At 59.8% G+C, this 57,671-nt stretch carries 43 protein-coding genes; 8 read left to right on the top strand and 35 right to left on the bottom strand.

The annotated features are described in order from the left end of the window. Positions 1–62 precede the first annotated feature (62 nt). The 4 genes from mobB to AAAV21_RS01540 all read right to left on the bottom strand — a co-directional run bounded on the left by mobB (position 63) and on the right by AAAV21_RS01540 (position 6,391). Positions 63–1,364: a molybdopterin-guanine dinucleotide biosynthesis protein B gene (gene mobB / locus AAAV21_RS01555; RefSeq protein ID WP_349106958.1), complete on the bottom strand. Its 1,302-nt coding sequence runs from the start codon at positions 1,362–1,364 to the stop codon at positions 63–65. Positions 1,365–1,368: 4 nt separating this feature from the next. Then, a complete protein-coding gene (gene moaA, locus AAAV21_RS01550) occupies positions 1,369–2,424 on the bottom strand; it encodes a GTP 3',8-cyclase MoaA (protein WP_349106956.1) in 1,056 nt (351 codons plus the stop codon). 246 nt (positions 2,425–2,670) lie between these two features. After that, entirely contained in the window at positions 2,671–4,569 is a 1,899-nt protein-coding gene (locus AAAV21_RS01545) for an ABC transporter ATP-binding protein (RefSeq protein ID WP_349106954.1), read from the bottom strand. Beyond that, positions 4,562–6,391, bottom strand: a complete 1,830-nt coding sequence (locus tag AAAV21_RS01540) for an ABC transporter ATP-binding protein (protein ID WP_349106951.1) — start codon at positions 6,389–6,391, stop codon at positions 4,562–4,564. The genes AAAV21_RS01545 and AAAV21_RS01540 overlap by 8 nt, the downstream gene beginning before the upstream one ends. Before the next feature lie 260 nt (positions 6,392–6,651). Between AAAV21_RS01540 and AAAV21_RS01535 the strand changes: the two genes are divergently transcribed. The 3 genes from AAAV21_RS01535 (at position 6,652) to AAAV21_RS01525 (ending at position 10,173) form a co-directional block, all read left to right on the top strand. Continuing rightward, positions 6,652–7,998, top strand: a complete 1,347-nt coding sequence (locus tag AAAV21_RS01535; RefSeq protein ID WP_349106949.1) for an MATE family efflux transporter — start codon at positions 6,652–6,654, stop codon at positions 7,996–7,998. A 63-nt stretch (positions 7,999–8,061) separates the two neighbouring features. Beyond that, entirely contained in the window at positions 8,062–8,892 is an 831-nt protein-coding gene (locus tag AAAV21_RS01530) for a MerR family transcriptional regulator (protein WP_117655263.1), read from the top strand. 108 nt (positions 8,893–9,000) lie between these two features. Further along, a complete protein-coding gene (locus tag AAAV21_RS01525) occupies positions 9,001–10,173 on the top strand; it encodes a hypothetical protein (protein WP_147326448.1) in 1,173 nt (390 codons plus the stop codon). Between the two features lie 427 nt (positions 10,174–10,600). Here the strand turns inward: AAAV21_RS01525 and ligA are convergent, their stop codons facing one another. The 14 genes from ligA to aspS form a co-directional block, all read right to left on the bottom strand. Continuing rightward, positions 10,601–12,829: an NAD-dependent DNA ligase LigA gene (ligA, locus tag AAAV21_RS01520; protein WP_349106947.1), complete on the bottom strand. Its 2,229-nt coding sequence runs from the start codon at positions 12,827–12,829 to the stop codon at positions 10,601–10,603. A 248-nt stretch (positions 12,830–13,077) separates the two neighbouring features. Next, positions 13,078–14,541 (bottom strand): trypsin-like peptidase domain-containing protein, encoded by a 1,464-nt coding sequence (locus AAAV21_RS01515; RefSeq protein ID WP_349106945.1) that lies wholly within the window; start codon positions 14,539–14,541, stop codon positions 13,078–13,080. Positions 14,542–14,750: 209 nt separating this feature from the next. After that, on the bottom strand, positions 14,751–15,413 hold the full coding sequence (locus tag AAAV21_RS01510) for a response regulator transcription factor (RefSeq protein ID WP_006234733.1): 663 nt from the start codon (positions 15,411–15,413) through the stop codon (positions 14,751–14,753). A gap of 50 nt (positions 15,414–15,463) precedes the next feature. Beyond that, complete coding sequence (locus tag AAAV21_RS01505; protein ID WP_349106943.1) at positions 15,464–16,801, bottom strand: glutamine synthetase family protein; 1,338 nt, start codon at positions 16,799–16,801, stop codon at positions 15,464–15,466. A 134-nt stretch (positions 16,802–16,935) separates the two neighbouring features. After that, complete coding sequence (locus AAAV21_RS01500) at positions 16,936–17,958, bottom strand: LacI family DNA-binding transcriptional regulator (protein WP_349106941.1); 1,023 nt, start codon at positions 17,956–17,958, stop codon at positions 16,936–16,938. A gap of 122 nt (positions 17,959–18,080) precedes the next feature. Next, complete coding sequence (locus tag AAAV21_RS01495) at positions 18,081–18,773, bottom strand: GntR family transcriptional regulator (RefSeq protein WP_164473276.1); 693 nt, start codon at positions 18,771–18,773, stop codon at positions 18,081–18,083. Between the two features lie 540 nt (positions 18,774–19,313). Continuing rightward, on the bottom strand, positions 19,314–20,567 hold the full coding sequence (locus AAAV21_RS01490) for an ATP-binding protein (protein WP_349106938.1): 1,254 nt from the start codon (positions 20,565–20,567) through the stop codon (positions 19,314–19,316). A gap of 367 nt (positions 20,568–20,934) precedes the next feature. After that, positions 20,935–22,884: an NAD(P)/FAD-dependent oxidoreductase gene (locus AAAV21_RS01485; RefSeq protein WP_349106936.1), complete on the bottom strand. Its 1,950-nt coding sequence runs from the start codon at positions 22,882–22,884 to the stop codon at positions 20,935–20,937. 102 nt (positions 22,885–22,986) lie between these two features. After that, positions 22,987–23,187 (bottom strand): hypothetical protein, encoded by a 201-nt coding sequence (locus AAAV21_RS01480; RefSeq protein ID WP_117634210.1) that lies wholly within the window; start codon positions 23,185–23,187, stop codon positions 22,987–22,989. 204 nt (positions 23,188–23,391) lie between these two features. Further along, positions 23,392–25,719 carry a ferrous iron transporter B gene (locus tag AAAV21_RS01475; RefSeq protein ID WP_349106934.1) on the bottom strand — a complete coding sequence of 776 codons (2,328 nt, stop codon included), beginning with the start codon at positions 25,717–25,719 and terminating at the stop codon, positions 23,392–23,394. Between the two features lie 123 nt (positions 25,720–25,842). Further along, positions 25,843–26,064, bottom strand: coding sequence for a FeoA family protein (locus AAAV21_RS01470; protein WP_006234774.1), 222 nt, complete (start codon positions 26,062–26,064; stop codon positions 25,843–25,845). A gap of 39 nt (positions 26,065–26,103) precedes the next feature. Then, positions 26,104–26,346, bottom strand: coding sequence for a FeoA family protein (locus AAAV21_RS01465; protein WP_231500839.1), 243 nt, complete (start codon positions 26,344–26,346; stop codon positions 26,104–26,106). A gap of 192 nt (positions 26,347–26,538) precedes the next feature. After that, positions 26,539–26,787 (bottom strand): HPr family phosphocarrier protein, encoded by a 249-nt coding sequence (locus AAAV21_RS01460; RefSeq protein ID WP_158571684.1) that lies wholly within the window; start codon positions 26,785–26,787, stop codon positions 26,539–26,541. Between the two features lie 303 nt (positions 26,788–27,090). Next, the gene (gene aspS, locus AAAV21_RS01455; RefSeq protein ID WP_117817672.1) at positions 27,091–28,878 is read right to left on the bottom strand and encodes an aspartate--tRNA ligase; all 1,788 of its coding nucleotides are present in this window, start codon (positions 28,876–28,878) and stop codon (positions 27,091–27,093) included. Positions 28,879–29,134: 256 nt separating this feature from the next. Between aspS and serB the strand changes: the two genes are divergently transcribed. The 4 genes from serB to AAAV21_RS01435 all read left to right on the top strand — a co-directional run bounded on the left by serB (position 29,135) and on the right by AAAV21_RS01435 (position 32,161). Next, positions 29,135–29,770: a phosphoserine phosphatase SerB gene (gene serB / locus AAAV21_RS01450; RefSeq protein WP_349106931.1), complete on the top strand. Its 636-nt coding sequence runs from the start codon at positions 29,135–29,137 to the stop codon at positions 29,768–29,770. Positions 29,771–29,884: 114 nt separating this feature from the next. Continuing rightward, positions 29,885–30,667, top strand: coding sequence for a nickel pincer cofactor biosynthesis protein LarB (gene larB / locus AAAV21_RS01445; RefSeq protein WP_349106928.1), 783 nt, complete (start codon positions 29,885–29,887; stop codon positions 30,665–30,667). Between the two features lie 10 nt (positions 30,668–30,677). Beyond that, positions 30,678–31,619, top strand: a complete 942-nt coding sequence (locus tag AAAV21_RS01440; RefSeq protein ID WP_349106926.1) for a LarC family nickel insertion protein — start codon at positions 30,678–30,680, stop codon at positions 31,617–31,619. A 2-nt stretch (positions 31,620–31,621) separates the two neighbouring features. Continuing rightward, positions 31,622–32,161 (top strand): TetR/AcrR family transcriptional regulator, encoded by a 540-nt coding sequence (locus tag AAAV21_RS01435; protein WP_349106924.1) that lies wholly within the window; start codon positions 31,622–31,624, stop codon positions 32,159–32,161. A gap of 302 nt (positions 32,162–32,463) precedes the next feature. Here AAAV21_RS01435 and larD read toward each other — a convergent pair whose 3' ends face one another. From larD to AAAV21_RS01350, 17 genes are all read right to left on the bottom strand, one after another. Continuing rightward, the gene (gene larD, locus AAAV21_RS01430; RefSeq protein WP_117765423.1) at positions 32,464–33,195 is read right to left on the bottom strand and encodes a D/L-lactic acid transporter LarD; all 732 of its coding nucleotides are present in this window, start codon (positions 33,193–33,195) and stop codon (positions 32,464–32,466) included. 49 nt (positions 33,196–33,244) lie between these two features. Then, positions 33,245–34,522 (bottom strand): nickel-dependent lactate racemase, encoded by a 1,278-nt coding sequence (larA, locus tag AAAV21_RS01425; protein ID WP_349106922.1) that lies wholly within the window; start codon positions 34,520–34,522, stop codon positions 33,245–33,247. Between the two features lie 500 nt (positions 34,523–35,022). Then, positions 35,023–37,755 (bottom strand): phosphoenolpyruvate carboxylase, encoded by a 2,733-nt coding sequence (locus AAAV21_RS01420; protein ID WP_349107252.1) that lies wholly within the window; start codon positions 37,753–37,755, stop codon positions 35,023–35,025. A gap of 338 nt (positions 37,756–38,093) precedes the next feature. Further along, positions 38,094–39,407, bottom strand: coding sequence for a histidine--tRNA ligase (gene hisS, locus AAAV21_RS01415; protein WP_117743175.1), 1,314 nt, complete (start codon positions 39,405–39,407; stop codon positions 38,094–38,096). Between the two features lie 436 nt (positions 39,408–39,843). Next, positions 39,844–40,818: a DMT family transporter gene (locus AAAV21_RS01410; RefSeq protein WP_349106920.1), complete on the bottom strand. Its 975-nt coding sequence runs from the start codon at positions 40,816–40,818 to the stop codon at positions 39,844–39,846. Between the two features lie 201 nt (positions 40,819–41,019). After that, on the bottom strand, positions 41,020–43,209 hold the full coding sequence (locus AAAV21_RS01405) for a YhgE/Pip domain-containing protein (protein WP_117655508.1): 2,190 nt from the start codon (positions 43,207–43,209) through the stop codon (positions 41,020–41,022). Next, positions 43,210–45,984: a YhgE/Pip domain-containing protein gene (locus AAAV21_RS01400; protein ID WP_271743794.1), complete on the bottom strand. Its 2,775-nt coding sequence runs from the start codon at positions 45,982–45,984 to the stop codon at positions 43,210–43,212. A 512-nt stretch (positions 45,985–46,496) separates the two neighbouring features. Further along, positions 46,497–48,521: a molecular chaperone HtpG gene (gene htpG / locus AAAV21_RS01395; RefSeq protein WP_349106918.1), complete on the bottom strand. Its 2,025-nt coding sequence runs from the start codon at positions 48,519–48,521 to the stop codon at positions 46,497–46,499. 202 nt (positions 48,522–48,723) lie between these two features. Continuing rightward, positions 48,724–49,227 carry a GNAT family N-acetyltransferase gene (locus tag AAAV21_RS01390; RefSeq protein ID WP_349106915.1) on the bottom strand — a complete coding sequence of 168 codons (504 nt, stop codon included), beginning with the start codon at positions 49,225–49,227 and terminating at the stop codon, positions 48,724–48,726. A gap of 39 nt (positions 49,228–49,266) precedes the next feature. Beyond that, positions 49,267–49,917 carry a CpsB/CapC family capsule biosynthesis tyrosine phosphatase gene (locus tag AAAV21_RS01385; RefSeq protein ID WP_022094060.1) on the bottom strand — a complete coding sequence of 217 codons (651 nt, stop codon included), beginning with the start codon at positions 49,915–49,917 and terminating at the stop codon, positions 49,267–49,269. Between the two features lie 17 nt (positions 49,918–49,934). Then, complete coding sequence (locus tag AAAV21_RS01380; protein WP_349106914.1) at positions 49,935–50,672, bottom strand: CpsD/CapB family tyrosine-protein kinase; 738 nt, start codon at positions 50,670–50,672, stop codon at positions 49,935–49,937. 2 nt (positions 50,673–50,674) lie between these two features. Next, complete coding sequence (locus tag AAAV21_RS01375) at positions 50,675–51,331, bottom strand: Wzz/FepE/Etk N-terminal domain-containing protein (protein ID WP_117716626.1); 657 nt, start codon at positions 51,329–51,331, stop codon at positions 50,675–50,677. A 195-nt stretch (positions 51,332–51,526) separates the two neighbouring features. Further along, on the bottom strand, positions 51,527–52,951 hold the full coding sequence (locus AAAV21_RS01370) for an ATP-binding protein (RefSeq protein WP_349106911.1): 1,425 nt from the start codon (positions 52,949–52,951) through the stop codon (positions 51,527–51,529). 3 nt (positions 52,952–52,954) lie between these two features. Continuing rightward, the gene (locus tag AAAV21_RS01365; protein ID WP_089572665.1) at positions 52,955–53,683 is read right to left on the bottom strand and encodes a response regulator transcription factor; all 729 of its coding nucleotides are present in this window, start codon (positions 53,681–53,683) and stop codon (positions 52,955–52,957) included. 64 nt (positions 53,684–53,747) lie between these two features. Continuing rightward, positions 53,748–54,623 carry a phosphate ABC transporter ATP-binding protein PstB gene (pstB, locus tag AAAV21_RS01360; RefSeq protein WP_349106910.1) on the bottom strand — a complete coding sequence of 292 codons (876 nt, stop codon included), beginning with the start codon at positions 54,621–54,623 and terminating at the stop codon, positions 53,748–53,750. A 103-nt stretch (positions 54,624–54,726) separates the two neighbouring features. Beyond that, a complete protein-coding gene (locus tag AAAV21_RS01355) occupies positions 54,727–55,965 on the bottom strand; it encodes an ATP-binding protein (RefSeq protein WP_117628977.1) in 1,239 nt (412 codons plus the stop codon). A 25-nt stretch (positions 55,966–55,990) separates the two neighbouring features. Then, positions 55,991–56,686: a response regulator transcription factor gene (locus AAAV21_RS01350; RefSeq protein WP_349106909.1), complete on the bottom strand. Its 696-nt coding sequence runs from the start codon at positions 56,684–56,686 to the stop codon at positions 55,991–55,993. 197 nt (positions 56,687–56,883) lie between these two features. On the opposite strand from AAAV21_RS01350, the gene AAAV21_RS01345 reads away from it, so the two are divergent. After that, complete coding sequence (locus tag AAAV21_RS01345; RefSeq protein ID WP_349106907.1) at positions 56,884–57,654, top strand: serine hydrolase; 771 nt, start codon at positions 56,884–56,886, stop codon at positions 57,652–57,654. Positions 57,655–57,671 lie beyond the last annotated feature (17 nt).

Raw genomic sequence — 57,671 nt, 5'->3', positions numbered from 1 at the left:
TGCCAAAATAAACCTGTCCCTTTTTGGCATGTTATGGCAGCGCAGCGAGCCGGCGTCGAGCCTTAAAGATGGTCTTGGATCAGGTCGCAGATGGCTCGGGCGTCGTTGATGTTGATGGCTCGGGTCGCAAAGCCGGCGTCGAAGGCCTGGCGTGCCAGGGCCTCGTTGCAGGCAAGGGCCAGCGTGTGACCGTCGACCAGGTCGAGCGAGCTCTTGCCGCGCAGACGGTCGACACCGGAGCGCGCGACGACGATGTTGTCGAAGCCCTCGGTCTTGTAGCCCTCGATGATCACCACGTCGACATCGTTGTAGCGCGACAGCAGCTCGCGTGCGGGCATCTCGTCCTCCTCGAGCGTGTCGGCGTACTCGGCCCAGCGTGTGGCGCAGATAAGGCCCACGTGCTTGGATCCGGCCTGGTGATGGCGCCACGTATCCTTAGCGGGCACGTCGATATCAAAGCCGTGGTGCCCATGATGCTTGAGCGAACCCACGCGCAGGCCGCGGCGGGTGAGCTCGGCGATAACCTTCTCGACGAGCGTGGTCTTGCCCGAGTTTTGGTAGCCGATAAACGCAATCGCGGGGACGGCCGGCGTCGGAGCTGCGGGCACGACGGCGACAGGTGCGCTCGCGGGCGCGGCACCGTCAGCAGCCACGGCCTCAACAGTAGCGGCCTGACGCTCGGCACGATCCCACACGCCCGAGCGGCCGCCCTCCTTGTGCAGCAGGCGCACGTCGACGATCTCCATGCCGCGATCGACCGCTTTGCACATGTCATAGATCGTAAGGCACGCAGCACTCGCTCCAGTCAGGGCCTCCATCTCAATACCCGTCTTGCCCGTCACGCCCGCCGTAACCAGTACGTGAAAGCCAACCTGCCCGTCCGCGCGCGCCAGCGCCCAGCCCTCGGGCACGTCCTCGGCCGGCGTCCCCGCAGGCGCAATAGGCTCGATATCGCACTTACTCTTGGTAATGAGCAACGGATGGCACATGGGGATAATGTCGCTCGTGCGTTTGATGGCCATGATGCCTGCCACCCGCGCGCAAGCAAGCACGTCGCCCTTTTTGGCGCCATCCCGCAGCACCATGGCCTGTGTCTCGGGGTGCATGAGGATCGTACCCTCGGCGATGGCGATGCGATGCGTCTCGGCCTTGTCGGACACGTCGACCATGCGTACCTCGCCCTTGGCGTCCACGTGAGTCAGCTCGTCGCGACGGGCGTCACGGGCGGGCTCGGATGCAGCGCTGGAAGTCGGCTGCGCGGACGCGTCGGCGTTGCCAGCATTCGCCGCAGCCGCGGCTTTGTGGGCAGACATCGCGGCCCTGCGAGCGGCCTTGGTGGCATCGGCGTACCTGCTCTTGGCCATATGATCATCCTCCGATTTGGGACATAAATCGTTGCGTGCCCTCAATTATCGCGTGTTCCTGCGGTTTGTGGGCCACGGCATCGCGCCAAATCGAAAGTACCTGCATATCATCACCGCAGCGCAGCGCCTCACGCACCGAATACTCGGCATCGCTGAACAGGCACGGACGCACGTTGCCATCGGCCGTCAGGCGCAGACGGTTGCAATTCGCGCAAAAATGATTGGACATGGCACTGATGAAGCCAACCGTTCCCGCCGCGCCCGGAAAGTGCCAGTAGCGCGCAGGGCCCGCGCCGGCAGGAGCGTCGTTGATGTCAAGCGGCTCGAGCTCGCCCAGCCCCGTCGCGGCGGCCTCGGCATTGATGCGCGCCCGCAGCTCGTCGCTCGGCACGGTGTCACTCTCATCCCACAGCCCAGGATTGAGCGTGGGCGCATGAGGATCCACGGCGCAATGCGAGCTCGTACGCTCGTCGCCGATGGGCATGTATTCGATAAAGCGCAGGTGGATGGGGCGGTCGACGGTCAGTCGTGCGAGGGCCGCCGCATCCTGGTTGAGCCGGCGTACAACAACGCAGTTGACCTTGACGGGCTCAAAGCCCCAGGCCAGCGCCGCGTCGATACCGGCCAAGGTTTGCTCGAGCCGGCCCAGTCGGGTGATCTTTCCAAACAGCACGGAGTCGAGTGTGTCGAGCGAAATGTTGACGCGGTTAAGCCCGGCATCTTTGAGCTGCGGCGCTAGCTTGGGCAGCAGAGCGCCGTTGGTGGTGAGTGAGATGTCCTCGATCTGCGGGATCGCGCGGATGTCGCGAATGAGCGGAATGATACGGCGGCTGACCAGCGGCTCGCCGCCCGTCAGGCGCACGCGGCGAATGCCCTCCCCCGCCACCAGGCGCACAAAGCGGGCGATTTCCTCGGCACTGAGCAGCTCGTCGTGTGCACGGGGCGCCACGCCATCGGCCGGCATGCAATAGATGCAGCGGAAATTGCACTTGTCGGTAACGGCAATGCGCAGATAGTTGATGTCGCGGCCAAAACCGTCATGTTGCACGTGCCCGCCCACGCAGCCCTCCCCTCACGCGGCGTTTTATTCTTCGGAAAACATAATACCCCACGGGAGAATCATGCCGACACCCGTACGACAGGACAGGTCGCTTCGAGCAAAACGGACTTTCCAAGCCCATCCTCAACACACAAACCGTCACAACATTCGATGCTTTTCCCGATTTTGGCAAAAAGCGTCGAATGTTGTGATGGCCTGAGGCGAGGTGAGGGGCACGGAGGGGCCAAAGCATCGTGCTCGAACGGGTTAATCCAACTCTTTTAAGCCATGCGCCAGCTGCCAGTACTCGCCGTGCTGGGCGAGCAGCTCTTCGTGCGCGCCGCGCTCGATGATGCGGCCGTGTTCGAGGACCATGATGGCATCGGCGTCGCGGACGGTGGACAGGCGGTGCGCGATCATAAACGTGGTGCGGCCGCGCATGATGCGGTCCATACCGCGCTCGATAAGCTTTTCGGTACGCGTGTCGATGGAGCTCGTGGCCTCGTCCAGGATGAGCACCGGCGGATCGGCGACGGCCACGCGCGCAATGGCGAGCAGCTGGCGCTGGCCCTGCGACAGGTTGGCGCCGTCGGCCGTGACCGGCGTGTCGTAGCCTCTAGGCAGGCGGCGGATAAACGAATCCGCGCAGGCGGCCTCGGCAGCGGCGCGCACTTCCTCGTCGGTCGCGTCGAGCTTGCCAAAGCGGATGTTCTGCGCAATGGTGCCGCTAAACAGGTGCGTGTCCTGCAGCACAATGCCGAGCGATCCGCGCAGGCTGGCCTTGGCAATGTGCTTGACGTCGATGCCGTCGTACGTGATCTCGCCGTCATCGACCTCGTAGAAGCGGTTGATGAGGTTGGTGATGGTCGTCTTTCCGGCGCCCGTCGAGCCCACAAACGCGATCTTTTGCCCCGGCTTGGCAAACAGGTTGAGGTCCGTGAGCACACGGGTGCCCGGCACGTAGGAAAAGTTCACGGCATGGAAGCGCACGTCGCCGGCAAGCGGGACCAAGCCGCACGTGAGCTCGGTACCGTCGGCAGCCACCGCACGGCCCGACTCATCAACGGCAGCCACATCATGCAGGTGCCCGTACGCGCCCACGCCCTGGCCCTCGGGAATCTTCCATGCCCACGCGGCGTCGCCCGTCTGCACCAGCTCCACGCAGCCCTCGTCCACCTCGGGCTCAAGATCCATGGCGGCAAACAGGCGCTCGGCACCGGCCAACGCGTTGAGCAAGAAGTTGCCGAGCTGCGTAAACTGGTTGATGGGCATAGCCGCCTGGCGTACAAAGACCAGATAGCTCGCGAGCGCGCCCACGTCGGCGAGCCCCTTGATGCAGAGCATGCCGCCCGCCACGGCGACGATGGCGTAGTTGACGTAGCCAATCACGACGGTCATGGGCACCATGGAGTTGGCGTAGGCCTGCGCGGCACCACCGGTGCGGCGCAGCTCTTGGTTGCGCACGTCAAAACCAGCCACGTTGGCCTGTTCGTGATTAAAGACCTTGATGACCTTTTGACCCGAGACCATCTCCTCGACGTATCCGTCCAAATCGCCCAGCGACGCCTGCTGGGCGGCAAAGAAACGCTTAGAACGCGCGCCCGAGTAGCGTGCGCACAGCACAATGGCCACGTCGCACACGAGTGTGATAATCGTGAGCTGCCAGTTGAGGATGATGAGCATAGCCGTGGTGCCGACCATCTGGATGGTCGCCTGGATCACGTTGGCAAAGCTGTTGTTGAGCGCCTCGGAGACGGTGTCGACGTCGTTGGTGAAAAAGCTCATGATGTCGCCCGAGCGCGTGCTGTCAAAATAACTGAGCGGCAGCGTCTGGATGTGCGCGAACAGGTCGCGGCGGATATCGGAAACCACGCGCTGGGCCGCGCGCACCATAATCTGCGAGTAACCCAGGGCCGAGAGCACGCCCGCGGCGTAGATGATCGCCGTCAGGATGACCTGCTTGGCAAGCAGTTCCTCCCCGCCCGTGGCCAAACCGTTAACGATGGGGCGCACCATGTAGGTGCCGGCGAGGCTCGCGATGGCGGCGACGGAGGCGAGCACGCCCACCGCGAGCAACGAGAACTTGGCATGCCCCATGTAGGAAAGCAAGCGGCGCACAGTGCGCTTGAGATCGGCCGGGCGTGCTTGGGCTGCGGTCTTAGGCATGGCGCTCACCCCCTTCCAAGGGCGATTCGCTGGGGACGGAGGAAAACGGATCGTTCGCGCAGCCATCGTCGCAGCCGTCGCCGGTGTCTGCGTTCCCCGCAAACTCCATCTGCGAGGCATAAATCTCCTGGTAGATGTTGTCGCCCGCCAGCAGTTCCTCGTGCGTGCCCACGCCGTGGACACGACCGTCGTCCAACACCACAATGCGATCGGCATCCATGACACTCGCGATGCGCTGGGCGATGACAATCACCGTCGTGTTGGGAATCCGAGCTATATGCTCGCGGATCTTGGCGTCGGTCGCCATATCGACCGCGCTGGTCGAATCGTCAAAGATGAGCACACGCGGATGTTTGAGCAACGTACGCGCGATGCACAGACGCTGTTTTTGTCCGCCCGAGACACCGGCACCGCCTTGGCCCAACTCGCCGTCCAGCCCGCCGATGCGATCAAGGAACTCGTCCACGCACGCCGCCCGGCAGGCACGCAGGAGCTCCTCGTCGGTGGCATCGGGCGCGCCCCACTGCAGGTTCTCGCGCACGGTACCCGTAAACAGCACGTTCTTTTGCAGCACGATACCCACGGCGTCGCGCAGGGCAACCAGGTCGTAATCGCGCACATCGCGCCCGCCCACGAGTACGGCGCCTTCGGTGGCGTCGTACAGGCGCGCGATCAGCTGCACAAGCGAACTCTTGCCCGAGCCCGTGCCGCCGAGCACGCCCACCGTGGAGCCCGCCTCAATGCAAAGGTCAATATGCTCGAGCACATCCTCGGCAGCATCCGCGCGGTACTTAAACGACACGTCGCGAAACTCGATGCCTCCGTCGGCCACCTCGTGCACGGCAGCGGCAGCGTCGGGCGCTTGAATAAGCGAACGCTCGTCGAGCACCCGCGAGATGCGCTCCACGCTGGCAAGTGCGCGCGTGAGCAGCAAAAACACGTTGGAGATCATCATGAGCGAGTTCATGATCAGCAGCACATAGCTCATAAAGCCCGTGAGCGAGCCCACGCCGAGCTCGCCGGCAAGAATCATGCGCCCGCCGATCCACAGAATGGAAAGCGCCGCCACGTACATCGACAGCTGAAACACCGGCAGGTTGAGCACAGCGTTGCCAAAGGTCTTCGTCGCCGTATGCGCAAGCTCGGTATTGACGGCATCGAACTTGGCCTCCTCGTGCTCGGCGCGCACGTACGCCTTGACGGCGCGCACGGCGGTGAGGTCTTCCTGCACCACACCGTTGAGATGGTCCATCGAGGTCTGCAGCTGGCGGTAGAGCGGACTGACGCGATAGGTGATAACGCCCAGTACGATCGCCAGCACAGGCAGGATGATCGCGAAAACGGTGGCGAGCGGACGCGACAGCGCCAGCGCATAGACCAAGCCGACGATGAGCGTCACGGGGCCGCGCACCATGGGGCGAAAGCCATTGCCGATAGCGTTCTGAATAACAGTGATATCGGTGGTCATGCGAGTGACCAGCGAGCTGGCGTCGTAGTTGTCCAGATTGCCAAAAGCGAGCGTCTGGATCTTACGATACTCGGCCTCGCGCAGGTTAGCGCCCAGCCCCGAGGCGACGCGAGCAGACGTGCGTGCATAGCCCAAGCCAAGTACCAGCGAACATGCGGCGCATGCCAACATATACGTGCCCTGCAACAGCATGTAGTTGATGTCGCCCGCGGGCACGCCCACGTCGATGATATTTGCCATGATGACCGGGATAAACAGCTCGAGCGCCGTTTCGGCCGTCACAAAGAGCACGCCGAGTATGGCATCGCGGCGGTATGCCCCCAGATAGGAAAACAGAATCTTGAGATTGCGCACGCAGGTTCATCCCCCATCAAACGTTGTTCGCAAACCCACGTATTATGGCGCGCCGTGCGGCGGTGTCAAGTGTTCCGAAATCGATTTCTGCAAGGCTAGTGCAGGCGCTAAGCTCGCAAGGTGCATCTCTGTATTCAATTGGAAATGAACGCGAGCGCGACTTTTTTCGCCCCGCTGCCAACATAAACCTTGACTCTACAATCGTTGTAGGGTTTTCACTACACTGGTAGCAAAACGAACCCAGCCAGAAAGCCCCGCCCATGGAACACGACCTCACACGCGGCAATGTCCTCAAGACCATCGCGGTCTTTGCCCTGCCCTATATGCTCTCGTACTTTTTGCAGATGCTCTACGGCATGGCCGACCTGTACATGATGGGGCAGTTTAGCGGCGCCGCCGGCATCACCGCCGTGGGCAATGGCGCGCAGACGCTCTATATCATTACCGTAACGCTCGTGGGCCTGGCCATGGGAACGACGGTCATCGTCGGCCACGCCGTGGGCTCGCGCCGGTTTGACCGAGCCGAGACCGCCATCGGCAACACCATCACGCTCTTTATGGGTGTCTCGGTGGTGCTGGCCGCTGTCCTGCTCGCACTGTGTCCGCAGATTGTGGCGCTCATTGGCACTCCCGCCGAAGCCGTCGAAGGCACTGCCGCCTACCTGCGCATCTGCTTTGTCGGCATTCCCTTTATCGCCGCATACAACATCCTCTCGGCCATCTTTCGCGGGCTGGGCGATTCGCGCTCGCCCATGTACGTGATTGGCGTGGCGTGCATCATCAACATCGCGCTCGACTTTCTGTTTATCGGCCACATGGGGCTCGGCCCCGTAGGCGCCGCACTCGGCACGGTTATCGCACAGACGGCGAGCGTGGCCCTCGCGCTTGTGTGGCTCAAGAGCCGCCGTACGCACATTCACCTCAAGCGCAGCGACCTGCGCCCCCAGCCCGAGATGCTCGGCAGCATTCTTAAGATCGGTGTGCCCGTGGCCGTGCAGGACGGCTGCATCCAGGTGGCGTTTATGTTCATCACCGTCATCGCCAACCACCGCGGTCTGGTCGACGCCGCCGCCGTAGGCTTGGTCGAAAAGATGATCAGCTTTTTGTTTATCGTGCCGAGTTCCATGGGCGCTACCGTCAGCGCGCTCACGGCGCAAAACGCCGGCGCGGGCAAGGGTGACCGCGCGCGTCAGGTACTCAAGGACGCCATGACCATCTCGGCGGTGTACGGCTGCCTGATCACGGTGCTGATGTGGCTGGTGGCGCCGGCGTTTATCGGCTTTTTTGCCAAGGACGCTGCAGTGGTCACCGCCGGCACCGGCTATATGCGCAGCTACATTTTCGATGCGATTTTTGCCGGCATCCACATTTGCTTTAGCGGCTTTTTCGCTGCGTACGGCAAGAGCTACATCGGCTTTGCGCACAACGTGCTGGCCGTGGCGCTCATTCGCGTACCCGGCGCATGGCTGCTGTCGAACGCCTATTCCGACACGCTGTTCCCCATGGGTATCGCCTCGCCGTGCGGGTCGATTCTGTCGGCGGCCATCTGCGTGATTGCATTTACCGTGCTCAACCGCCGCGGAACTTTTGACAAGCTGATGGCGTAGCGGGGCAACGCAGGCCTAGCGCCTCTCCCCTGTTTTACCGAAAGGAGCGGTCCTGTGACCGACATGCCAAGCGAACACACCGAGGGCCTGCTCCGCATTGGCGAGGTGGCGCGCTTGCTCAATTTGAGCGTGGGCACACTGCGCCATTACGAACAGATGGGGCTATTGGAACCGGCATATGTCGATCCGACGAGTGGGTACCGCTACTACGGATCGCGGCAGCTCTCCACCCTCAACACCATCAGCCACCTGCGTGTTCTCAACTTGCCGCTCGCACAAATCCGCGAGTTTGTGACAACGCGCGATGTGAACCTCATGCAGCGGCAGCTGGCTCAGCAGCAGGAGCTCATCGAGCGCAAGCGCAGCGAGCTGGAGCGCGTGTCGCGCAAGATCGATAACCGACTTGCCCTGCTGCACGATGCCCTAAACACCGAGCTCGATACCATTTGCACAATCGATGCGCCCGAGCTTCACTGCGCCGTGCTGAGCGAACGCGTCAACCCTACCGACGCATATGCGCTGGAATGGCAGATTCGTCAGCTGCAGAAGGGTCAGCACGAGACCTTTGTCTTTCTGGGCAACTTGGGCGTCGGGATCGCGCCCGAACGCCTTGCCGCCGGCGACTTTGATGGCTACGACGAGGTTTTTCTGCTGCTGGATGACACGGACGATTACCTGGGCGATGTCGAAGTACGTCCCGCCGCGCGGTGTCTGACGGTCAGCTTCCGCGGCACGCACGGTCAGGCGGCCCCGCGCTATGAGCGCTTACTCGATTACATGCACGAGCGCGACCTGTCCCCCGCCGGTCCCTCGCGCGAAATCGCCCTCATCGACGACATCATCAGCGACGATCCGGGAGCGTATGTGACGAGGATCGCGATACCGGTCCGCTAATCACTACCATTTATCGAGCAATTCCATCCATTTACCTTAATCCGAATTAGATTGTATTTTGTAGCAAATAAAATGACAGCATATTGCCCCCCATAGGCAGGAGACATTATGCCCAGAGTTCAATCACGTCGCTCGTTTCTTCTCGGCCTAGCCTCGATCATTGGCTTATCCGCGTCACGCCCAACAAGAGTATTCGCTGCCGACTCAAACTCATCCGTCGCTTTTACATCAGACCTAGCACAAGACTACGCGCTTTCCCTGTTGCCCATCGTCGACGGATCCGCGAACTTAGAGATCGAGCAAATCGTTCCCGTATGCCAACAAATCGGCCTTATCTGTGGCTATGAAATCAGTGTCACAAGGGAAGGAAGCCCTTACGGTTATTTAATACTTGACGCATCATATCCTGGGCTTCTGAAGGAGATAACCCTCGGCGATACCATTCTTCCGATTTCAGCTTCTCTATCAAACGCCATTTCAACTTATTCCGGCCAACAGGCCACAAACCCAACCGTACTAATTTCGTACAACGATATTGAATATGGAACTTTGGTGCCAGGAACTAGAGACTGTGTAACCAACTATAACAATATACGGTCTGTCCCGATTGTCACCGAAAAGGGTATAGCACCTCAAAGCAATAACCCAACTTCATGGGATGCAGTCATTATCAATGAAGATGACTTGATGTTGCATTTCCAAATAGACGATTTAAACGGAATACCGTTCCGAGGAGTCTCGGAATCATTAGTTGAAGCCCGCACTAATAAGTATGCATGCGTCGTTTCTGCCTTGTACGCTGTATCAATGCATTACGGTCTCACCAGTTCAAACGCTAATCAATTTAATCCCGATTATTATAAAGAAATATGGAACGTCACTGGCACAACAACGTATAAGACCAATGATCAGGGCGTCGAGTACGGAAGAACGATCATCCCAGATGGAATTGTTCCGTTTAAAAGTCTTGCCGCTCAAAAGGGTAGAGCACTTAATACTCAATTTTTCGGTTATCAGCCTCAATTCGCTCAGTACAGAGCAACTATCGATCAAGGGAATATCGGCTTGTATCATATGTGGATCAACAGCCGAAACAGTGAAGGATCCGTCGAGCTATCAGGTCATACAGTCACGGTAACTGGCTATTTTACTGGGCGTAATGGAAGCTCTGGCATCGAACTGCAGTGGCTCGAAGTATTCGACGGATGGAACACTTATCCCCGAGCGATTAACTATGCAACGCCCAATATGGTCAAATTGAACGGAACAGTCTTTTGGTAGACCGGATGGCACCATCAAAATGCTATGGCACCACGGCCTTTGCCCTGGTTACGATATTGGTGATTTTCGCTATGTTTGCATCCGTTTCTTCATGCACAGATAGAGCCCGCTATAGCGGAGGAGATGATTACCTTGTCTTTGGAGCCGGCAGCGTTCATTCTATTGAGGGAACGGAACTCGTAATCCAAACAGACAACAGTCCCCGCTACACCGACGCTGGAAAGCAAACCCGGATTACATTCCCCTCATCTGGCCGAATCAAAGACAAGCTTTCCCAAATCAAAGTTGGGACAAGAGTTTCCTACTCACGCTTTGACTCGGTAGACGCATCTGGATCATACGAGGGAAACGATATCGAAATTGAACAGGCAAACACTATAAGGAGATGTTGAGGAACTGAGCCTCTGCGCAGTTCCTCAACAAATCATTATGCCTCCGGGACCCTACCCGTCGCCAAAATCTGTTCAAGTGCCGCCTCGTCCAGCACGGGCACGCCCAGCTGCTCGGCCTTGGTGAGCTTGGAGCCCGCTTTGGGGCCGGCGACCAGATAGCTCGTCTTCTTTGACACGCTACCCGAAACCTTGGCGCCGAGCACCTTGAGCGCCGCACCCGCCTCGTCGCGCGTGCGATTGACGAGCGTGCCGGTGAGCACAAAGGTCAGACCCGCAAGCGGCTGTGCGTCGGCAAGCTCGCCCGCCACCCCAGCGTCGGCTGCGGCTTGCGCGTGCGCGGCGCCCAAGTCGACCTCAAGCGACAGACCAGCCTGGCGCAAGCGCTCCAGCACGGCGAGGTTTTCGGGCACGGCCAGGAACTGTTTGACGCTCGCCGCAATCTTGGGACCGATGCCCTCGCACTCGGCAATATCCTCTTCGCTCGCCAAGATGAGCTTGTCAATCGACAGGAATCGCTCGGCGATGACCTCGCCCACGCTCTTGCCCACATGACGGATGCCCAGGGCAAACAGCACACGCCCGAGTGGCTGGCTCTTGGACTTGTTGAGCTCGGCGATGATTTTCTCGGCCGTCTTAAGGCCTACCGGAATGGGATCGCCCTTCTTAACGCCCTTTTTGCTGTTGGAGCTGGCGTACACGCGCCCCGTGTCCAGGCCGGCGATGTCGTCGACCGTGAGCTGGTAGAAGTCCGCGACATCGTGGATCAGGCCAGCGGCGATCATCTTGTCGACAATCTCGTCGCCCAGGCCGTCGACGTCCATGCAGCCGCGGCTCACCCAGTGGAGCAGGCGCTCCTTGAGCTGTGCGGGGCAGTCGATGGACACGCAGCGGTAGGCCACCTCGCCATCCTCGTGAACCACGGGGCTGCCGCACACGGGGCAGACCTCGGGCATGTGCCAGTCGACCGAATCGGCCGGGCGCTTGTCGAGCACCGGGCCCACGACCTCGGGGATTACGTCGCCCGCCTTGTGCACGATGATAGTGTCGCCCTCGCGCACGTTCTTGCGACGGATCTCGTCGATGTTGTGCAGCGTTGCGCGCGCGATGGTAGAGCCGGCAACCGTGACCGGGTCGAACTCGGCGACCGGCGTGAGCACACCGGTGCGGCCCACTTGGATGCGAATCTCGCGCAGGACGGTCTGCTTTTCCTCGGGCGGGAACTTAAAGGCAATAGCCCAGCGCGGTGCGCGAGCGGTAAAGCCCAGGTCGAGCTGCTGCTGGAAGCTGTCGACCTTTACGACTACGCCGTCGATGTCGTAGTCCAGGTCACCGCGGTGCTCAAGTGCCTGGGCACAGAACTCGTGAACCTCAGCCGGCGTGGCGCAGCGGGCCACGTTGGGGTTGACGCTGAAGCCGGCGCTGCGCAGCCAGTCGAGAAATTCGCGCTGGCTGTGGACGTGCAGCGGATCGGTATCGGCAATGGCGTAGATAAAGGTGGCCAGGTCGCGGCGTGCCGTGACCTTGGGATCCTTCTGGCGCAACGATCCGGCAGCGGCGTTGCGCGGGTTGGCGAAGGGGTCGCGACCCTCGGCATCGGCCTCTTCATTCAGACGCACAAAGCTGCCCTTGGGCATATAGACCTCGCCACGTACTTCGATGGCACGCTCGCGGTCGGCGCCCATGTGGGCGAGCGCCGGCTCGGACAGGTGCATGGGCACATCCTTGATGGTACGCACGTTGAGCGACACGTCCTCGCCCGTGGTGCCGTCGCCGCGTGTGGCCGCGCGCACAAAGGTGCCGTTTTGGTAGGCAAGCGCCACGCCCAGACCGTCGATCTTAAGCTCGCAGGTATAGGTGACGCTACCGGCTCCGAGCGCATCCTCGGTGCGCTGGAGCCACGCGTCGAGCTCGTCCAGATCCATGGCATCGTCCATGGAATACATGCGTGCCATGTGCGTGACCGGCGTAAACTGCTCGCTCACGTAGCCGCCCACGCGCTGGGTATAGCTGTCGGGCGTCACCAGGTCGGGGTAGGTGGCCTCGATCTGCTGGAGCTCAACGAGCATTTTGTCGAAGGCGGCATCCGTGATCTCGGGCGCATCGAGCATGTAGTAGCGGTAGGCGTGGTAATCGAGCTCGTGGCGCAGCTCGGCCGCACGCGCCGCCGCCTGGGCACGGGCATCGGCCGGTGCAGCGGTATCCTCGCTCGCGGGCGTTTTGGTATCGATATCTACACCGTCACCAAACAGGCTCGATTGCTCCATTGCGGCACTCCTTCGCTCGATTTCAAACGGATACTAGAGTACCACCGGTCACAATGGGGTCGAATCGCCCTTTCAAACCGCATCGAATCGGCAGCCGCCAGACCGGAGTGGATCGCGCGATCAACTCATGCCCTTGCCATTTCTAAATGATCCGTTTCCCCGTCCCCAACGGATCAATAAGAAAAGAGGGGACTGTCCCGCGTTGGCGGGACAGTCCCCTCTGGCTTCGATATGTGCAATACGGTTCGTTAGAAACCCTGGCCGTTGCCCTGACCCTGGCCCTGCTGGCCAAGCAGCTCCTCCAGATACTGGCGCAGCTGCTCGTCGGTAATACCGCCGTTGCCGGTATCGGTCGCGCTGTCGTTCTGCTGCTGGTTCTGCAGCTCCTCGTCGGAGCCCAGCTCAACCGTGACCTTCTTCTCTTCCTTGCCGCGCATGAGCGTGATCTCGACCTTCTCGCCCACCTCGTGGCTGCGCAGCGCGATGATCAGGCCGTCGGCGCTCGAAATCTCATCGTCGCCCAGCTTGGTGATGACGTCGCCCTCCTGAATGCCGGCCTTGGCGGCAGGACCATCCTCAACGACGCTCGCCACATACGCGCCGCTATCGGTGCTCAACTTGTTGGTGCGGGCGTTAAGCGCATTGACGCTCGAAAGCGTAGCGCCCATGTACGGATGCACCGGCGTCTTACCGTCGATGATCTGGTCGGCAATGTTCTTGGCGTAGTTAACCGGAATGGCAAAACCCACGCCCGAGCTGGAGCCCGAGTAGCTCTCGATAAGCGAGTTGATACCCACAAGCTCGCCATTGTCGTTGACGAGCGCGCCGCCGGAGTTGCCCGGATTGATGGCGGCATCGGTCTGGATCATGTTGGCATAGATGGTGTTGCCGCCGGTAGAGCTCATGGCCGTGGAGCGATACAGCGCCGAGACGATACCGGTGGAGACAGACTGTTCGTTGCCGAAGGGCGAGCCGATCGCCATGACCCACTCGCCCACGTTGAGCTTGGAGGAATCACCGATCTCAATCGGCGTGAGCTTGGAGGCGTCGGCGTCCTTGAGCTTGATGACGGCCAGGTCGCTCGAAGCGTCGTTGCCCACGAACTCGGCCTCGTAGGTGGTGCCGTCGTCCATGGTCACCACGTACTGGTCATAGCCATCGACCACGTGGTTGTTGGTGAGGATATGGCCCTCGGTATCGAGCACCACGCCCGAACCGACGCTGCCCGAGTTATCCGACTCATCGGCAGACTGCGAAAGCGAGCCATTCTGGCTGCCGCTCGAAGTGGCGGTAATGGAAACCACGGAGGGCAGGGCCTTGGCAGAAACGGCCTCGGCCAGCGTGGTGTCCTCGGAATCAATCGTAATCTTTTGCGTCGACGAACCCGAAGCGCCCGCCGTCACGGCATTCTTGCCGCCGCCGATGTTGAGCGTGCCGCTCATAATGAGCGCAATGACCAGCAGGGCACCACATGCGCAGCCGGCGAGTGCCGTAATAAAGATCGGCAGCTTTTTGGTCTTGGTCTTGACCACTGTGTGCTTGTTTACAACCTGCTGGCTGCCCAGCGGCTTGCCGGTCTGCGTGTCGTAGGCCTGTACGTAGGGAATGTTGTTGCCGTCGGCAGGCGTCGACTCCACCTGCACGCGCGGCTGCTGCTGAGTCTCGCCGGCGTTGCCCGCGTCCTGGGGACGCTGGGAATCGTTCTCGCTCATAGCTGCGATCCTTTCGTCAAATAACCAAAGGCCCGCCAAACACGTGGTGGGCCATCATTGTTCACGTTGAGTTGTACCCCAATATGCGGGCGCAAGTGTATGAGAACGCAATCTTTTAGGAAGGCTTAAGTTCTGTTGCAGGCCCAAAAAGGAACCCGCACCTGCGTCAAAACCACCACAAAGGTGCCTGTCCCCTTTGTGGTGGAAATCTAGTCCTTAAACAGATAGCCCACGCCGCGGACGGTGGTGATGTGTGCCGCGATCTGCGGGCCCACCTTGGAGCGGATGCGTCGAATGTGCACGTCGACGGTGCGCGTGCCGCCGCAGTACTCAAAGCCCCACACGCGGTGCAGCAGCACTTCGCGACTGTAGGCGCGGTTGGGGTGCGTCGCCAAAAAGCTCAGCAGCGAGTACTCCATCAGCGTCAGGTCGATGGGCTCGTTATCGAGTGTCACCTGGTAGGTGGCAAGGTTGATCTCGAGGTTATCGATGTTGAGCACATCGTCGGCGGTGACGGTCTCCTCCTCGCCCATCAGGCGCTGCGCGCGAGCCTTGAGCTCGTTGGGCGTCGCCGTGGGGCATACAAAGTCGGCATGCGCGTGATTCGGCAGGCGCAGGGTACCGAGCGCCTCGTCGTCAACGATCACCAGCATGGGGACGCCGCCGCGGTCGTCAAGCCACTTGGCAATCTGATCGATGCGGTCGCTGCGGATGCCATCGGAATCGAGGATCAGCAGGTCAAAGTCGTGCGCCGCGGTCGGCGAATCGGGGGTAGCCAGGCTCACCTCGACACCCAGGGTGGTCGTCAGGCTGCGGGCAAACTCGTGGAAGCGCGTCGTGCGCGCCATGAACAGGGCACTCTTTTCGGACATATCGGCCTCCAAAGAAATGAGCTCAATCGTACTGGAACAAGCCAGCGCGGTTAGGAGTTCGCCAGGTAGTGCTTGATCTCCCACTCGGTGATCGTAGACTCAAACTTATGCCACTCGTCGCGCTTCTTTTTGAGGAAGAAGCTGTGGATGTGCTCGCCGAGAGCATCCTTCATAAACTGCGAGTCCTCAAACACGTCGAGCGCCTCTTTAAGCGAGCGCGGCAGCGGCGCGTAGCCGGCCTCGACCATCTGACGGTCGGTAAGCTTGAGCGTCTCGGCCGTGGCCTCGGGCGGGAGCTCCAGCTTGCGCTCGATGCCGTCCAGACCAGCCGCCAGCGTGACGGCGTTGACCAGGTACGGGTTGGCCATGGGGTCGGGGCTGCGCAGCTCGATGCGCGTGGACAGCTGCTTGCCGGGCTTGTAGACCGGAATGCGGACCATACTCGCGCGGTTGCGCAGGCCCCACGTGGCGTACTGCGGCACGGAGTCGCCACCCGTGGTGATGCGCTTATACGAGTTGACCGTGGGGTTGGTGATGGCGCTGATCTCGCGCGCGTGCGCCAAGATACCGGCCATATAGTGCTTGGCGACGTCGGAGAGATGGTACTTCTCGTCGTCCTCGCCCCAAAAGACGTTGTTGCCGTCGTGGTCGAACAGCGACTGGCACAAGAACATAGCGCTGCCGTCCTCGCCCGCCAGCGGCTTGGGCATAAAGGAGGCGTGGCAACCGCTCTCGTAGGCCTGCTGCTTAATGATGAGCTTGGCCGTGGTGACGGCGTCGGACATGCTCAGGGCCTCGGCGTGACGCAAGCTCATGCCGTGCTGCGAGCGGCCGGCGGCGTGGAAGGTGTACTCCACGGGCACGGACATCTTCTCGAGCGTGAGGACCGTGTTGCGACGCAGGTCGCGGGCGGCATCGCTCACCGAAAGATCGAAGTAGCCCACGTTGTCGAGCGGCTCGGGGGTGTGCTCGTCGGGGAAGTAGTAATACTCCAGCTCGGCACCCACGTTGAGCAGATAGCCAGCCTTCTCGGCCTTGCGGAACATGCGGCGCAGGGCATCGCGCGGGTCGCCGGCAAACGGCTTGCGATCGGGAGTGCACACATCGCAGAACACGCGGGCGACGCCGTTATGGCTCGGACGCCACGGCAGGATCTGGAAGGTCGAAGCATCGGGGAACGCCAGCATGTCGGCTTCCTCGGGCGTGGCAAAGCCCTCGATGGCGGAGCCGTCAAAGCCAATACCCTCCTCAAAAGCAACCTCGAGGTCCTCGGGGCTAATGGCAAAGTTCTTGAGGCGGCCGAGAATGTCGACAAACCACAGACGCACAAAGCGGATGTCACGCTGCTCTACAGAGCGGAGTACGTAATCGATGTTCTGCTGGTTCATGTCGCTCCCCTTTCTTTCGGGCGGGTTTCGACTGGTCTATATCGCAGATACTATCGCAGAAAATTGTTTCCGCAGGGTTAAAGCGTATCAAGCGCTCAAAAAACGTGCGTGAAAAGGCCGTTGCGAGCGAGGGGCTAGCGCGAGGTTGAAGCGCGGTGTTCGATGTGGCCAGGGATCTCGATGCGCTTGGGAGCCAACCTTGCGGCCTCGCCCACCGTGGTGGTGACGACGTCGATGCGCTCGGACAGGCGCTCGACTACGCGCTCGGCAATGGTGAGGGTGTCCTGCGCGGCCGTGGTCACACCGCCAAAGAGCACGTGGTTCCAGGGGTAATCGTCAAACGTCGCGATCTTGAGACCCGCCGGCAGCGAGGGACCCAGCTGCGCCAGCGCCTCGGTCAGACGCAGAAAGACCAGGCCGTTGACGGCAATGAGGCCGAGCTTTTTACCCGCATAGCCGCGGATGGTCTCGTCCAAGCGGCCAACGCCCGTGGCGCCACCATCGGCCAGGGTGACAACCTCGCCCGCAAGGCCGCGTCGCGAAAGCTCGTCGACAAAGGCCTCGGCGCGCTCGCGACGCACGGGACTGTCGTCGCTTGCCTCGGTGAGCAGGCACAGACGTTCGCTGCCCGCAGCGGCCAAGGCGTCTACCAGGCCAGCGACCAGCTCACGGTTGTTGGAGGTCACCAGATCAATGCCACCAGCGGCAACGTCGCGGTCGAGCAGCACGACGGGCAGGCGCCCCGCGGCTGCGGCGATCGCCTCGTCGTTGCCGCCGCAGGTATTGACGACCAGACCGTCCACGCCGGCATCGATAAGCCTGGTGAGCGACTCCGCTTCCTTGGCAGGGTCGTTGCCGCTAATGGCCGTCATGAGCGAGCAGCCGCGCGCGGCGGCGCTGGCGGAAAGGCCCTCGAGCATGGCGCTGGAGAACGGATTGGCGATGTCGGCCAGGATCACGCCGATGAGGTTGGTGCGCGAGCTGCGCAGATTGCGCGCGGCGGCGCGAGGGCGATAGCCGGTGCGCTCGATAACCGCCGCGATGCGAGCACGGGTTTCCTCGGTCATTTGCCCGGGGCGGTTATTGAGATAGCGCGAGACCGTGGCTGGGCTCACGCCCGCCTCGGCGGCAATGTCCTTAATTCTCATCTGCGCCATAGCGCACCCCGTTTCCCAATCTCGGCGGTCTGAGCCATTTTAGGCATTTTTAAAAATCTCGCTTGCAAAACGCTGTAGGTGAGCAGCGTCGTTTTTGCGTCTCGAGCAGATGCGATGATGGTCTAGATAGACGAGTCTTTAGGCAGCTCAAAGTAGTCGGGATGCAAGGCGATAACCGGGCCCTGCTCCTCGGGCATCAGGTGCAAGTGCGTCTCGGCCAGATAGCTCGCCGTGTCGGTATCGCCCCTCTTAATGGCCTCGAGAATCCGGCGATGCTGCCGACGAATCGGCTCCCAATCCAAATCCTGCGACACCATACGCAACCAGTTGTATCGCTCAAAATGCGTGTTGATGCTCTTCATCCAATCCCACAACATGTGACGACCGGCAATCTCAAAACACGTCTCATGGAACAGGTTGTCCAGATCGAAAAAGCGACGCGTTTCGCTATGGTCGAGCGACTCGGACTCGGTAAGAATCTGCTCAAGCCGCTGCTTTTGCTCGGGCGAGGCGGCCGAACAGCATTTAATAAGCACGCTTCTCTCGAGCTTCTCGCGCAAGAAACAGGCGTTCTCGGCGCGCTCCATGCTGATTTTTGAGACATAGGTGCCGCTTTTGGGACGCGTTTCCACCAGCTCCTGCTCGCGCAGGCGCACAAAGGACTCGCGAATGGGCGTGCGCCCGATTCCCGTCTCCTTTTCCAGACCAATCGCCGAAAGGCGCGTGCCGGGCTTGAGCTCGGCATAGATAATCTTGGAGCGCAGTGCGTTGTATGCCTGATCTTGCAGGCTCTGATAATGCTGGTGTTGTTCCATAAAGCCCTCGGATGAAGCCCACGGTTTGTCGAATTCCACCACGTAATACTATCGCATCGACACGCCCCAGTTCCCAATCAGTCTTTTTGGGACGGGGCTCTTTTAGCTACCCTGGCCCGCAGATCGGCCCCCTTGCCACAAAAGTGGCCCATCTACTACGTTAACACGGACAGCCTCGGCCATACCGAAAACCGTGAAAACAAAACCGCAGGTAGACAGCTTGTCGATTTTCGAAAAAGCCGACTATGGTTGACCCCTGCGGCTTAAACGTAGTAGATAGGCCCTTTTCGTGACGCAGCACTACCGCACCCCAAATTGGCACCCCGAGCCTGTTATAAGTTGCTGTGAAATACGGACGGTTGATAATCAAGGGTTGATAATCAAGGCGCGCTATACGGCTTGCTATATTTCACTATACTTTGCCGTACGTCGCTATACTTTGCTATAACTTGACAATAATCGGCCCGTTACCATCCGGGATATAACGGACCCCAAGCCAACGCTGGCTTGGGGTCTATCTTGTACCATGGCTCTTTTGGACTATGAGCGCTCGTATTTCGTGGCCCGCCCGGTTCCCTGCCTTACGATTGCATTCCGTTCAAGCAGAGATTCGAGTGCCGCCAACGTCCGCATGCGGCTCAGCCCCGTCTGTTTTTCAATCTCGCTTCGCGACATAATTCGCCCGCCCGACAAGGCATTGAGAACCTGGATCTCTTCCTCGGACCCTTCAAAGGCATCGGTAGCGGGCAATGTGACGGCCACCATGCCGCCGCGAACATCAAAAATTGGTTGATTGATCGAATCGCGATAGGCACGTCTAATGCGCGCGATTCCCGTGCCAAATTTCTCGATGTAATCCAGCTTTAAAAAGACCTCGGCGACAATTGGGTTTCTGAGCACGGATATCTGCCCATACAGGTATTGTTCCGTCGTCAAACCGGCAGGCAGTGATCCGGGCGAAGTCACAACAACACGATCGTCGTACAAGGCAATTTGGACATTCGCTCGAACGTCCCACGTCCGATGCACCAAAGCGTTTGCAACAGCTTCGCGGAATGCCTCAAGAGAAATTCGATCGGTTTGGACGCGCTCCATCCCTTCGATACGCTCAAAACGGTAGTAGCGTGCAAACATAGCCACCGCCCTGTCCACCTGCTCAATTGCGGATACATTTGTCGCCGTCTCACGGTCCAAGATCACATCCTCGGTATCGCCAAAACGGACGCAGTCGATGCCCGGAAAATCATTCTTATCCGCCAAAATCGCCGCAGCGTTGGTATAGCCATCTTTGCCGAGCAAGCGAAGCGTGCGCATAATATCCGGCGTTAGCTCGGAAATGCCGAGATGTTCAACACACTTATGCTCGAGCGTGTGAAAACTCAAGTCCTGGCGAGCCGACGTGAGCGCGTCGAACGTTACGTTGCTGCCTTCGAGCGTCAGCCTGCCATACTCAAACCGGTCGACCTCCACCGTTGCCGAATCGTTTCGCCTGTAGGCCTTTCCCTTGCTTCGATAGGGTTTGTCCTGGCCCTCATAAACCGTAAGGATTACGGTCCCGTGTTTCTCATCGCGCTCGAGCGTGTAACGGGGAGCGGGATCCAAGCTGTCATTAATCATGTTCTCGATGCGGAGACACTCTGCGACCGGATCTGCAAGGCCGACAGCCACGCCCTCGTCATCAACGCCAAACTCAATCTTGCCTGTCCCGTAGTTTGCATAGGCGCTCACCGTTTTAAGAAACGTCGGCGTAACGCTTTCCTTGTATTCGGCTGTAGGGTTCTCTCTAACAACCATATGCACAACCCTCTCGTTTCGTACCATTCATAACCGTATTATAAGACGAAACCCGTTTGCGTACTGATTTATCAAAGACGCAAACGGTTTTCGTCTTTATTTGCGTACGGAATTAAGACGCGTAATTTCGCTTTCGTATGGCTCAATACCGGACACAGACTGTTTTCGTCTGTCAATACGTCTGCAATCCAAACGAAAAGAGCCCCGAGCTCGTATGAACTCGGGGCTCTTTGTGCCGCACATCTATGAGAGGAGAAATTCGATGCGTACGGGCGCTACTCCATGAAGCCGCAATGGTGCGATGGGGCCAGGTTTACATGCACCAAGTTGGTGCAAAGTAACCTGTCCCCATGCACCAAGGGGCTGATTAGAGCTCGCAGGCAACCTTGTAGCCATCGCCGATGGCATCGCGGATGTTGCCGCACTTGTTGGCATCGCCCAGCACGTGGGTGGCAACACCGGCAGCGGCAAGGTCGTCGGCCAACTTGGTATTGGGACGATAGCCCATGGCGAGCACCAGCGTATCGGCATCGGCGATGGTGTGGGCCTCGCCATCCTTCTCGTAGCTGATGGCATCCTCGGTGATCTCGGTCACCTTGGCCTCGGTTAGCACGTGGACGCCCTTGGAGAGCATGCGCGTGATGAGCACCGCGCGACCGGCACCACCCTCGTTGGCGGCGAGCGTCTTGGTCATCTCGATGACGGTGACGACGCGATTGGCCGGCGACAGATCGTTGACCAGTGGGGCCAGGTAGTCGGCCGTCTCGCAACCGACGGTGCCGCCGCCCACGATGACAATCTTCTTGCCCGGGAAGGCCTTGCCACCCAGCAGGTCGTCGGCCGTCATGACCTGCTTAAATCCCTGCATGAAGGCCGGGGCGATGGGCTCGGCGCCATAAGCCAGGACAACCTCGTAGCCCGCGTAGTCGCGCTGAATGTCCTCGGCCGAAAGCTCGGTACCAAAGACGCACTTCACGCCCGCCTCAGCAAGACGGCGATACTGGTACTTGATCACGCGGGTGAGTTCCTGCTTTGCCGGCGGAACGGCCGCGATGCGCATCTCGCCGCCCGGTTCGTCCTGCTTGTCCACGAGCACCACGTTATGGCCGCGCTTAGCGGCAATGTAGGCTGCCTCCATGCCCGCAGGACCAGCGCCCACAACCAGTACGTTCTTGGCCTCGGCGGCAGGCTCGTAGCCGGCCTCATCGCGCTCCACGTCCGGGTTGACGGTGCAGGAGATGCGCTTGCCAAACATAATGCCGTTCAGGCAGCGCAGACAGCCAATGCAGGGGCGGATGTCGTCGGCGTTGCCGGCAGCGGCTTTGTTGCAGAACTCGGCATCACACAGATTGGCGCGACCCATCATGCAGATATCGGCAGCACCGTCCTCGATCAGCTCCTCGGCGATCCAGGCCTCGTTGATGCGGCCGACGGTGGCGACGGGAATGTTGACATGCTTTTTGATCTCACGCGAGCAGGCGGCGTGCGAGGCCTGCTGGGTACCGGCAGCAGGAATCGCGGAGCCGCGCTTGATAGTAGTGCCGCCCGACACATGAATCATGTCGACACCGGCCTTCTCCAGGCGACGCGAGACGTAGATCATGTCGTTGAGGGTCAGGCCGCCATCGGTGTACTCATCGCCCGAAATGCGGACGTCGATGATAAAGTCCTTGCCGCAGCGCTCGCGAATCTCGGCGATGACTTCGAGCAGGAAGCGCATGCGGGCGTCGAGCGAGCCGCCGTACTCGTCGGTGCGCTTGTTGTAGAGCGGAGTCAAAAAGCCGCCGAGCATACCGTGGGCGTGCGCCGCATGGACTTCGACGCCATCGACGCCGGCCTTTTGCATGCGCACGGCAGCGTCGCCAAACTGATGCGTGAGCTCGTGGATCTCATCGACCGTGATAGGGCGCGGTGCCTCGCGGGCGTAAGACGGGCCCACAAAGGACGGGGCGATCAGACGCGGCGTGCCCGGAATGTTAAAGGCCATGTAGGCGGGGTGGAAGAGCTGCGGCATGATCTTGCAGCCGTACTCGTGAACGGCCGCGGCGAGCTTTTCCCAGCCGGGGATAAACGTGTCGTCGTAGCAGCACATGTCACCCGGCAGATAGGTATAGGTGGGCTCGACCGTCACGACCTCGGTAATGATGAGGCCCACGCCGCCCTTGGCGCGGGCACGGTAATGATCGACCAAGTCGTCGGTCACATAGCCGTGATCGGCCAGGTTGGTAGATACCGGCGGCATAAAGACGCGGTTCTTGACCTCGGTCGTACCGACCTTGATCGGGCTAAAGAGCATCGGGTAGGCGGAGGACTCCATACAGGCTTCCTTTCGTTTGAGCCGCTCGGCGGCAGTTGCTAACGTACTTATCGTATCAGCAAACGCCGTATCCGCAGTCAAACATGTCCAAACGCCGGTCGGCTAATGAATACCGCGGCCCAAGTCTTCGGCGATTTTATCCACGCCCTTAAGTGCAGCGCAGGTCTTTTTGTTGGAGCAATGTCCCGTGCAAACGCCGCCCTGAGCGCAGTCGGCGCAGGTGCCCTTGCGATAGATGCGCACACACACTGCGACAAACGCAATGCCGATAACAGCCAGTACAACAATATCGATAGGTGCCATAGCAAGCCTCCTCTAGTTAACCACCACTTACTTTACCCCATTCTTCATCTGGAAAATAGGGACAGGTTTATTATGGTCGGTTTTATCTGCGGAAACGCCACATCTCTACTTCTGGTGCAGATGAACCTGACACCTTTGCACCAAAAAACCCGGGGGTCGCTGGGACACCCGGGCTTTTGGAAAGGGGCTAATCCTTATTCGGACTTAGGCGGAAACCGCGGCAGAAGTGTTGTTGGTCTCGTCCTCGTCGGTCCAAACATGCTTAGGCATGGGACGGAAGATCTGGAAGAGCATCGCCACCAGCAGCACGATGGCCACAACCGTCCAGATACCAAACTGTCCAAGAACAAACAGATTGTAGAACTGGTTGATGAACAGGCCGATGACCCAGGCAAAGGCGCATTCGTAGCCAATGGCGATAGCGGTCCACTTGCCGGAGTCCATCTGGTTGCGGATGGTGCCCATGGCGGCAAAGCACGGAGCGCACAGCAGGTTGAAGGCGCCAAAGGCAACGCAAGCGCCCATGGTCGGGAACATGGCGGCAAACGCGGTCCACAGGCTCGGGTCGGTCTCGGCGGCGTCGGCAACGGACAGCAGCGAGCCGGCGGTGGCGACGACGTTCTCCTTGGCGACAAGGCCCGAGACGGTCAGTGCCGTGGCCTGCCAGGTGCTAAAGCCGAGCGGGGCGAAGATCCAAGCGACAAGGTTGCCGAGCATGGCAAGCACGGAGTAATCCATGAACTCCTCGGGGATGCCCTCCATCGCAGGCAGGAAGCCAAAGGAGCCGTTGTAGCTACCAAAGTTGGAGAGGAACCATACCACGACGGTGGAAGCGAAGATGACCGTACCGGCCTTCTTGATAAAGGCCCAGCAGCGCTCCCACACGTGCAGTGCCCAAGAACGGATCGCCGGGAAGTGGTAGGCCGGGAGCTCCATAACAAACGGCGTCGGGCGACCGGCGAAGAGCTTGGTCTTCTTGAGCATGAGGCCCGAAGCGATGACGGCAAAGACGCCCAGGAAGTAGAAGAGCGGGCTGATCCACGCGGCGGTGGTGGAAGAGTCGCCGATGATGGAGCCCATGAGCAGGGCAATGATCGGCAGCTTGGCGCCACAGGGAATGAACGTGGTGGTCATGACCGTCATGCGGCGGTCCTTCTCGTTCTCGATGGTCTTGGTGGCCATGACGCCGGGGACGCCGCAGCCCGAGGACACGAGCATGGGGATGAAGGACTTACCGGACAGGCCAAAGCGGCGGAACACGCGGTCCATGATGAAGGCGACACGGGCCATGTAGCCGCAGTCCTCCAGGAATGACAGCATCACGAACAGCAGGAACATCTGCGGGACGAAGCCAAAGATGGCGCCCAGGCCGCCGACGATGCCGTCGCAGACCAGCGAATCGACCAGGCCGCCGTCCTCGGTGCCGCCCGCCACGAGGGCGTCGTGCACCACGGTGGTGATACCCGGGACATAGGGACCATACTCGGCCGGGTCGACCGAGTCGGCGTCGTCGCCCGCGGCCTCGACGGCCTCATCGTAAGCATCGCGGCCCTGACCGAGCACGTACCAACCGTCGGTGCCGAAGAGCTGGTCGTTGGTGAAGTCGGTCACCGTACCGCCCAGGGTGGAAACGGCAATGTAGTACACGCAGAACATGATGACCACGAAGATCGGCAGGCCCAGGATACGGTTGGTAACCACGCGGTCGATCTTCTCGGAGGTGCTCATCTTGGCCGGAGCCTTGGTGAGGCACTCGTCGATGATGTGGGCGATCACGCCGTAGCGCTCGCCGGTGATGATGGACTCGGCATCGTCGTCGCAATCCTGCTCGCACTGGGCGACCAGCTGCTCAACGCGATCGGTCTTCTCCTTGGTGAGGTTGATGAGCTTGCAGGCGTCCGCATCGCGCTCAAACAGCTTGACGGCGTAGTAGCGACGCTTGTTGGCGGGAACGCTCGCCGGCAGATTGTTCTCGATATGATCCAGAACGTCCTCGATGGAAGAATCGAACTTGTGCTCCGGCACCTGTCCCTTGGTGGCAGCGGACTTCTTGACCTGCTCGAACAGCTCGTTGATACCCTTGTTCTTAAGGGCCGAGATCATCATGACCGGGCAGCCGAGCTTCTTGGAAAGCTTGTCCGTGTCAATCTTGTCGCCGTTCTTCTCGACCAAGTCGGCCATGTTGAGGGCGACGACCACGGGCAGACCGGTCTCGATGACCTGGAGTGCCAGATACAGGTTGCGCTCCAGGTTGGTGGCGTCGACAACCTGGACGACCACGTCGGGCTCGCCGCTCATGAGGTAATCGCGCGAGCATTGCTCCTCGGGGCTGTAGGGGGAAAGCGAGTAGATGCCGGGGAGGTCCGTAATCGTGACGCTCTTGTCGCTCAGGAGCTTGGCTTCCTTTTTCTCAACCGTGACGCCGGGCCAGTTGCCAACGTAGCCGTTGGCGCCGGTGATCAGGTTGAAAAGCGTGGTCTTGCCGCAGTTGGGGTTACCCGCCAGCGCGACATGGATCTGAGAATCCGCCATTCAATCCTTCTTCCTTGTGTGCCCGCGCTGCTTTCTCCGCGCGGGCTGGATAATGTGCTTCAACACTGCATTATTGAGTTAGAAAAAACTAACTTTATCTGCAGAAATATGTGCCGCCGGCCCTTACTGGACCTCGACGACGGCAGCCTCCTCCTTGCGGATGGAGAGCTCGTAGCCGCGCACGTTGATCTCGACCGGATCTCCGAGCGGTGCAACCTTTACGACCTTGAACGAAGTGCCCTTGATGAGCCCCAGGTCCATAAGGTGACGGCGAAGTGCGCCCTCGCCGTGAAGCTTGACGATGGTAGAGCTCTCGCCCACCTTAACGTCACCCAACGTCTTCATATTCTTTTCCCCCTTTCAGCTTTTATGGAATGCTGCGAACTAACCGACGGTCATGATGTGCATGGCGACCTTGGTATCGATACCAAAGCGTGCGCCCAGCACGGTGACGATGATATTGGCGCCACTCGAGCTCACCACGTGAACCTCGCTGCCCTCGACAAAGCCGAGGTCCTTGAGGTGGTGCTTCATGTCCTCATTGCCTTTTACACGAGACACGTGCACGGTTTCGCCCGCTTTTACCATCGAAAGCGGCATAGCCGGCATCTGCGGTCCGCAAGACATGAGTGAGCTCCTAACGTCAGTTCGTCCTCAACATCGACGCAGCAAAAGTTAACCACGTCTATGTTCGCTACAGTAAACTAGCACGTGGCTAACTTTTTGGAAAGGGTCCCTATTCAGTTTTCGGAAAAGTTTCCTATATGCAACAAAGAAAGATGTGACAAAGGGACTGTCCCTTCGTCACATTGTTGCGCTTTAGAGCGAGAGGTTTCTGATCGACGTGACGCACGAGGCCTCGTCCACGCCCGAAACGCGGAACACGATGTCCTCGCCGCATTCGCCGTAGAGCGCCATGAGCCCCATCACATCGCGACCGTCGGTATGGCGCTCGCCGATACTGACCGACACGTCGCTACGGTGCTTGGCAATGATGTCGTAGAGCAGCGCAACCGGGCGGGCATGCAGTCCCAACGGATCTTTAATCGTCTTTGTAAACTCGACCATGTCCCCTCCCGCGGCATCGCACATTCGGCCGGCAAACCCAGCCACGTGGTAGTTATTGTAGCGTTAGATGCTTGTTGAGGTCCGGCAGAAGTTCGACCGGAAACTGTGTCTCGTTATTTGGTTGGATTCTGGGTCGCACTTTCCCAAAGGGCCCTGTTCGGGAAACCGTATCCCGTTCTGGACGTAAATTCTGGGATGCAGTTTCCGCGACGCCCGGCCCCCAAGCCCTCGAAACATCGACGCATAAAAAACGAGGGAAGGCACGCGTCCTTCCCTCGTTACAGGCACTATGTAGCCGCTCGCCTACATCAGACGCAGGCTGACGTCCTTGAGCTGGGCGCCGGAAACGGCACTCGGGGCGCCCGACATGAGGTCGGAGCCGCTGGCCGTCTTGGGGAACGCCATGACGTCGCGGATGGAATCGGAACCGGTGAGCAGCATGCATACGCGGTCCAGGCCCAGGGCGAAGCCGCCCATCGGGGGCGCACCAAACTTGAGAGCCTCCATGAGGAAGCCGAACTGCGACTCGGCGCGCTCCTCGGTAAAGCCCAGGAGCTTGAGCATGGACATCTGCATCTCGGCGTTGTGAATACGCATACCGCCGCCGCCGGCCTCAAAGCCGTCCATGACAAAGTCGTAGGTGCAGGAACCGGCTGCCAGCGGGTCGGCCTCGATCTTGGCGATGTCGGTCTCGGTCGGCAGGGTAAAGGGCTGGTGCTCGGCAGCATAGGCCTTGCGATCCTCGTCCCAGTGGAACAGCGGGAAGTTGACGACCCATAGGAAGTCGTGGCCCTCGCGCTTGATCTCGAGCGCGTTAGCCATGTGGGAACGCATGCCGCCCAGGATCTCGTCAGAGAGCAGGCGCGGACCGGCGGCAAACATCACAAGGTCGCCGGGCTCGACGCCCATGCGCTCACGCAGAGCCGCCATCTCCTCGTCCGAGAAGAACTTGACGATGGGGCTGTTGATGGAGCCGTCCTCACGGAAGGCGATCCAGGCCAGGCCCTTAGCGCCAAACGTGGAGGCCACGCCGGCGAGCTTATCGATCTTGGCACGGGCCCAGGCACCGGCACCCTTGGCGTTGATGGCCTTGACGACGGAACCCTCCTCGTTTGCGGCGGTCGCAAAGACCTTGAACTTGGAGTTGGCAAAGATGTCGGTCAGGTCGACCAGGTGCATGCCGTAGCGGGTATCGGGCTTGTCGGAGCCATAGGTGTCCATGGCCTCCCAGTAGTCCATGCGACGCAGCGGCGTGGGCATCTCGACGCCCATGCGGCCGAAGGCATCGGCCAGGACCTCTTCGAGCGCGCTCATAACGTCGTTCTGGTCCACGAAGGACATCTCGATATCGACCTGGGTGAACTCGGGCTGACGGTCGGCACGCAGGTCCTCGTCGCGGAAGCACTTGGCAACCTGATAGTAGCGCTCGACGCCACCGACCATAAGCAGCTGCTTCAGGAGCTGCGGGGACTGCGGCAGGGCGTAGAAGTTGCCCGGCTGGATGCGGCTGGGGACGATGAAGTCGCGGGCGCCCTCGGGCGTGGACTTAAACAGGGAGGGCGTCTCGACCTCCATGAACTCACGGTTGTGCAGCGCCTCGCGAATGGCAAAGGTAAAGTCGGAGCGCAGCTTGAGGTTGGCCATCATCTCGGGACGACGGAGGTCCAGATAGCGATAGCGCAGGCGGGTGTCCTCGCTGGTCTCGATGCCGTCCTCGATCTGGAACGGCGGGGTGACGGAAGTGTTGAGCACCTCGGCATGATCGGTCAGGACCTCGATCTCGCCGGTCGCGAGCTTGGTGTTGGTGGTCTCCTCGCCACGGGCGCGCACGACGCCATGGATCTTGATGGGCCACTCGGGACGCATAGTCTCGGCGATCTTAAAAGCGTCGCCGTCGGAGTGCTCGGGGTCGAAGGTGAGCTGCGTGATGCCCTCGCGGTCGCGAAGGTCGCAGAAGATAAGACCGCCGTGGTCGCGGCGACGGCTCACCCAACCGGTGAGGGTGACCTCTTCGCCCACGTTCTCGCGGCGAAGCTCGCCGCAGGTACGGGTGTGCATGGAATGCTCGTCGATGGGACGGGTCTGGCTCATACCAGTGATCCTCCTTTATGGATCTGTGCCGCCCCGTGTCGTTCCGGGCGGCGTCGTACAGATTTGCCCGGCCTGCGTAAACCGCGCAGCCAGACATGGCGTTCTATCTTATCGCACCTGTGTCGATGTGCCGCGGAAAAGTAGCTCCTGCCCAAAGACTTGACGGAGACGAAACAATTGACGCGCCGTGGCCGTCGCCAAGGCGCGCCACGTGCGACAATGTGCCCCAATACAACTGCACTCGGAAAGGCCCGCCATGACTGCACGCCTCATCGTTATGGATATCGACTCCACGCTCATCAACCAGGAGGTCATCGACCTGTTGGGCGAGGAGGCCGGCGTGGGCGAGCAAGTGGCGCAGATCACTGAGCGCGCCATGCGCGGCGAGCTCGACTTTAAGCAGGCGCTCGAGGAGCGCGTGGGGCTGCTTGCCGGCTTGGACGAGAGCGTGTTCGAGCGCACCTTTGAGCGCGTGACGTTTACCCCCGGCGCGCTGGAGCTTGTGCGCACGGCGCACAGCAAGGGCTGGAAGGTCGGCGTGGTGAGCGGCGGCTTTCACGAGGTCGCCGACAAGATCGTGGCTGCCGCGGGTATCGACTTTTGCTTGGCCAATCGTCTGGAGGTCGTGGACGGTCAGCTCACCGGTAAGCTGGCGGCAGACATTGTGACCAAGGAGTCCAAGCTCATCCAGCTGCTGGATTGGGCGGTTGAGTGCGGCGTCGACATGGCCCATACCGTCGCTATTGGCGACGGGGCAAACGACATCCCCATGATCCAGGCCGCAGGCACGGGCATCGCGTTTTGTGCCAAGCCCAAGACGCGCGAGGCCGCCCCGTTTGCCATCGACGAGCGCAACCTGATGCTCGCCATGGACATCATCCTGCGCGACTAGCCGATTCGTCTAACAATTGAATCAGTCTGTCCTATAGTTTCCGAACAATTTTGTCTTAGTGTTCGGAAATATACCCTTTGAGTGCTAGACTTTGCGCCGTCGAAGGGAACATATATGGATAAGCGAGATCTTGAGCAGCTGCTGAGCGATGTTGCTGGCGGATCAGTCACCCCTGCCGACGCGCTCACGCGCATCCAGACGGCTCCGACCGCCGATTTGGGCTTTGCGCAGCTCGATCTTTCGCGCGGAGTGCGCCAGGGAGCCGGCGAGGTTGTCTACGGCGCCGGTAAAACCGCCGAGCAAATTGCCGCCATTATCAAAGCATTACTCGATGCAGACCAGGAGCGCATCCTGGTCACACGCTTGAACGACGAAAAGGCAGCCCGCACCTCGGAGCTCCTCGGCAACGACATCGACCTGGGATATGTCCCGGACGCCCAGCTCGCCCTCGTGGGTGGCAAGCCCTCCCCCACCGGCAACGGACGCATCGTCGTCGCCTGCGCCGGCACGAGCGACCTGCCCGTCGCCGAAGAGGCGGCACTGACGGCCGAGTTCTACGGCAACGAGGTCGATCGCCTCTACGACGTAGGTGTCGCCGGCCTGCACCGCCTGCTCGCTCATGCCGAGGAACTTGCCCAGGCACAGGTGGTCATCGCCATCGCCGGCATGGAAGGCGCCCTTGCGAGCGTCATCGGCGGCCTGGTGAGTTGTCCGGTCATCGCCGTCCCCACCAGCGTGGGCTATGGCGCGAGCTTTGGCGGCGTGGCCGCACTGCTCGCCATGCTCAACTCCTGTGCCAGCGGCGTTTCGGTCGTCAATATCGACAACGGCTTTGGTGCCGCCTACCAGGCAAGTCTTATCAATCATCTGAGCGCCGGCACACCCTGCGCCCGTTAAGGAGCATTCCATGTCAAATCATCAGCGCACGCTTATCATCGACGGCACCTCGGGCATCAGCGGCGACATGACCGTCGCGGCCCTGCTCGACCTGGGCGCCAGCGAGGAGCACCTGCGCGAACAACTCGCCACGCTGCCGGTCGACGGCTTTGAGATTGCCGTTTCACGCGTAAACAAGCATGGCATCGACGCCTGCGACTTTGACGTTCAGCTGGCAGAGGAGCTCGAGAACCACGACCACGATATGGCTTGGCTCTACGGCAACGAAGCGGCTGCCGAGCACACGCACGAGCATGAGCACCACCATCATGACCATAGCGAGCACGAACACGAGCACTGCCACGAGCACGAACGCGTGCACTGCCACGAGCATGATCATGAGGCCCACGACCATGGCCACGAGGACCATCATCACGCCCACCACCATCACCACCGTTCTTTGGCAGATGTCACCGCCATCATCGACGGCTCGCGGCTAAGCGATGGCGCCAAGCGTCGCGCGCTCGCCATCTTTACCGCGCTCGCCGCCGCTGAGGCCAAGGCTCACGGCAAGACGCCCGAGACCGTCATGTTCCACGAGGTGGGCGCCATCGACTCTATCGTCGATGTCTGCTCTGTCGCCATCTGCCTCGACGACCTGGGCGTTGAGGATATTGTGGTCGAATCGCTCTCCGAGGGCCACGGTACCATTCGTTGCGCCCACGGCCACATGCCCATTCCCGTCCCCGCTGTCGTCAACCTGTGCCAGGCAGGCAATATCGCTCTCGCGCCGGCACCGGTCACCGGCGAGCTCGTGACGCCCACGGGCGCCGCCATCGTCGACGCGCTACGCACGTCCGAGCACCTTCCGGTCCGTTACCGCATCGAGGCCGTCGGCTACGGCGCCGGCAAGCGCCCTTACGAGGGCTGCTCCGGCACGCTCCGCTGCCTGCTCGTTCACGCGGACGCATAGCCATGGATGCCCGCAAGGCAAAAAGCCGCGCCGCCATCGTTGCAGCATTCTCCGAGCTCCTGCGCGAGGAAGATTACGGTAAGATCACCGTCGGCGACATCATCGCGCGCGCTCACGTAGGCCGCGCGACATTCTACGGCCTCTTTAAGAGCAAAGACGACCTGCTCGCTGAGCTGGTGTGCGATATCTGCACCCATGCCCTCGACGATGACGGCGCACCCCTCGACGACCCGCTCGTGCAGGTCGAGCATATCCTCAACAACCTCTGGGAACGCCGTCAGGGCGTACGAGCCCTCGTAGCCGGCGCCGGCTCACGCGTCTTCGCCGACTGCTTACGCAAGACCATCATGTCACGAGCAGCCGAAACCGTCCCCACCGACCCAAACGGCCCCGCCGCCACCATGGACCGAAGCTTCCTACTACACCACATAGCCTCAAGCTTCGTAGGAATGGTCCAATGGTGGGCCTGGCACAACTTCCAAGCAGATAAGGCCGATGTGGCAAAAGACTACCTATCAGCCATTAAGCCCCTCTTCAACTAAGTAAGAAGCTCATCCCAAAGCACCGCCCCACCCCAAGGCGCCACGCATCCCAAAGTGTCAACAACAGCCCAGCGCCCCTATCAGCAACAAGCCCCTCCCATCCAAATTCAGATTTAAATGTTGGGTTGCTTGCTCGAGCGCAGCAAAGACCCCGCAGCCGTCCGCATGGGGTAACTTCCCAGCGCATTCCGCAGGACGAAAGAACCCCCGCCGCACAAAGTGCGCAGCGGGGGTTCTTTCATGTCCGAGGACGCGCTGGGAAGTTACCCCATGCGGTCAGCGGACAACTATGTAGCCTTGAACTAGAACATGCCCAAGAAGCCATGCACAAACAGCGCGGCCACAATAGCACCGACAAACGGCGCGATGCCAGGAACAAGCAGGCCATACTTCCAGTTGTTGTCAGCCTTGTTCTTAATCGGCAGCACCTGATAGGCCATGCGAGGACCAAGGTCACGAGCCTGGTTCATGGCGAAGCCGGTGATGCCGCCCATGCCCATGCCAACAGCCCAAACGATCAGGCCGACGCAGATTGCGAGCATCAGAACGTTCTCGCCGGCACGGCTAGCGGCAGCAAGGATGGCGCTGATGAACACGAAGGTGCAGATAGCCTCGCAGAAGAAGTTACGAGCATAGTTCGTGCCCTCGGTGGTGGGGTTGGTCGAGAAGATGTTGCGCTGGGCAATGGGGTCGACGACGCCCTCGGAAGCCTTGAACTCATCGGCATACATAAACCAAGCGATCACGGCACCCACAAAGCCGCCGAGCATATCGGCAAGCATGAAGGGGATGCAGTTGCCCCACGGCACCAGGCCGACGATGCACTGGGCAAGCACCATGGCGGGGTTCATGCACACAGCGCCACCAAAGACAAACAGGCAGACCGAGATGCCAAAGGACCAGGTGGTGATGGCAAACATATGGCCGGAGCCCTGATACTTGGTGCCCTTGAGCACGGTATCGCAGTGAACGCCCACGCCAAAGACGATCATGAGGGCCGTTGCGCCGAATTCACAGAGGAGTTTGGTAAGCATAAAACCTTATCTTTCTTGTCGGTTATAAACGATTCGTTTAGGCCGCGCACTAGTGCTGCGCAACAACAACGCCCAGGCCATCGGGAATGACGGCAACCTTGGCATCGGCACCCTTCATCTCAAAGGCGAGCTTGAGCGCCTCCTCGATAGTGTTGACCGGCGTCATGTGCATATCCTTGAGCATCTGGTGATCGCACAGGTCGGTGACCATGATCACAGGGTGATGCGCCAGAATACGGGCAAAGATCTGGCTCGTCCACTGGTCGGGCAGGGTCTCGTCCTTAGGACGGTCGATGCAGGCGCGCTCAAACTCCGCCGGATCGTTGTCGGCGATGTTGTGATAGAAGCCCTCGCCACCGTGACCGTCGGCACAGCCGGCGACGTCGATGATCACGCCGCCCTCGGGAAGCGTGGCCTCGGCAGCGCACATGCCCTTCACGGCCTGATAGATGTTCTGATCGAGCGGGTAGCCACCGTTGGTGGTGATGGCGATCTCGCACTCAACGGGCTCAACGCCGGCAAGGCTCTTCACGAACTCGCAGCCAGCCTCATGCGCCTTGTGGATGTCGCCGGCAAAGGAGCCAATGACCTCGTGCTTGCCGTTGAGCACCACGTTGAGCACAAAGGCAAGGTGAGCCATCTCGGCGGCGGCGAACATGTCCTCGCTCACGTGGTTGTGGCACAGGTTGCCGGCACGCGAGTGGGAATCGTTCACAAACTGACCGTTGTGGTTGTACATGATGGTCTTGTAGCTGGCGACGCCGGGCAGGACCGACTTGCGGCTGCCAGAGAAACCGGCAAAGAAATGCGGCTCAATAAAGCCCTCGGCAAGCAGCAGATCGCAATCGGCAGCAATTTTGTTGATGATGCACTCGCCACCAGAAGGCAGGGTGCCGATCTTTTTCATCATGCTGTCGTCGGTCGCGACATGCATGACGATCTCCTCGTTCGCAACAATCTCCTCGCCGTACTTGTTGACGAGCTCTTCGTGCGTCGACGGACGGTGCATGCCAGTTGCAACCAGAATACGAACGCGCGCCTCGGGCGCAGCGGCATGAATGTGATGCAGCAGAATGGGCATCGTCACACGCGAAGGAACGGGACGCGTATGGTCGGAGCTAATGATGACGATATCCTTCTTGCCAGCACAAAGCTCCTCGAGCGAAGGCGAGCCATAAGGGTTGGCAAGCGACTCCTCTACCAGCTCTTCCTGCGATTTCGTAGTCTTAAACTCGTTTTGGTGACCTTCCATCACACCCGCGAAGTTCTTATCCTCGAGCTCCAGATGCAACGTCTTGTGGTCAAACGGCAGTTCACATTCAAACAACGGTGAGCGCCCTCTTCCTTTCATCTAACACACTAGTTAAACCGTTGAGAGGATACGCCGCTCGCCGAAAAACACCACCGTCTACCGACCCATTAACATAACGTTCATATTTGACCTATAACAAAACGGCCGCGATCCCAAACGGAACCGCGGCCAAAAAGCCCACACCGCACCCCACATTAGGCGCGAAGCGCGCCATATCCCCCCAGCCGCAATCCGCCGAAGACCGAGGACGAAGGGGCCCGACGGGTTTCCCTCTGAATGCATTCCGCAGCACGAAGCCCCATCAAAAAGCGCGAAGCGCACTATCTTTCCCCCAGCAGTAATCCGCCGAAGACCGAGGACGAAGGGGCCCGCCGTATGCCTGCTTTCCGGCGCACTCCGCAGGACGCAAGAAGCCCTCGCCGCACGAAGTGCGCAGCGAGGGCTTCTTGCATGTCCGAGGACGCGCCGGAAAGCAGGCATACGGCGGTCCCCGGTGAGAGCCACAGGGCTATCGATTACCCCGTGTTTTGCAATCCTGCCGAGACGCCGGTCACAGTCGAAAGAATCAGGCTCATGTACTCGGCCTTCTTCTCCTCGGCCATCTCATCCTGGTTCATACGCACCTCGCGAAGGGCGCGGACCTGGGCGATAGACAGGGCGTCGACATAGGGGTTACGCACGCGAACGGCGCAGCCGAGCACGCGACGACGCTGCAGCGGCCACTCGTCACCGACGATGGCAAGGACCCACTTACGCGTGAGCTGCATCTCGGTGAAAACCTTCTTGGACAGATCATCGCGATCGCCCAGGTGCAGATACATCTTGGCGATGCGCTGATCGGTCTTGGCGATCGACATCTCGATGTTGTCGATAAAGGTGCGGAAGAACGGCCACTCCTGGTAGGCAGCCTTGAGCTGGTCAAGGTCGCCCAACTGCTCGCAGGCGGTACCCAGGCCGTACCAAGCGGCCAGATTGATGCGCGCCTGGCTCCAGCTAAAGATCCACGGAATGGTACGCAGGTCGTCGAGCGACTTGGCACCCAAGCCGCGCTTGGCGGGACGCGAGCCGATCGGCAGCAGACCGACCTCGGTCAGCGGCGTCACGGTCGAGAACCACGGTGTAAAGTCCTCGGTGTTCAGCAGGTCCAGATAGCGCTCGTGGCTTGCGGCGTTGAGCTTCTCGGCCATGCCCCAGAACTTCTGCGTGGTTTCGGTGTTGGTCTTCTCGACACTCGGAGCCGACTGCAAAAGCGTTGCAGCGGCGACGGACTCAACATGGCGCTGAGCTAGCGTGCGGTTACCGTAACGGGCAAAGATGACCTCGCCCTGCTCGGTAAGCTTAAAGAAGCAGTTGACCGAACCCTTGGGCTGCGCCAGCACGGCCTTGTTGGCCGGACCGCCGCCACGGCCCACGGCACCGCCGCGACCGTGCATGAGCACAAGGTCGATATCGTTCTTCTCGGCCCACTTGGCAATGCGCTCCTGCGCGGAGTGCAGCGCGAGCATGGCCGTGGTAGGACCGGCATCCTTGGAGGAGTCGGAATAGCCCAGCATGACCTCCATGCGGCGGTTGGTCTGGGCAAGGCGCTTTTGAACCACGGGCAGCGTGAGCATCTGGTCGAGCACGTCGACACAGCCCTCGAGGTCCTCGAGCTGCTCGAACAGCGGGATCACGTCGAGCTCGGGGACATCCTCCTCGTGTGCAAAGGACAGGTGGGCAAGCTCAAAGACGTCGGCCACATGCTGGGCGCTCTTGGTGAACGAGATGATGTAGCGGTGCGCCATCTTCTTGCCGTAGCGCTTTTGGATGGAACCGATGGCACGGAAGGTATCGATGACCTCGCGCGTCATGGGCTGCAGATCGCCATGGATACCGTTCTCGTGGATATCCTTGAGGGCGCGGGCGTGCACCACGGAGTGCTGACGGAACTCCATCTCGACCATATGGAAGCCGAAGGACTCGACCTGCCAGATGATGGTCTGCACCGGACCGTAGGCGGCACGGACGGCACCGCAGGCAGCCAGCGAACGCTGGACGACGCGCAGGTCATCCAGGAACTCGTCGGCGCTGTGGTACATGGTGTCGGTGATACGGCGCACGGTGGCGTTCAGACGATCGGCCATGACGAGCATGACGGCGCGATGCGGCTCGTGCTCGGAGATCAGCTCGGCGCGGGCCGTGTACCGAGGGCTCATCTCGACCTGATGGTTCCACAGGTTAATGAGCTCGGCAGAAGGCTTGCTGTAGGTGGCCTCGAGCGTAAGGTTGCGGCCGATGCGGCGGCACTTGTCCTCGAGCTTGAGCACCATGTGCGTGAAGTACTTGGCGGCGACCTCGCGGCTCACCTTGGCGGTAACGTTGGGGTTGCCGTCGCGGTCGGAACCGATCCAGCTGCCAGGATGGAAGAACGCCGGGCACAGCGGCGGCACGGTACCGGCCTTGTCGCCCAGCACCCAGTCGTCAAAACGACGGTAAATGACGGGGATCACATCGAACAGTGTGTTATCGAAGATGTCGATGATGGTATCGGCTTCCTCGACCGGCGTGGGCTTCTTAAGTGCGATGGGGCTCGTACGCACCAGGGCGTCAATCTCCTGCAGCATATGGCGCTCGTTCTCCACCAGGTCGGAGCCGCCCAGGCGCGGACGCTCCTCCAGCAGGTTGGAGATACGGCGAATCTTGCCCTCGACGGCCTTACGACGGGCCTCGGTGGGATGTGCGGTAAAGACAGGGTGGAACTCGAGCTTGTCGAGCAGCTCGTTGGCGCCCTCGACACCCATCTCGTTTACCAACTGGTGATAGGCGACGGTGAGTTCGTTGGCGGGATCGACCTCGGTATCGGTCGACGCACCTGCCTCGCGCTCGCGCAGCTGCGCCACGCGGTAGTTCTCCTCCGACAGGTTTGCCAGATGGAAGAAGCTCGTAAAGGCGCGGACGATAACCTGTTGCTTATCGAGCGGCAGACTGTCGATCAGATCAACGACCTCGCGAAACGCCACGGCGGTGGGCTCGTCGGCGGTGGGCACGCCCTGCTCGTCGACGGACTCGTCGGCAGCACGGGCGCCGGGGTTTCCGGCATTGGCCACAATCTCGGCCGTCAGGATCTTGTCGAACAGGTCCGCGATCTCAGGATCATACTCGCTAAGCACACGACGCTCCAGGCGCAGGAACAGCGCCAGATTGTCGCGCAGCTCCTCGGGGATCTCGATCTCGGCGAGACGCTCCCTGGACTCGGCATTCGAGCCGATTCGGTTAACGAGGCGGTTGACCACGGCAGCGACGCGCGCCGCGGCTTCGGGTACAGACTGGTTGCTTAGGTTCTCAGCCACGTTTCCTCCCATTCCTCCTTCTATGCACGTAACATGCGGTATTCATTATAGGCGCTTGCGAAATACTTTCGACACTGATTGCGCTTTACCACACAAAAGTATTTTCTGCATTGCAAGGGTTTTTGCTCTAAATGGTCGTATTTCTCGGTGGACGGCATACACAAACGGGGGCATTCCGCATAAATGCGAAACACCCCCGTAACAATCGCTCGCAATGGACGGGACACTCAAGCGGGTCCGCAGCTCAAAAAGATGCGCTACAGGCGCTCGCGAACCGCCTCGACCACGTTGGCCAGATCGACGAGAACCTCGTCATGGCTCTCCATGTCGCGCACCTTGACCTTGCCGGCGGCAAGCTCGTCGCCACCCAGGACCAGGATGAGCTTAGCGCCCACCTTGTCGGCCTGCTTAAACTGGGCCTTGAGCGAACGGCCCTGATAGTCGGCCTCGGTCACGATGCCTGCGGCACGAAGCTCCTGCGTAATGGCAAAGACGTTCTGGCGCAGCTCCTTGCCAGCGTTGGCGACATAGACGCACGGGGCCTCATCGGCACCCAAATCGCTGCCAAAGGCCTGCAGGGCCAGCAGGGCGCGCTCAAAACCGACGGCAAAGCCGACGCCCGCCGTGGGCTTGCCACCCTCGAGCTCGACCAGGCCGTCGTAGCGGCCGCCGCCACCGATGGAGCCGACGCCGGCACCGGGAGCCTCGACCTCAAAGACGGTGCGGGTGTAGTAGTCCAGACCACGCACCAGGGTGGGATCCTCGACATACTCGATACCAGCGGCATCCAGATAGCGCTTGACCTGCTCGTAGTGCTCACGGCACTCGTCGCACAGGTTGTCACCCATCAGCGGAGCCTCGGCCATGATCTCGCGGCAGTGGTCGTTCTTGCAGTCGAAGGCGCGCAACGGGTTGAGCTCGGCGCGCTCGCGGCACTCATCGCACATCTCGTCGGCGTGATCGAGAATGAACTGCTTGACCTGCTCGCGATAGGCCGGACGGCACTGGGCATCGCCCATCGAGTTAATGAGCAGACGAAGCTTGGAAAGATCGAAGCCCAGGCGCTTGTAGAACTCCATGAGCATAATGATGCACTCGGCGTCTGCCGCCGGATCGGGAGCGCCGAGCCACTCGATGCCTACCTGGTGGAACTGGCGCAGGCGACCCTTCTGGGGACGCTCGCCGCGGAACATGGCCTCGGCATAGTACGCCTTAAACGGCGTGGAGCCCTGGGGCACCAGATTGTTCTCCACGACGGCGCGCACCACACCAGCCGTGCCCTCGGGGCGAAGTGCCAGGCGCTGCTTGGGCTTGAGTTTGGTGTCGGTGCCCTCGGTAAAGACGCGCTCCAGGTTGGCGCCGCTAAAGACGCGGAACATCTCCTTGCGCACGACGTCGGTCGACTGGCCGATACCGTGGACAAACACGTCCACCTGCTCGATCGCGGGCGTCTCGATGGGTTTAAAACCAAACGGCTCGAACACGCCGGCCGCAATCTGCTGCATCTTTTGCCAGGCGCGCATCTCGGCGCCGATAAGGTCGCGGGTTCCCTCCGCCTTCTGTGCCTGCATGGGCAAACACCTTTCTTTTGTATCGCGTCATAGATAACGGTCATTATACGGCACAAACACAAGCCGCGGCGGTGCATCTGACCGAACGAGGGTATGGGAACTCGTTCGGCCCGATGCACCGCCGCGGCGACCGACCCGCATGCGGCGAAGGGAAACGGAGCATGTCGTAAGGTTATGGCCACCCAGAGAACCGAATGACGGTACGAGCATCCATTCGGCTCCCTGGGCGACCACAATACCAACAACCGCAAGTCTTTCCCTTCCCGCCCAACAAATCGCAGATTCGACCGTATTGGGCGGGGATGCAGGTTGCGAGATACTCTACTTAGGTAAAGTGTACAAGCCAGAATATCCGACTGCAGATACAAAAACGGCCCGCATCCGCGGGCCGCAACACATTGTTAACGATTGATGTCCTTATCTTGACGATTTAGAACTACTGAGAACGACGGCGCAAAAAGTCGAAGTGCGTCTCGCTCAAGATAATCGACAGGAAGATGAGCGCGAAGCCGGCAAGCAGGCGCGAGGTAAGCGCCTCCCCCATCAGCAGCACCGAGAACAGCACGCCCGAAGGCGACTCCATCGAAAGAAGCAACGAGCCCGTCGAGGCCGGGACGTGTGCCAGGCCGACATTTTGAATGAGCAGGGCCACGCACGTGCAGCCCACCGAAAGAAAGGCCATCACGGCGATAAAGCTCGGCGTCCACACAGACAGAGGCGCCTGGGTTTCGAACAGCAGCGACGAGACCAGACTCAACACGCCGTTGCCCACAAACATCCAAAACGTGATGACGTTGATGTCCATCTTGCGACCGTACTTGGCGGTCACCGCCATCTGAATGGCGAAGAAGACCGCGCCACCCAGCGTGATGACATCGCCGGCGTTGAACTCGACGCTATCGAGCGCCACCAGGCCAATGCCCGCCAGGCACAGCAGCGCCGCGCCCAGGTTGTAGCGAGTAAGCTTTTCGCCGCTTAGAAAATAGCTCGCGAACGGCACAAGGATGCAGTACGTGCCCGTCAAAAACGCACTCTTGCCTGCCGTAGTCTGCGCCAGACCAAGCGTCTGAAATCCGTAAGCGGCCCACATGAGCGCGCCCATGCCCAGTCCAACGATCAGGTTACGAGCATTGAAATGCGCAATGATGCGCTTATGGAAAATGGCAAACATAACCAGCGATGCCGGGAGAAAGCGAACGTAGAGCAGCTCAAACACCGGAATGGTATCGAGCGCGTCCTTCATGGTGGTAAAGGAATAGCCCCAGATGATCGCCACCGAAAGCAGCAAGACCTTCCAGAACAGCGGCGAGCGCGCGCCGGCGCCCCGGGGAATACCGCCCGCGCCCAAATCCTCACTGGCCACAGGGCCATCGGGCATGTTTTCGATTTCGTTGGCAGCGTATTGGGCCATGGAACATCCTCACACTCAATCTGGGCGTGGTGTCCGCACGCGTATGGCTGCGTGCCGCCTCATGGTCAAATAAAAACGGGGCGCACCGGACCCCCGGCACGCCCCGCTACTGTAGCAACAACCAAGCAGCCCACGCAATTCACTACGCTAAAGCATCGGGTTGGAAGACCTCGATGTTCCGACGGCGTTTACATTGTTGCGCTAGATTAATTTAGTACTTTCAAGCTTTTCGATGATCCAGTCGTTGGCTTTGATGACTGGGCGGCGGAAGACCACACCTAGGGCCAGCGACGGAATCAGATAGCTCGCCAAGATACCCAGCTCAACCCAGTACTCCATATGGTAGGCGCCAGCCATGGCGGCGTGCATGGCGTTGATGCCGTGGGTAAACGGCAGGAACGGGTAGATCGCCTGGAACACGGGGCCGGTCATCTCGATGGGGAACGTACCGCCTGAACCGCCGACCTGCATGACCAACAGCACGACAGCGAGCGCCTTGCCGATATCGCCAAACGAAACCGTGAGCGTGTAGACGATATTGGAGAACACGAGACTCGCGACCCAGCCCGCCAGCACAAACTGCAGCGGGTTGTCGCATTGGATGCCAAAGAACAGGATGTCGCCCGCGCACACGAGTGTCGCCTGCAGCAGGGCCAGACCTCCAAAGAACAGGTAGCGGCCCAGGTAGATCTCGTGCAGGCGCACGGGGATCAGCTCGTTGATGAGCTCATCGTCAACCGATACCTTCATCATGGCCGCCAGCACGATCGAGCCGACCCACAGCGACAGGATCGTATAGAACGGCGCCATGGCCGAACCGTAATTGCGGATCGGATAGACCGGCTTGCGGTCGAGCGCGACGGGGCCGGAAAGCGACACGGCCAAACCCTCGGGATCGTTGCCGATCATCGTCTTGATCGTGGCAAGGTCGTCCGACATCAGGGCGCCATCGAGCTCGTCCTTAAAGGCGCTGATCTTGTCCGATGCCTCACCCAGCTGATCGGAAGCCTTGTTGACCAGCGTCGCAGCCTTGGAGAGGCCCTTTGCGAGCGAGCCAGAGGCGTCGGTCAGACCGCTCACGGCGCTATCCAAGTCACCCGAGATACCGTTCAGGGAATCCAGAACGCCCGAAATGGTCTTCTTGAGCTCCTTGGCCTTAACCGAGAACGTGGAATCGTAGTCGGACTTGGCTCCCGAGATACCCGCCTTGGCATCGGCGATGGCCTGGTCGACCTCGGCACGCGAGTTGTTGACCTCCGCCATGCCGTCCGAAAGGGACTTTGCGGTCGCCGTCAGGTCCTTCGCATTGTTGCGGTACTCCACGGCAATTCTGCCCAGCGACGTCGCAGCGGACTCGAGACCGTCTTTGAGCTTGTCATCACTTACCTGGTCGGCAAGGTTACGGAGCTGATCGGTCATCGCATCGATATCGTCAGCACGCGTATTGAGCGCCGCTGCGGCTTCGTTGAGCTGAGACACCGTAAGGTCAACATGCTGATTCGCGGCATCGAATGCCTTCGCAAGCTCGGCGGACACGTTGTCGAACGAGCCCGCGCTTCCGTCAATCGCCGCGTCAACGGCATCGTTGGCGGCCTTGAGCGCTTCCTTGGAATCATTGATGCCACTCTTGGCGTGCTCCATCAGCTGCTTCGTCGACTCATCAACGGTGCCCGTCTGCTTGAGCATGCCGCCCGCCGATGTCAGTGAATCGGACGTGGAGCTCAAAATGCCCGCGAGCGACGTCGCACTCGCCTGAACGTCCTGCAGGTCCTCGACCGAATCGCCCAGCGTCGAGGACAGATTGGCGATAAAGCTGCTCACCTGGTCGGTACTCATATAGTCGAGCAGGCTGGACACGGTCTTAAGGCCGATGGTCGTGATGGTCTTGGTAAAGGTCTCGTTGACCTGACTCTGGACGGCGCTCGAACCCTTTTCAGTCACGATCTGTGCGATGGCGTTGGCCTTCTGATTCTCATAGAACTCGATATCGGCGTGCTTCACCTCGGTCGAGAAAAGCGTCATCATGTCGGCGCTAAACGTTTTAGGGATAACGACGGCAGCGTAGTACGCGCCCGACTTAACGCCCTCAATCGCCTTATCACGGTCGTTGAGGACGACCCAGTCGAAGTTCTCGTTGCCGCGCAGGGTGGCGGTTACGTTTTCGCCCACGTTGACCTCGACGGGAATCAGATCGCTCTCGTAACCCTCATCGGTGTTGACCACTGCAATCTTAAGGTTGCCGGTATTGCCGTAGGGATCCCAGCTTCCGGCGATGTTAAACCATGCATAGAGACATGGCACGATGATCAGGCCCATCACGACGACCATGCCGATCACGGAGCGAGACACGTTTTGGACATCGCGCTTAAACAGGTGCAGGATGTTTTTCATTTATGCCTCACCTCCTTTAGAGTGCTTGCCAAGCGAGGTGGTGTCCCCGTCGTTTCCGTTTACGTTGTCAGCGCCGTCGGCATCTTGAGCCTTACGATGCGCACCGATATGCGACAGACGGCTCGTAGGCTGTTCGCCTCCCTTGGCGCCACGCTCGCTGGCGTTGAGACCAAACATGCGACGGGCGGCAGGGATGGCAGCCGTGTGCTCGCGCATCTCGCGGCGAAGGTCCTCGTCCGAAAGCGCCGAGATACGCATCTGGGTATTGAGGCTCGCACGGATGTATTCGATGTTGATGAGCCAGCCGCAGATGGCGATAACCGAAATGATCCAGATAACGAGCAGGATGATCTTGCCGTTATTGTCGATATCGAGCACCGTCGAAAGCACAAAGAGCAGAACCTGCACGCCTACCACGGCGGCAAAACCGCCCTTGATGTAGTACGGGTAGCGATGCTCAAACGCCACGGCATGATCGAGCAGCTCGCGACGGTACGAATCCGAATCGAGCATGACGCGCATGGCCGTGCGCAGCGAATAGCGCTGGCGCGGCAGGTCGTTGGACTCGCAGATCATGAGGCCTGTCGTGGAAAGCTGCTTGTCAAAGAGCAGGTTGAGGTTGAGCAGCAGCGGACGCAGCTGCAAGCCAATAAAGAGTGCGATGGCAAGGAACACGCCCAGGATGCACAGGTTGAACAGGTAGTTGAACGAATACATGCCACCGACGGTCTCGCGCAGCAGGTTGATGCCATAGGTGAAGGGCAGCAGCGGATGCAGCCATTGGAAGAAGCCGGGCATCATCTCGATGGGATACATGCCCGACGAGCCGGGGATCTGCACAATGACGAGGATGACGCCAATGGCTTTACCGATATGCTTAAACGTGGTGGACAGCGCATAGATGATGTTGACGTAGGTGAACGAAATAGCGATGCCGCCCAGTACAAAGAGCAGCGGATTGACGCACTGAACGCCAATGACCAGATCTCCCACCGTAACGATGATGGCCTGCAACGCACCCAGGATCACCAGCAGCAGCCAGCGGCCAAAGTAGCCCTGACGCGCCGTAAAGCTACCGATGCCCTCGCGGTCGACCTCGAGTTTATAGATAGCGATGAGCACATAGCCGCCTACCCACAGCGCCAGATTGGTGTAGAAGGGCGCGATGCCCGAGCCAAAGCTCTTGACCGGATAGATTGACTTGGACGTCAGCTCAACCGGAGATGCCATGAAATCTGCCACGTCATTGACGTCGACGTCCATGAGGTCGGCTAACTCGCCCATAGACTCAGAGGTCTGCAGCGCCGCAATGTCATTGGCGGCGGTCGCGAGCTTGTCCTGAACCTTGGCAAGGGAGGCGTCGGTTTGGGACAGCGTGGTCTTTGCCTGCTTGAGCGTGGCGTCGAGCTGCGCCAGCGTGCCGCGCGCGCTCGCTATCGTGGGGGTCATACCCGACACAATGCCGGTCAAATCGCCCGAAACGGCGGCAAAGGAGTCAAGCGCGCTCGAAGCCTTCGGAAGTGCGTTCTGACCCAGATCGGTCTGAGCCTGACCGAGGTTAGCCGTACCGGTCTGAATTGCCGCGTTGAGTGCGTTGCTCGCGTTCGAGATTGCCGTAGCGTCGTTTGCCATGGCGCTCGACTGTGCAGAAAGGCCATCCTTGATGCTCTGCAGCTTCTGGTTTTGCTCGCGAAGCGAATCGATGGTCGATACAATGCGCGCGTCAATTTCCTCGGAACCTGTCGACGTGTCATTAACGAGAATCTCCAAGTGCCCGATAACGGCCTTATTGTGATCGATCGTCGCCTGGAGAGACTCGAGCGAGTTGTCGATGCGGGTGGTCGTAGATGTGACCGTACCCGTTAGCTTGCCAATCGCAGCGTTCGCGGAGGCTGACGTCTTGGTGAGTGCAAGGCTACCTTCCGAGAGTGCCTTGGAGAGCGAGGTGATAGAGTTGCCCGCCGTGGCGCGAGCCTCGCCCAGCAGGTCGTTGCCCTGGGAGATTGCCTGCGTCAGCGACGGTGCCTGACCTTGCAAGCCGGCAAGCGCCGCATCAGCCGAGGCGATAGCGCCACTCGTCTTATCGATGGCGGCATTCATATCGCCAATCGAATCGCGCACCTCACCCAAGGTGTCGGATGCCTCGGACACCGAACTTGTCAGCGAGTCCTGAGTCTGGGTTGCCTTGTCCTTTAAATCGACACCGGCATCCTTGGCGATACTGGCAACAGTCTCGCCCACCGTGGAGACAAACTCCGAGTTGATCTGCTCCTCGATGGTGTTGGCACCGGTATCGGTGACCTTGGGCGCAATGGCGCTCTTCTTCTCATTGACGTAATAGGTGAGCTTCGGCTGATGGTAATTGCCATCGAGCATCGAGACAAGATTGTCGGAGAAGTTCTTGGGGATTACGATCGCCGCGTAGTATTCCCCGCTCTCGACGCCCTCTTTGGCATCGGCAGCCGAGTCGACGAAGGTCCAGCCCAGCTGATCGTTTTCCTTGAGCTGGTCGACCACCTTATCGCCTGCATTGAGCTCGCCCACCAAGTCATTCTGGGTGCCCTGATCGTTGTTGGCGATGGCGATTTTAATGCCCTGGGTATTTCCGTACGGATCCCAGTTGGCAACGATGTTGTACCAGGCATACAGCGAGGGAATGACGCACACGCCCAAGGTAACCACCAGGGCGACGGGGTTCATAAGCAGTCGCTTAATGTCGCGCTTAAATATCGCAAAGGAGACCTTTGCGTTGGATAGTTTGCTGCCGAGACTCACGCTTGGACCATCCATCCTGTCGTTGAATCAAATCGTACTATCAAAAACCATTGTACGTAGGCGCTTTAGCGTCTCGAAGCACAATGGTATTGAGTTTTGCGGGTAGCAATATACTACGAAGATTAGTTAACGTACAGTTGTACAGTATCTCAAATTTCAGCAGGTCACAAAACCACAACCCGCACAAATTAGCAATCCGAATAGTCATCGGGGGCGTTCTTAAACTACCAGTCAAACAAGAACGTCCCCCAACGACCACTTTTTCTCCGTCCCCAAGGGATCATTATTGGACCGTCGATGTTTTGGTAATGCCAGCGAGCGGTCACCAGAGCGAACAAATTGGCATGAAAAGAGGACGGCATAGACCTTCTGGTCATGCCGTCCTCTTTGAATGACAAGTTGTCGCTCTGGTGCCCGCGCAGCGTCGACCGGTCCGCCGTTCGTTAGAACGGCGGAACCAAAGGCGCAGCGTCGAGTAGTTACGCGGTTCGTAGAACCGCGTAACTACCAAACTACATAAGCTCGCAGACAGCTGCTGCGAAGGCTACGGGGTCCTCGGGGAGAATGCCCTCGACCAGCAGGGCCTGGTCATAGAGCAGACCGGAGTACTGCTTGATCTTGTCAGCGTCGCCCGCCTTCTGGGCAGCGACAAGCTTGTCAAAGACCGGGTGCTTAGCGTTGAGCTCGAGCACGCGCTGGCTCTTGGGCATGCCGTCGGGCGCGCCCTCGGGTCCCTTCTGGAGCACCTTCTCCATCTCGAGCGAAAGCGGGCCCTCGGTGGTGATGCAAGCGGGGGCATCGGTCAGGCGCGCGGAGACGGCAACTTTCTCGACCTTGTCACCGAGCGCCTCCTTCATAGCGCTAAAGAGGTCCTCGTTTTCCTTGGTGGCGTCCTCGGCCTCCTTCTTCTCGTCCTCGGTCGCCAGATCAAGATCGCCGGTCGCGACGTTCTTGAGCTCCAGGTGACGATCCTCGACCTCGGGCTCGGCACCGTCGGCCACGGCCTTTTCGGCAGCCTCGCGAGCTGCATCGTCCTCGTAGATCTTGGGCATATCGGCAGCAACGTACTCACGCATGGCCTGGAAGGTGAACTCATCCACGTCCTGCGTCAGAAGCAGCACGTCGTAACCGCGGTCGAGCACGCCCTTTACCACGGGCATCTTGGCCAAGCGCTCACGCGAGTCGCCGGCGGCGTAGTAGATGGCCTTCTGGTCCTCGGGCATACCCTTGGCATACTCGGCCAGGGTAATCATCTTCTGTTCCTTGGCAGACCAGAACAGCAGCAGGTCGGCAAGTTCGTCGGCCTTCATGCCATAGCTCGAGTAGATGCCGTACTTAAGACCGCGGCCAAAGTTCTCAAAGAACTTCTCGTAGGCCTCGCGGTCGTTGTCACGCATATCCTCAAGGTCGGCGGTAATCTTCTTTTCCACACGCTTGGCAATGGCCTTAAGCTGACGGTTCTGCTGCAGCGTCTCGCGCGAGATGTTGAGCGACACGTCGGCGGAATCCACGACGCCGCGGACAAAGTTGTAATAGTCGGGCAGAAGGTCGTCGCACTTCTCCATGATCAGGACGTTGGAACTGTAAAGCGCCAGGCCCTTCTCGTAGTCCTTGCTGTACAGATCGAACGGGGCGCGGCCCGGCACAAACAGCAGGGCGTCGTACTCGAGCGTGCCCTCGGCATGGAAGCTGATGGTGCGCGCCGGATCCTCAAAGTCGTGGAACGTAGACTTGTAGAACTCGTCGTAGTCCTTCTGCTCGACATCGGAGCTGCGCTTTTTCCAGATCGGTGTCATGGAATTGACGGTCTCGAGCTCCTGGTAGTCCTCGTACTCGGGCGTGTAGTCATCGCCAGCATCCTCGGGCTTGGGCTTCTGGCGGCTCTTGGACACCATCATCTGGATCGGGTAACGCACATAGTTGCTGTACTGCTGAATCAGGCTCTTGAGGCCCCACTCGGTCAGGAAGCGATCGTAGGTCTCGGCCTCGCCGTCGGCATCGAGCTTCTCGTTCTCGCGCAGCGTCAGGATAACATCGGTACCGTGCTCGGCGCGCTCGCCGTCCTCGATGGTATAACCCTCAAGACCATCAGACTCCCACACGTGGGCGGTATCCTCGCCATAAGCGCGGCTGACGACCTTCACGTGGCTGGCGACCATAAAGGCGGAGTAGAAACCCACGCCAAACTGACCGATGATGTCGACATCGGAACCCTGCTGCTCGGCGTTCTCAGTCTTAAACTCCTCGGAGCCGGAATGGGCGATGGTGCCCAGATTGCGCTCGAGCTCCTCGGCGGTCATGCCGATACCGTTATCCGAAATGGTGATGGTACGGGCATCTTTATCAAAGGAAACACGGATGGCCAGGTCGCCCTGGTCGAGCTTGACACTCGGATCCTGCAGGCTCTTAAAGTTGAGCTTGTCGACGGCATCGCTCGCGTTGGAGATAAGCTCGCGCAGGAAGATTTCCTTATTGGTGTAGATGGAGTTGATCATGAGGTCGAGCAGTTTTTTGCTCTCGGTCTTAAATTGACGCATATGCAGTCCTTTCGCGCTACCCCCGTCCGCAAAAACGGCCCGGTTGCCCGAGCCGCATCGCAGACCTGCTATGTTCAGACTTAGATTTTATAACCCATTAGCGCGCATATATACATACGGAATCGAAAAACTGTATGTCCAAACGCTCTGATGCGCCAATTGCCAAGGAGTGTCCCAAACTGCCGGCAGAAAAGGAACGTCCCTATCTGTCGCCCACGACCCGCTTGGCCATCCAAGCATGGGGCTGGCCCTCGTCTTCATTGTCCACCGGGGCAATCTGCGTGTAGCCCGCCTTGGCATAGAGCGGCAGCACGTATTCCTGCGCATGCAGCTTAATGAGCTTGGCGCCGGCATCACGCGCGCACGTATCACTGGCCTCGACAATCTTGCTCGCCAGACCGCGACGGCGCATGCTCGGCAGTACAGCCACGCGCCCCATAATATAGGTCTCCCCCGCCGCGACGCCTTCGTCCAAATCGCACGCCGGCGACACCGGAGCCTCTGCGTCAGCCGCGCGCTCAAGCTCTTCGGGAAACACGCGCGAGCAACCGGCAAGCTCGCCGTCTACATAGAGCGTCACATGAACGCAGTTCGGGTCCTCGTCGATAGCGTCGAACTCATTCTCGTAGCCCTGCTCGTCCATAAAAACGACGCGGCGCACCAACGCCGCGTCATCAAAGCATCCCGTCTTAAGTTGGATATCCATGGCTGCCCTTTCATTCAATGAGAACGTTAGGGACAGATTTTAGCGAAAATGAGCTCCGCGCACGCTAAACTTCGCGCGAGCCTTCGCCAGGCAGTCGTAATGACCCACGTTATGGGCATCGCTCGCGATGAAGCTGTACAGGTTCTGATCGAACAGGCGCTGTGCCGGCTTTTTCTCGCGACCAAAGCGACCGCCGGCAATAAAGTCCGCCGAAGCCTGCAGCTTGCAGCCCATATCGACCAGGCGTTCCGCCACGCTTACATCCTTTTGAACCGCACGATAGCGCTCAGGATGAGCGATGATCACCTGGTAGCCACGGCACTGCAAATCGTAAATCGTGTTCTCGTATTCTCTAAACGCATACGCATCGGCATGCGTCGAAAGCTCGAGCAGGAACTCGTTGGTCCCATCGAAATGCAAGTGCTCCGCGGCATCGATACCAAGTTCAACGAGCTTTCGATGGTTGACCTCGAAGCCCATCTGGAGCGGAAAACCGTCAGCGTTATCGCGCAGCAGCTCAAAGGCATCCCACATCTTGTCGTAATCAAAATAGGGATCACGGCAGTGAGGAGTGCAAACGATTCTGGTTACACCGGCCCGCTTGGCAGCCTCGAGCATCGCCAAGCTCTCATCGAGATCGGCGGCGCCGTCGTCTACCCCCGGCAAGATATGGCAATGAATGTCACGCATAGGTCGGCCCTAATCAACTAAACGTTTGCTCGGTTGGTGAAGATGCCCTTTTTGGAAGTGCCCTGACCGTCGGAGCCCTTCTTAACCTTCTTACCGTCCTTGGTGTAGTAAGAATAGTAGTACTCGCTGGTCTCGGTCTCACAGTAATTCATGACGGTACCGATGAGCTTGACCTTCTCGGACTTCTTAAGCTGGGCGATAGCATTGAGCGCCTCTTCGCGCTTGGTAAAGTCCTCGCGCACCACGAACAGCGTGCCGTCGGTCAGGCTGGCAATCTCGGCAGCATCGATGAAGGTGCCGACCGGAGGAGCATCGAAGATGACATACTGGAACTTAGCAGACAGTGCCTTGACCAACTTGGAAAAGCGATGGGAGACGATGATGTCGGCAGGATTGGGAATGTGCGGCTCGGCATCGAGGAAGTAGAAGTTCTTCTGACCCGTCTCGACAATTGCCTGGTCAATGGAGATCTGCTCGGAAAGGACCGCATAGAGTCCACCGCGCGAACGAACGCCGAGCATATCGGAAAGGGACCTGCGGCGCATATCGGCCTCGACCAGGAGCACGGACTTGCCGCTCGTGGCGATTGCCTGAGCAAGGTTAATGGAAACCGTAGACTTGCCCTCGTTGGGAATCGAGGAGGTAACGGTGATGGTACGAATGGGGTCGTCCACGCTCGCAAAGCGGATGTTGGCCAGAAGGGTCTTGGCGGCATTCTGTACAACGAGCTTGTCGGTGTTCTTTGCCTTAGCCATGCCTATTTACCACCTTTCATAGCCGGAATTCGGCCAACAACGGGAATACCCAGGAGCTCTTCTGCCTCTTCGGCACCGCGAATGCGGGTATTGAGCATGTCTGCCAAAACGACATAGGCAACTGCGATAAAGATACCGGCGAGGAACGCGACGGCAATATACAGCGTACGCTTGGGGCCACTGGGGGCTTCGGGGGTCTTAGCCTCGTCGATAACGTTGATGCTCTGGGCAGCGCCGACGTTCTGAGCGACCGTACTCACCGAGCTGGCCATGGCCTTTGCGACCTCAGCCGTCTCCTTGGCATCGGTGCCGGTAACCGAAAGCGTAATGACACGCGTGGTGGTCTCGGAGGAAACAGACACCTTGTAGTCATCCAAATCGGTGAGGCCCAGTTCTTTGGCGGCGCCGCTCTTGACGCTATCGCTATCAAGCAGCGTGGCGATATCGTTGGAAAGCATCTGGCTCGCCGAGAGATCGTTGTAGCTCATCTGACCGCTATCGTCGGTCTTGGCGAGAATGTACATGCTCGTCGTCGCGGTATAGGTGTTGTCCATCGCAGCGAAGGACACGATACCCATGGCGATCGCGCAGACCACCGGAAGGGTGATGACCAGCTTGAGGTGCTTCTTCAGCAGCTGGAACAGTTCGAGAAGGGTCATGCAGCTTGCCTTTCATTTCCCCAGTTCGGATTGACAAAACTGTCCGTATGTTATCGCATCTTTTTACCGAGACCAAACTCTATACATAAGAAACAGGCTCTCCTGTAAAAATGACGGAAGCGATCGTAAAATTGCACAACAACGCCGCACCCGAAAGTCCGATGCGGCGTCTACATCATTATCTATGTTGTATCGCTATGCGAATGGCTCCTCCTGCTGTATGGGAAACGCCACCGTAATGGTGGTTCCCACGCCCAACTCGCTCGATAGATCGAGCGTGGCATGATGATACAGGGCCGCATGCTTGACAATGGCAAGCCCCAGGCCGGTTCCGCCGCGTGCCTTGGACCTACTCTTGTCCACGCGATAGAACCGCTCAAATACCTTGCCCTGTTCTTCAGGCGCGATACCGATTCCCGTATCGGCGACCGCGAGGAACGGATGGCCTTCGTCGTTGGTGCCGCACTGCAGCGTAACCGTACCGCCGGGTCGATTGTAGCGGATGGCGTTGCTTGCCAGATTGTAGATGAGCTCGTCAATCAAGCGCGACACGCCTTCGATGACCACAGGCTTGGTCTCATGACTTATCGTCACATTCGCCTGACGGGCAACCTGTTCAAGACGCTGCTCAACCGTGTAGATGGCACGCGAGAGCTCAATAGGCTCCGTGGACCCAATGGGCACCGCCTCGCCCTCAGTTGCACGCTCGGCCTCGTCCAAGTTAGACAGCGTAAGGATATCGTTGACAAGCGCTGCCAAGCGGCCCGCCTCACGATAGATGCGACCGCCAAAGTTGCGCAGGTCATCCTCGCCCTCAACCATGCCGTTTGCGATGAGCTCGGCATAGCCCGAAATCGCCGTAAGTGGCGTCTTGAGCTCATGGGTGATATTCGCCGTGAACTCGCGGCGCATACGGTCGTTGTCCGCTAGCACCGCCATTTGGCGCTTGAGTTCCTGGCGCTGCGACTCGATACGCTCAAGCATGGGGACCATCTCGGCATAGGCGTGCTCATAGCTACGGCGCGGGTGGTCCAAATCCACCTCTTGTAACGGCGCGATGATGGCACGGGACTCGCGGCGCGCCATGAAAAACGAGAGTACCGCACCCGCTGCTGCGATAAGCAGCATCGGCGCCACCATCGACAGCAAAATCGCCGCAACGCCAGGCTGGGCCTGCGCCAAGCGGACAACCTGGCCGTTATCAAGGGCGACGGCGCGATACAGCATAATCTCGTCGAGCGTAGAGCTTGCACGCTCCGCGGAACCCGAACCATTCTCAAAGGCCTCGATGACCTCGGGGCGATCGCCGTGGTTGGGCAGTGTGGAAGGCGACGCCTCGTTGTCGTAGGCAACCGATCCATCCTTGTTAATCAGCGTGATGCGCAAGTCCTCGCGATCGAGGCTACGCAAGAACGGGATGGGCTCCTGCTGCTCGTCGAGGGCGGCAGCAATGAGCTCGGTTTCCTGCGCCAGATTGGCACTCGTGGCATCCGCCAAGGTGTTTTGCACAAAGAACGCACCCAGCACCGTAAACGCCACGATAACCGCCATGGCGCAGACAAAGATCGTCACAAAAACGCGGTGCGACAGCGTATGTTTTCCCTGGGGGGCGAAGACCACGGGTTACTCCTCCGATGCGGTGGCCGCGGTGTCGTCGCCTTCGGCACCATCACCGGCAGAAGGCTCGGCCAGGCGATAGCCCACGCCGCGCACGGTCTCGATGGCGCTGGCATGCTCGCCCAGTTTTTGGCGAAGCGTCTGCACGTGCACGTCAACGGTGCGCGAACCGCCGTCGAAGTCCCAGCCCCACACGCTCTGCAGCAACGACTCGCGGGTAAAGACAACGCCGGGCTTGCGCATGAGGTACTCGAGCAGGTCGAACTCGCGCAGGGTGAGCTTAAGCGGCTCGCCGGCAACGGTCACCTCGCGATGGCTGGGCGAAAGCACGATGTCGCCCACGCTGAGCACATCGCTCGCCTGCTTGACCATGCCGCCGCGACGCAGCAGCGCACGGCAACGGCTGGCAAGCTCCATGAGCGAAAACGGCTTGGTCAGGTAATCGTCGGCACCGCCATCGAGCGCCATCACCTTGTCGAGCTCGGTGTCCTTGGCGGTAAGCATCATGATGGGCACCGTCGCCGTCAGGCGATCGGCACGCAGGCGACGCATAATCGCTAGGCCATCGGTGTCGGGCAGCATGATATCGAGCAGCACAGCATCGGGCACCCGTCGCGCCACGGCAGCCTTAAACTCGCCATCGCACGAAAAGCCCTCGGCCTCGATTCCCTGCTTGCGCAGCGCGTAGACCGTCAAATCCCTGATGTTGTCATCGTCCTCGACGTAATAGATCATGTTGAACCCCTTTGCGGCCGATATGACCGCATCTTAACCCTAAAAGCACCTGTAAAAGACAGCGTCAGCCAAAACGCCCCGTCAAATAATCTGCCGTGCGCGGATCGGACGGATTTTTGAAGAGTTGCGCGGTAGGCGCGTGCTCCACCAGCTCACCCAGCAAAAAGAACGCAACCGAATCGGAAATACGCGCGGCCTGCTGCATGTTGTGCGTCACGACCACCAACGTGCAGGTTTCCTTGAGCTCGCAGGCAAGCTGCTCCACCACGAGCGTCGACACGGGGTCGAGCGCCGAGGTCGGCTCGTCCATCAGCAGAATGCCGGGCTGCACGGCAAGTGCGCGGGCAATGCACAGGCGCTGCTGCTGTCCACCCGAAAGACCCAGGCCCGACTCCTTGAGCTTGTCCTTGACCTCATCCCATAGCGCAGCGCGACGAAGGGAGTCCTCGACCAGCCCATCGAGCACGGCGCGATCGCGCACACCCATACCGCGCGGACCGTAGGCGACGTTATCGTAGATGTTCATGGGAAACGGGTTGGGGCGCTGGAACACCATGCCCACGCGCTGGCGCAAACGGCAGATGTCGTAATCGCCCAGGATATCTTGACCATCGAGCGTAATCTTGCCCTCGATGCGGCAATCCTTGATGCCGTCGTTCATGCGGTTAAAGCAGCGCAGCAACGTGGACTTTCCGCAGCCCGAAGGCCCGATGAACGAGGTGATCTGCTTGTCGCGGATCTTGATATTCACGTCCTTGAGCGCATGGTGGTCGCCATAGAACAGGTCGAGGCCCTCGACATCGATGCGTGTCGGCGAGGCGGCAAGATCCTCTGCCGTGGGGCGAGTCGCATCCCCAACCTCGCGCTCATGCGCGGCCTCGGCCTGCGCTTCCATGAGTTCTTCAAGCTCCGTGGGCTCCACAGCCGCAGCAGCCGTCATACCGCATACCTCCATATCGATATCAATTCAGCAGTATCGATAGTAGGAATCGCGGCTCATACGCACGTGAGCACATTGTCAAGTGTTTGTAAGGGCACGCTGGCTATGCGGCGGGTAGCTCGATGGTGAATATCGTGTGTTCGGGCGTCGATTCACATGCAACGGTACCGCCGTGTGCCGCGATGATCTCCTTGGCAATAGCAAGGCCCAGACCGGCGCCACCGCGATTGGTTGCACGCGCCGCATCCAGGCGATAGAACTTCTCAAAGATCACCTTGAGCTTTGCCGCAGGGATAGGATCGCCCTGGTTTATAAATCGTACGCGCACGCCGCCATCGTCTTGGCGCCTGGCCTCAATCGTGATCATCGAGCCTTCATAGCTATAGGCAACGGCGTTTTTCATGATGTTGTTGAATACGCGAGCCATCTTGTCGCCGTCCACGAGCACCGTCAGATCCTCGCAGATATCAACCTGGGCTTCTTTATGCTGTTCGTTGAGAATGGGATAGAACTCGTCGGCCACCTGTGCCAGTAAGAGCCCCAAATCGACGTAGCTGCGGGTGAGCACGATATCGTGGAAATCAAAGCGCGTGATGTCGAAGAACTCCTCGATGAGCGCATCGAGCCGGTGGGCCTTGTCGAGTGCCACGCCCGTAAAACGTGCGCGCTGCTCAAGCGGCAAATCGGGGGCCTCCTGCAAGAGCGAAAGGTAGCCCACCACGCTGGCGAGCGGCGTGCGCAGGTCGTGCGCCAGGTACGTCACCAGGTCATCTTTGCGGTGGGATTCGTCACGCAGGGCTTGTTGAACCCTACGCTCGCAATCGCGCACCCGGTTGAGCGCGCCCTCGACCTCGAGGAAGTCGCCGTCAATGTTGTCCCATGTGTCGGGGTTATCGATCAGACGGTCCTGAATGCGGGCGGCGATCACGCGGTCGGCATGCTGCTCGCCCTGCTCATAACCCTGGTAGTACAGGGCACGCCCGCAAAAGAACAGGACGCACACGGCAAGTGCCAGCACAAAGCCAAGCATGTTGAACACAAAGCCGGCATCAAAGAACACGGGCTCGCGAATACCGCCAAGCGCCAGGGCCCCGATCGCCAGCGTAAGGGTCCACGCGGCACCGCCGATTACCACGCAGCGGCGAACGATTTCGAATCGATCGATCAGCAAAAAGCCAATGAGCAGCACCGCCAGGATGCCAACGATATTGTCGATGCCGATGAGCAGCAGACTCAGCATAAAGAGCAGTACCGTCGCCAACGCACGGTTGTCAACGACCGCCCTTACGTATTCAAAGAGTCGATCGGGCACCTCGAATACCCGCCTATCGTCTTTTGTCATATCCACTTCCCCACCATCAAAGGCGCTATTCGATTATGTAGCCGACACCCCAGACGTTTTTGATAAAGCGCGGCTTTTGAGCGTCGTCGCCGATCTTTTCGCGCAGGTGGCGAATGTGCACCATCACCGTATTTTTGGAGCCGGGCATAAAATCCTCGTTCCACACCGCGCGGAACAGGTCCTCCACGGCCACCACGCTGCCGCGATGCTCGACCAGATACAGCAAGATGGAATACTCGATGGGCGTGAGGCGAACCGGTGAACCGTCCACTGTCACGGAACGAGCATCGCGGTTGATCTCAAGGCCGTCGAGCTGGATGGTCGGCGACTCGGCCGCCTGCGCGCGGCTACCGTAGCTGGTGTAGCGACGAAGCTGAGCGTGCACGCGTGCGATGAGCTCAAGCGGACGGAACGGCTTGACCACATAATCGTCCGCGCCAAGCGAGAGCCCCTCGATCTTATCCTGCTGGGCATCGCGTGCCGTCAACATAATAACGGGGTAGGTATGGCTAGCGCGGATGGTGCGCAGCAGCTCAAAGCCGTCGATATCAGGCAGCATGACATCCAGCAGCGCCAGATCAAACTCCTGCTCCAGAATCGCCTTGGCAGCATCGGCCCCGCTATAGGCGACCTGTACGTCAAAGCCTTCTTTTGTAAGGTAGATACCAACCAAGTCGGCGATGGCCTTTTCGTCATCAACTACCAAAATGCGCTCGTTCATGCGTGCTCCTCTCGCGCTCCATTATGCCCGAGGGGGCGCATGCCACACACAACAAGCGTGGGTGATTAAGTCGGCCTTAAGCACCCTTGTGCCCGTTCGGGCGCGGATGTGGGCCACGCACGCACGCGATGATCGCCGACACCGGCAAACGATATACTCTAGTTCCAGAAGAGACCATCCCGTCGAAAGCGAAATCTGTGAAGTCCCTCATCTCTTTTGCAAAGCGCTCAGCCCAGCTTGCCGCCGGCTTTGTCTGCGCTATCGCCCTTGCCGCTGGCGTGCCCACCGTCGCCGGCGCCCAAGTGCTCACGACCGACAATGTTTGCGGCAAAACCGCCGATGCGCGCGGCATCACGGCCGAAAACCTGCCCGATATCGATGCGACCAATGCCCTCGTCATGGGCAAAGACGGCACCGTCTACTATGGGCGCGGCGCCGATGAGCAGGTCAAAATCGCCTCGATCACCAAGGTCATGACCGCAATCCTAACCGTCGAGAATTGCAAGATGGACGAGAAGGTCACGGTGAGCAACACCGCGGCCACCGTGGGCAATTCGACCGCCGGCTTGCTCGAAGGCGACGAGCTTACCGTGGAGCAGGCACTGCGCGGCCTGATGATTCCCTCGGGCAACGACGCCGCCATCGTGCTCGCCGAATATGTGGGCAAGAAGATCGAGCCTAAGACCAAAGACGCCGAGGCCACCTTTGTGAAGGCCATGAACGAGCGCGCTAAGAAGCTCGGCTGCACCGGTACGCTTTTTGAAAACCCGCATGGTCTGGACTTTGATGAGTGGGCTGGCGATATGCACTCAACCGCACACGACGTAGCGCTGATGATGCAGGAGGCCATGAAAAACGACACGATCCGCGAGGTCGTAGCGAGCGAGGATTCCTGGATCGAGGTCACGGGCGCCGACGGCGCCGACCATTCGCATTCCATGGACACGCATAACTATTGGCTCTGTTAGACCAGAATTGACAAGAT

Origin of the sequence: Collinsella sp. CLA-AA-H302, from assembly GCF_040093305.1 — a bacterium.
Lineage (GTDB): Bacteria > Actinomycetota > Coriobacteriia > Coriobacteriales > Coriobacteriaceae > Collinsella.
This window is presented reverse-complemented; position numbering and strand designations above follow the sequence as displayed.

What these genes read in the sequence shown, in the direction of transcription:
- mobB (WP_349106958.1), bottom strand. Translation starts at nt 1,364, where the DNA reads ATGGCCAAGAGCAGGTACGCCGATGCCACCAAGGCCGCTCGCAGGGCC.
- AAAV21_RS01545 (WP_349106954.1), bottom strand. Translation starts at nt 4,569, where the DNA reads ATGCCTAAGACCGCAGCCCAAGCACGCCCGGCCGATCTCAAGCGCACT.
- AAAV21_RS01535 (WP_349106949.1), top strand. Translation starts at nt 6,652, where the DNA reads ATGGAACACGACCTCACACGCGGCAATGTCCTCAAGACCATCGCGGTC.
- AAAV21_RS01530 (WP_117655263.1), top strand. Translation starts at nt 8,062, where the DNA reads ATGCCAAGCGAACACACCGAGGGCCTGCTCCGCATTGGCGAGGTGGCG.
- AAAV21_RS01525 (WP_147326448.1), top strand. Translation starts at nt 9,001, where the DNA reads ATGCCCAGAGTTCAATCACGTCGCTCGTTTCTTCTCGGCCTAGCCTCG.
- ligA (WP_349106947.1), bottom strand. Translation starts at nt 12,829, where the DNA reads ATGGAGCAATCGAGCCTGTTTGGTGACGGTGTAGATATCGATACCAAA.
- AAAV21_RS01515 (WP_349106945.1), bottom strand. Translation starts at nt 14,541, where the DNA reads ATGAGCGAGAACGATTCCCAGCGTCCCCAGGACGCGGGCAACGCCGGC.
- AAAV21_RS01510 (WP_006234733.1), bottom strand. Translation starts at nt 15,413, where the DNA reads ATGTCCGAAAAGAGTGCCCTGTTCATGGCGCGCACGACGCGCTTCCAC.
- AAAV21_RS01505 (WP_349106943.1), bottom strand. Translation starts at nt 16,801, where the DNA reads ATGAACCAGCAGAACATCGATTACGTACTCCGCTCTGTAGAGCAGCGT.
- AAAV21_RS01500 (WP_349106941.1), bottom strand. Translation starts at nt 17,958, where the DNA reads ATGGCGCAGATGAGAATTAAGGACATTGCCGCCGAGGCGGGCGTGAGC.
- AAAV21_RS01495 (WP_164473276.1), bottom strand. Translation starts at nt 18,773, where the DNA reads ATGGAACAACACCAGCATTATCAGAGCCTGCAAGATCAGGCATACAAC.
- AAAV21_RS01490 (WP_349106938.1), bottom strand. Translation starts at nt 20,567, where the DNA reads ATGGTTGTTAGAGAGAACCCTACAGCCGAATACAAGGAAAGCGTTACG.
- AAAV21_RS01485 (WP_349106936.1), bottom strand. Translation starts at nt 22,884, where the DNA reads ATGGAGTCCTCCGCCTACCCGATGCTCTTTAGCCCGATCAAGGTCGGT.
- AAAV21_RS01480 (WP_117634210.1), bottom strand. Translation starts at nt 23,187, where the DNA reads ATGGCACCTATCGATATTGTTGTACTGGCTGTTATCGGCATTGCGTTT.
- AAAV21_RS01475 (WP_349106934.1), bottom strand. Translation starts at nt 25,719, where the DNA reads ATGGCGGATTCTCAGATCCATGTCGCGCTGGCGGGTAACCCCAACTGC.
- AAAV21_RS01470 (WP_006234774.1), bottom strand. Translation starts at nt 26,064, where the DNA reads ATGAAGACGTTGGGTGACGTTAAGGTGGGCGAGAGCTCTACCATCGTC.
- AAAV21_RS01465 (WP_231500839.1), bottom strand. Translation starts at nt 26,346, where the DNA reads ATGTCTTGCGGACCGCAGATGCCGGCTATGCCGCTTTCGATGGTAAAA.
- AAAV21_RS01460 (WP_158571684.1), bottom strand. Translation starts at nt 26,787, where the DNA reads ATGGTCGAGTTTACAAAGACGATTAAAGATCCGTTGGGACTGCATGCC.
- aspS (WP_117817672.1), bottom strand. Translation starts at nt 28,878, where the DNA reads ATGAGCCAGACCCGTCCCATCGACGAGCATTCCATGCACACCCGTACC.
- serB (WP_349106931.1), top strand. Translation starts at nt 29,135, where the DNA reads ATGACTGCACGCCTCATCGTTATGGATATCGACTCCACGCTCATCAAC.
- larB (WP_349106928.1), top strand. Translation starts at nt 29,885, where the DNA reads ATGGATAAGCGAGATCTTGAGCAGCTGCTGAGCGATGTTGCTGGCGGA.
- AAAV21_RS01440 (WP_349106926.1), top strand. Translation starts at nt 30,678, where the DNA reads ATGTCAAATCATCAGCGCACGCTTATCATCGACGGCACCTCGGGCATC.
- AAAV21_RS01435 (WP_349106924.1), top strand. Translation starts at nt 31,622, where the DNA reads ATGGATGCCCGCAAGGCAAAAAGCCGCGCCGCCATCGTTGCAGCATTC.
- larD (WP_117765423.1), bottom strand. Translation starts at nt 33,195, where the DNA reads ATGCTTACCAAACTCCTCTGTGAATTCGGCGCAACGGCCCTCATGATC.
- hisS (WP_117743175.1), bottom strand. Translation starts at nt 39,407, where the DNA reads ATGCAGGCACAGAAGGCGGAGGGAACCCGCGACCTTATCGGCGCCGAG.
- AAAV21_RS01410 (WP_349106920.1), bottom strand. Translation starts at nt 40,818, where the DNA reads ATGGCCCAATACGCTGCCAACGAAATCGAAAACATGCCCGATGGCCCT.
- AAAV21_RS01405 (WP_117655508.1), bottom strand. Translation starts at nt 43,209, where the DNA reads ATGAAAAACATCCTGCACCTGTTTAAGCGCGATGTCCAAAACGTGTCT.
- htpG (WP_349106918.1), bottom strand. Translation starts at nt 48,521, where the DNA reads ATGCGTCAATTTAAGACCGAGAGCAAAAAACTGCTCGACCTCATGATC.
- AAAV21_RS01390 (WP_349106915.1), bottom strand. Translation starts at nt 49,227, where the DNA reads ATGGATATCCAACTTAAGACGGGATGCTTTGATGACGCGGCGTTGGTG.
- AAAV21_RS01385 (WP_022094060.1), bottom strand. Translation starts at nt 49,917, where the DNA reads ATGCGTGACATTCATTGCCATATCTTGCCGGGGGTAGACGACGGCGCC.
- AAAV21_RS01380 (WP_349106914.1), bottom strand. Translation starts at nt 50,672, where the DNA reads ATGGCTAAGGCAAAGAACACCGACAAGCTCGTTGTACAGAATGCCGCC.
- AAAV21_RS01375 (WP_117716626.1), bottom strand. Translation starts at nt 51,331, where the DNA reads ATGACCCTTCTCGAACTGTTCCAGCTGCTGAAGAAGCACCTCAAGCTG.
- AAAV21_RS01365 (WP_089572665.1), bottom strand. Translation starts at nt 53,683, where the DNA reads ATGATCTATTACGTCGAGGACGATGACAACATCAGGGATTTGACGGTC.
- pstB (WP_349106910.1), bottom strand. Translation starts at nt 54,623, where the DNA reads ATGACGGCTGCTGCGGCTGTGGAGCCCACGGAGCTTGAAGAACTCATG.
- AAAV21_RS01355 (WP_117628977.1), bottom strand. Translation starts at nt 55,965, where the DNA reads ATGACAAAAGACGATAGGCGGGTATTCGAGGTGCCCGATCGACTCTTT.
- AAAV21_RS01350 (WP_349106909.1), bottom strand. Translation starts at nt 56,686, where the DNA reads ATGAACGAGCGCATTTTGGTAGTTGATGACGAAAAGGCCATCGCCGAC.